Source organism: Neopoerus faecalis (genome assembly GCF_029218125.1).
Taxonomy (GTDB): domain Bacteria; phylum Bacillota; class Clostridia; order Oscillospirales; family Oscillospiraceae; genus Oscillibacter; species Oscillibacter faecalis_A.
Genome location: NZ_JARFXX010000006.1, coordinates 1 through 57,671, shown reverse-complemented (window position 1 = coordinate 57,671; position 57,671 = coordinate 1). Strand labels below are relative to the sequence as shown.

Here is a 57,671-nt window from a genome sequence, read left to right as displayed (position 1 = left end):
TAATGTTTTTCACATCCGCCGGTACCGGATTGTATTTCACTTTTCCACTTTCGATGTGGGTCAGATCTAATACATCATTGATCAGCGACAGTAAATACTCTGAGCTTTCGTCAATCTTTTCCAGACAATTTTTCACTTCGTCTGACGGATTGTTTTTCATTGCAATACCGGTAAATCCTATGATTGCATTCATCGGTGTCCTCATATCATGGGACATATGTGACAAAAATGCAGTTTTTGCCTTGTTTGCAGCCTGTGCATGCTCTGCCAGTTCCGCCATTTCCTCAGCTTTCTCCTGGGCCGCCTTCTGAGCTTTTCTTCTTGCACTGAGACGCACCATTATCACAGCCATAATAGTCAGCAGCCATCCAAAAATAAGAAGAACCCAAACAGTAACAACAGGATGCAGACGGATCCAGTCAACAAATGTCAGCTCTGTTGCTTTGTATGTGGTATACTGTGCTGCAATATCTTCAACAAGATTTTGAGGCATGGCATACATTGCTTTCGTCAGAATACCAGCCAGCGCATGGTTCTCAGTTGATGAAATTACCATGCGGTAGGTGAATGTAGGCTGCTCCAGCAGAGTATATGTCATGGTGCCCGTAGTGTCACTGTTCACAAACGCCTGTGCCATGTAATAGTAGACGAAGGCAGCATCTGCTTTACCCTTACGGACAGCTTCCATCATTTCCTGTCGGGTACTGCACATCAGTTTTTCTGCACCGGGTGCCATTGCATCTTCAATTGACTTTGATGCTGTCTGGTCAACAGTAGCAACAACATTAATGTTTCCATCAAAGTCACGCCGTGTCACCCTTGCCAACTGCATCGTAATGAAAGGTGCAGTAATCCCCCATTTTTTCGTTTCAGCATAGTTATCTGTTTCCAGGCGTGCATCGATGCTCATATCTGTGGTTTCCGTATTTTTCTGATAAGCAATATACTCATCTCTGGTGGCAGGTGTAAGAAACTCATAGGAAATCCCGGCATAGTCTGCAATTTTCCGGAAGTAATCCGGGATAATACACTTCATCTCACCATTTTCATTATAAGAATATGGATAACGGGTCGGATCACACAGAACATGAAGCGGGTTGTCCTTGGAATACTGTGAAATAATACTTTTTTCTTTCTCCGTATATTCCAGATTCTTAGTTTCGATGCTTTCATAATTTTTATTATAAAGTGTCGTTTTCCAGTCACTCTCAGCTGCATTCATCTGGTCGATTGCATAATTGATCTCATTCAGCAATTCTGTATTACCTTTTTTAACAATGACATAGAAATCGCTGCTGCCAAATTTATCCACGATTCGCTCATTGTTTGTTTTTCTCAGAGAGCTGGTAACAATCGCATCAACTTTTTCGCTCTGAAGGGCTTCCTTCATTTCTGCGGTCGTATCAAAATAAGATGGAACATATGTAAATCCTTTATTGTCTGCAAAATCCGCAAACTCTTCATTCCGGGTGTTTCCGTTCAAAAGCGCCACACGCATACCGTTGTAAGTGCTGTAATTGCCGTCCACAATCGTGCTGTTGTCACTGAGGACGGTCAGCATCCCATAATTGGTTCCGATGGGACGTGAAAAATCAAACTTTTCTTCTCTGTCCGGTGTTTTGCGGGCAGATGTTACCATGTCGATCTCGCCATCTTCAAGCATCTGCTGCATATCATCCCAGCTCTGATCATATCCGACATATTCGTAATCTACATCCCAATAACGGGCCATCAGACGAAGAAAATCATAGCCATAGCCGCTGCGGTTGCCTTCTTCATCCATCACATGATAACCATCCATGGCAAAGAAACCGACTTTGACAGTTTCATGCTGCGAACTGTCCTCGGCTGCATATGCAGTCTGGGGAGAAAATATCATACACACGCATACAAAAACCAGCAACACTGCCGCATATTTCTTTGCTCTCGAAATCATATTAAATCTCCTGCCTGTCCAATACATTTCTCTATACATCTCTTTATCAAACTTCTGGTTTAATAAAGTTGATTATTTAAATAATACTATACAATTTTACAATAATCCTGTCTATTATTAGTCTTTCCGCTGCGATAGCGTACAGTTATGCGAACTATGATTTACCGAATTTTCCCTTCACATCTATACCACTGCCTACAACCACCAAAAATGGTCGAGTTGCCTGATTGGTTGTCATCCTTTTCCGTTTTTCAAAAATCAGCCCGAAATTCCTGACATCTATTCCACTGTCTCAAATCGTGACATCTAATCCGAGGTCACAACCTGACACACATTTTGCCGTAGATATGTTTCCATATAGGAAAACCGAGCTTTTTCAGAAGTCTGGCTTCAAATCCAAACCTCCGAAAAAGCCCGGAAATACGCCGCTTTCTGGCACTTGATTTTATTTCCTTGACATCAAGACTACCGTCTCCACATGCGCGGTGCCGGGGAACATATCCACGGCGGCGGCGCGGACAGCCCGGTAGCCAAGCTGTCCGAAAATTTTCACATCCCGGCCCAGCGTGGCGGGATCACAGGATACATAGACCACCTTTTCCGGTCCCATGGCCGCTACGGAGGCGATGACCTCCGGGGCAAGGCCCTTCCGGGGCGGATCCACCGTCACCACATCCGGCCGCAGGCCGTCGCTCTCCAGCTTGGCGGCGATGTCCGCCGCGTCGCCGCAGAAAAACTCCGCGTTTTCGATGTGGTTGCGGAGAGCGTTTTCCTTGGCGTCCCGGATGGCGGGGGGCACGATTTCCGCGCCGATGACCCGCTTCGCCGCCTTTGCAAGACACAGCGTAATGGTGCCGATGCCGCAGTAGAGGTCCAGCACCGTTTCCTCACCGCTGAGCCCGGCAAACTCCAGTGCCTTATGGTACAGCACCTCCGCCTGATCCCGATTCACCTGATAGAACGAGGGCATGGACAGCCGGAACTCCAGTCCGCAGAGGGTGTCCATCAGATAATTCTGCCCGTAGAGCGTCCGATACTTTTCCCCTAAGATCACATTGCCCCGGCGGGTATTGCTGTTCAGCAGAACGCCCACCGTGCGGGGCACAGCCCGGGTGACATAGGCCGCCAGCTCCGGCTCCCGTGGCAGCTTGCTGCTGTTGACCACCACGCAGCAAAGGCTCTCGCCCTTTTGGTTCACCCGAACGCAGACATGGCGCACCAGCCCCTTGCCCGTGGTCTCATCATAGGCCGGGACCTGATAACGGCGCATCCACTCCCCCACGGCCTGTGCCGTGCGGTCGGCAGCCTCTGTTTGAATCAGGCACCGGCGGATCGGGACAACCTTGTGAGTCCGGGCCTGAAAAAAGCCGATGGAACCGTCGGCCCCCACGGGGTACTGGCTTTTGTTGCGATAATGCTCCGGGTCCTTCGCCCCCAGGATTTCCTCGACCTGAATATCCAGCCCGCCGATTCGGGTCAGAGCGTCCTGCACCCGCTGGCGCTTGGCCCACAGCTCCTCCGGGTAGGTCAAATGCTGATAGGCGCAGCCGCCGCACCGACCGGCATAGGGGCATTCCGGCTCCATGCGGTTCGGCGAGGGTGTACGGAGCTTCACGATCTCCCCGGCACAGGAGGTCTTCATCACCCGCGTGATGCGGAGGTCCGCAGTCTCTCCCCGCACGGCGTCCGGCACAAACACCACCGCGCCGTTCACCCGGGCAATTCCCAGTCCCTCGCTGGAATAGCCTTCGATCTCCGCTGTATAAATCTTCCCTTTTTCCAATGCTTCCATGGCTCTCGATTCCCTTCAAAACAGGTTCGGATACACTTGCAGGGAGCGCCGCATTGACAGCGCTCCCTGCGGATTTATATATTTTACTACGATTCTTCCCACTTGTCCAGCAGTTGACGGAGCTGGTCGGCCCAGCGGCCCAGCGTCCTGTTGTCCCGGCCCTTGGAGCGGCGGATGACATCCAACAACCGCTGACCCAGCGCCACCAGACGCTCGTAGGCGGTGTTGACTCTCTGGCCGCCAACGGCCTTGGCCTTCCGCTCCGGCAGATAACCGTTCTCCACGCTCTTGTCCGTCAGCAGGTCATAGACCTCGGTATACTGGGGGGCATGAGCGGTAAAGCCCAGCTTTTCCACACTCTCGGCAAAGTAGGGCGCCACCTCCCGGTCGCCGTGAACAATAAATACGTGCTGCGGCTTTGGTGCCTTGATATCCGCGATCCACGCAAGCAGATGGTCTCGGTCCGCATGGGAGGAAAGCCCTTGGAAATTCACGATCTTGGCGTGAACGGCGATCTCCTCGCCAAAGAGCTTTACGGTCTTCGCGCCCTCCAGCAGCGAGCGGCCCAGCGTCCCCTCGCCCTGATAGCCCACAAACACCACCGTGCACTCCGGCCGCCAGAGGTTATGCTTCAGGTGGTGGCGGATACGTCCGGCATCGCACATACCGGAGGCAGAAATGATGACTTTCGGCACACCGTCCTCATTCAGTGCCTTGGATTCCTCCACGGTCTCCGTCATATGGAGATTGGTGAAGTTGAACATATGGGTCCCGTCCTGCACCAGCGCCAGGGCATCGGCGTCCAAATACCCATCCAGATCACCGGTAAAAATGGTGGTAGCCCGGCGGGCCAGCGGAGAGTCGATGTACACAGGGAAATCCGGGTTGGACTTTACCAGCCCCTTATCCTTGATTTCCCGGATGAAATACAACAGCTCCTGTGTGCGGCCCACGGCAAAGGCGGGAATGACCACATTGCCGCCCTTGGCCATGGTCTCGTCAATGATCTGAGCCAGATCATCCGTGTAGCTCCAGACCTCCGTATGGTTGCGGTTGCCGTAGGTGGACTCCATAATGACATAATCCGCTCCGGCAAAATGGCTGGGGTCACGGATGATAGGCTGATCCACATTGCCAAGGTCGCCGGAGAAGATGATTTTCTTCGTTTCGCCGTTTTCCGTAGCGGTGACGGTGATGCACGCGCTCCCCAGCAGGTGCCCGGCATCGGCAAAGCGGACGCTGACGCCCTCGCACAGCTCCACATCCTGTCCGTACTCACAGGTGGTGACATACTGCTTCACGTTTTCCGCGTCCGCTACAGTATAGAGCGGCTCCACCTTCGGCGCGCCGGAGCGCTCCGCCTTGCGGTTTTTCCATTCGGCGTCGGATTCCTGAATATGGGCGGAGTCCAGCAGCATGATGTCCATGAGGTTTGCTGTCAGGCGGGTCGTCAGGATGCGGCCCTGAAAGCCCTGCTTCACCAGCATGGGGATGCGGCCGGTGTGGTCGATATGAGCGTGGGTCACCAGCACATAATCAATGCTGCCGGAATGGAAGGGCAGTGCGCCGTTATCCACCTCGTCTCTGCCCTGCTGTAAACCGCAGTCGACAAGAATTTTCTTTCCGTTGACCTCCAGACAGTGACAGCTGCCGGTGACGCACTGGTCGGCGCCGTAAAAGCTCAGCTTCATAAGGGGCCTCCTTTGTTTGATCTGTATACGCCATGGGCGCGTATTGGCTTGTATCTTGATGACATTTTAACACAGGACTACGAAAAGTACAATGTCGGTTTTGTGAACTTCTCCAGTCATTTTGATAAGTCTGTCCGAATACGCGGGAGCCGTTTCCTGTTTGCTTATGATTCGGATAGTGCACAGACGCAAACGATTATCCTTTCCGCTATGGGAATATTTTGTAAACTTTTTTGCAACTTTTCCATTTTTCTTTGCAATCCGGGGGAGAATATGCTATAGTATGTTTGTTTTATTGTGGGTGGCTATGTGCTTCCCTATTTACATGGTATATTCTCTTTCCGTCCGAAGGGGGACGGAAGCGTGAAAGGATGTTTCAAACCTATGGGACTTTTTAAATCCATTTTCGGCGATTACAGCTCCCGGGAGCTGAAGTCCATCTATCCCATTGTGGACAAGATCGAGGCGCTGAGCGACGAATACAAGGCGCTGACCGACGCGGAGCTTCAGGCCAAGACGCCGGAATTCAAGGATCGCCTTGCAAACGGCGAGACTCTGGATGACATTCTGCCGGAGGCTTTTGCCACCGTGCGGGAGGCCGCGGACCGCGTGCTGGGTATGCGCCCCTACCGGGTGCAGTTGGTGGGCGGCATCGTGTTGCATCAGGGCCGCATCGCTGAGATGAAGACCGGCGAGGGCAAGACGCTGGTGGCAACGCTGCCCTCCTACCTCAACGCGCTGACCGGCAAGGGCGTCCATGTGGTCACAGTCAACGATTACCTTGCCAAGCGCGACTCCGAATGGATGGGCAAGGTCCACCGCTTCCTTGGTCTGAAGGTGGGTCTGATCATCCACGGCCTTACTCCCGCGCAGCGCAAGGAGGCTTATGCCGCCGACATCACTTACGGCACCAATAACGAGATGGGCTTCGACTACCTCCGTGATAATATGTGCATCTACGCCAACGAGCTGGTGCAGCGGGGTCACAGCTTCGCCATCGTGGACGAGGTGGACTCCATCCTCATCGATGAGGCCCGTACCCCCCTCATTATCTCCGGTCAGGGTGAAAAGTCCACCCAGATGTACGATATGGCGGAGATGTTCGTCTCCCGCCTGAAGAAAAAGGTTGTTGTGCAGGTGGATGACAAGGAGGAAGAGGACGCCAACATCGATGCAGACTACGTTGTGGACGAAAAGGCCAAAACCGCAACGCTGACCGCCTCCGGCATCGCCAAGGCCGAGGAGTTCTTCCATGTAGAGAACCTGTCCGACCCCTCCAACGCCACGCTGAACCACCACATCAATCAGGCTTTGAAGGCCCACGGCACCATGAAGCGGGACATCGACTACGTGGTGAAGGACGGTGAGGTCATCATCGTGGACGAGTTCACCGGCCGTTTGATGTTCGGCCGCCGGTACTCCAACGGTCTGCATCAGGCCATTGAGGCCAAGGAGCACGTCAACGTCAACAGCGAGAACAAGACGCTGGCCACCATCACGTTCCAGAACTATTTCCGCCTGTATGACAAGCTCTCCGGCATGACCGGTACCGCCATGACGGAATCCGAGGAATTCGGCACCATTTACAATCTGGATATTGTGGAGATTCCCACCAACCGTCCCAATCAGCGTGTGGATCACCACGATGTTGTTTACAAGACCGAGGCCGGTAAGTTCCGGGCGGTCATCCAGCAGGTGAAGGAGTGCCACGAGAAGGGCCAGCCCGTTCTGGTGGGCACCGTTTCCATTGAAAAGAACGAGCTTTTGAGCAAGCTCCTCCAGCGCGAGGGCATCCAGCACAACCTGCTCAACGCCAAGAACCACGAAAAGGAAGCTGAGATCGTGGCGCAGGCCGGTAAGCTGGGTGCCGTCACCGTGGCTACCAATATGGCAGGCCGTGGTACCGATATTATGCTGGGCGGCAACGCCGAGTATCTGTCCCGAGCGGATCTGGTGAAGGCCGGTTACTCCGAGGAGGTCATCGTGGATGCCACCGGCTATGCCGAGACGGACAACGAGGAAATTCTGGCCGCCCGGAAGCTGTTTGCCGAGCGGATGGCCTATCACAAGGCCATCATCAGCGAGGAGGCCGAAAAGGTCCGCGCGGCCGGCGGTCTGTTCATCATCGGCACCGAGCGCCACGAATCCCGCCGGATCGACAATCAGCTCCGTGGCCGTGCCGGTCGTCAGGGCGACCCCGGCGAGACCCGGTTCTACATCTCTCTGGAGGATGACCTCATGCGCCTGTTCGGCGGAGACCGCATCCAGAACATGATGGAGAAATTCGATTTGGATGAGGATACCCCCATCGAAAACAAGATGCTGACCCGTGCCATCGAAAACGCCCAGACCACTGTGGAGAGCCGGAACTTCCAGTCTCGTAAGAGCGTGTTGGAATACGATGACGTCATGAACAAACAGCGTGAGATCATCTATGCTCAGCGCCGTCAGGTACTGGACGGTCTGGACATCAAGGAGACCGTGCTGAACATGATGCACACCTCCGTCAGCAACCATGTGGCCCTTGCCTTTGGTGAAAACGCGCACCTGGACGCCGCGCAGTACCACGAAATGCTCAAGGGTATGGAGGGCATCTATTTTGCCAAGGGTGCCGTGTCCTTCAGCGATGACGAGATTTCCTCCAAGACGCAGGAGGATTTCGACGAGGCGTTTATCGCCGCCGCCGAAAAGACCTACGAGGCCAAGGAGCAGGAGGTCACCACGCCCATCATGCGGGAACTGGAGCGGGTCATCATGCTCCGCGTGGTGGATGAATACTGGATGGATCACATTGACGCCATGGACGATCTGAAGCAGGGCGTCCGGCTTCAGGGCTACGGCAACAACAACCCTGTGGACGTTTACAAGCGGGAATCCCTTGATATGTTCGAGGAAATGGTCTCCGCCATTCAGGACGAGACCGTCCGCCGCCTGTACTCCGTCCGTCTGAGAAAGGACGAGGAGGTCAAGCGGGAGCGTGTAGCCAAGGCCACTGTGGAAAATGTCGGCGGCGACGGTACCGCGCCCAAAAAGCAGCCGGTGAAGAACACCATCAAGATCGGCCGCAACGATCCCTGCCCCTGCGGCAGCGGGCTGAAGTGGAAGAAGTGCACCTGCAAGGAGTATCACCCCGACCTGTAAAGTTTTCCGTATATGCTGCTATGCGGCACAGGAATAGCACGGCTTTACCGTGCGAAATATCCCCCCATTTTCTTTTCCTCTTGCGGAAAAGAAAATGGGGGGGGACACTTCCCGTAACATCGCCGCACATTCTTCGCCCTCTGGCTTTCCAGAGGGCATTTTTTGAAAGGAGTATTCGCCATGACCGAACAGGATTCTGCGCTCGCTCTGCTCCATGACATTAAGGAGCTTTTATGGGCTGTTTTCACGCTGATCGGCGGCTGTGCGCTGTTCTTTTTGGGGCTGCTGATACACGGTGTACTGCTCCCAAAGCTCCTACTGCTCCTTGGCGTTGTTCAGATCGTCAGCGCGATCATTCTGGCAAAGGGCGCCTACCGGCGCCATGCGGACACCCGGCAGACAGAAGATTCTTCCGACCAGAAGGAGTGAGGCAGCTATGTCCTTTCAAAAGCACGAACAAAACGGGCTGGTGTGGTTCACCGCCGATGCCCTGAACGCAGTTCCCCATGGCTTTTCCACCCGGCGGGGCGGCGTGTCCCCCGCGCCGTGGGATAGTCTGAATCTCCGCCCCAGTCAGGGGGATGGCCCAGAGGCGCTGTGGGAAAATTATCACCGCTTCTTTGCCGCGCTGGGACTAAATGAGAGCCGGGCGGTACTGAGCCAGCAGACCCACACCGCCAATATCCGCCGCGTCACCGCCGCAGATGCTGGAAAGGGCCTGCTTCGCCCCAGAGACTACACGGATGTGGACGCGCTCATCACCGATGAACCCGGTCTGTCTTTGACTGTTTTTTCCGCCGACTGCGGCACGGTGCTGCTGTACGATCCCGTAAGACAGGCCATCGGCGCCGTTCATGCCGGGTGGCGGGGCTGTGCCGCGGGAATCGTCCAGAAAACCGTGGCCGCCATGTGTGACGCTTACGGCTGCCGGGCAGAAAATCTGATGGCGGCCTTAGGCCCCTGTATCGGCCCCTGCTGCTTTGAAACGGACAGCGATGTGCCGGAGGCCATGCGCGCCGAGCTGATGGCTGACGCCGAGCCCTTCATCACCTTTAACGGCACCAAATTCCATGTAGATCTGGCTGGGCTAAACCGGCAGTGGCTTCTGCGCTCCGGCGTTTTGCCGGAGCATATTGAGTGTGCCGAGCTCTGCACCGCCTGTCACCCCGAGCTTTTCTGGTCCTATCGGAAAATGGGTGACAGCCGGGGCGTTCAGGCGGCGGTCATCGCCTTGGAGGGCCGCGCATGAAACGTCTTTTTGCTCTGCTGACCGCACTGCTGCTTCTGACCGGCTGCTCACAGTTAGAGACTCCGCCGGAGGATGAGGATATTCTCTTTCCCCTTGAGGAACAGGCGGACACTACGGAGGCCACCGCGCTCCCCGAGGTATTCTCCCTCCCCTATCTCAGCACACAGCCCCTCAATCCCCTGGCCTGCCCGGACGGAATGCAGCAGACCGTGGCATCTCTTTTGTATGAGGGGCTGTTCCATCTGGACACTGCCCTCGCGCCGCAGCCGGTGCTGTGCGCCTCCTATACCTACGATGCCGAGGCCCTGACCTACACCTTAACTCTGCGTCCCAACGCGGTATTTTCCGATGGTTCTCCCCTGACCGCCGCCGATGTGAAGACCACTCTGACCGCCGCCAAAGCGTCCCCCCGCTACAGTGAGCGTCTGACAGACCTGAAAAGCGTGTCCGGCAGCGGCAGTACCGTGACGCTGACCCTGAATCGGGCCAATAGTGCACTCCCCGCCCTGCTGGATATTCCCATTTTAAAATCCGGTACGGAAAAGCAGGACATTCCCATCGGCACCGGCCCCTACCTCTACGATGGGAGCAGCGGCGCCTGCCTGCTGGCCAGCCAGAACTGGTGGCAGCACACGGCCCAGCCCGTCGAGCGCATCATGCTGACGGAAACGGCGGATCAGGAGGCTTCTGTCTACCGTTTTTCCTCCCATGAGGTGCAGTTGATGGTATCCGATCTCACTGGGACGGATTCCATTCCCGTTTCCGGCAGTGCCGGCTGCATCGACGCCGACACTACGGTTCTTCAGTATATCGGCATCAACACCTCGGTAAAGGGACTGGATGACGCCGCCTTCCGCCGCTGCCTCTCCTTGGGGCTGAACCGGCAGAGCCTGATCAGCGGTCTGCTGTCCGGCCATGCCAAGGCTGCGCAGTTCCCTATCTCTCCCGTCTCCGGCCTTTATCCCGCGGAGCTGCACACCACCTACTCCGCCACCGCCTTTTCCGAGGCATTGGCCGCCTGTGAAAGCCGCCCTACCCGCACGCTGCGCCTGCTGGTGAACGAGGAGAACAGCTTTAAGCTCTCCGTTGCCCGGGAGATCGCCGCCTCCTTCTCTGCTGCCGGAATCGATATGACTGTAACGGCCCTCCCATGGGCGGACTATACCGCCGCCCTTGCCGCTGGCAGCTTTGACCTCTATTACGGCGAGGTGCGCCTGACAGCAGATTGGAACCTCGCGCCTCTGCTGGCTACCGGAGGTCGCCTGAATTACGGCGGCTGGAGCGATGCGCGCTGCGACCAGCTTTTGGAGGCCGCCCGCAGCGCACTGGACCAGAAGGCTGCGCTGAGTACCCTGTGCCGCTATCTGCAGCTTCAGACGCCGATTCTGCCGGTCTGCTTCAAAAGTGTCTCTGTACTCTATGCGGCAAATACCGTCTCCGGCCTTTCCCCCACTGCCGCTGAACCGTTTTACGAACTTCAGGACATCACAATTCAGCTTCGGAACGGCTGATGTAAAAGACTCCTTGCGTGACATTTCCGCCTGTTTCTGCTATGCTGTAGCCGAGGTGAGGCATGATGCGTGACATTGGGAAAAATATCAGAGAGCTGCGGCTCCGGGCAGGGTTCAGTCAGGACGAATTGGCGGAGCGGCTGTTTGTGACGCGGCAAACGGTCTCCAACTACGAAAACGGCCGCACCCGCCCGGATGTGGAGCAAATTCTGCATTTGGCGGAAATCTTCGGTGCGGATGCCAACGCCGTGCTCTACGGTCCGCCGGTGCCGGAAAGCCGGAGGCGTGCTGTCAGCCGCGCTGTTGTTGGCGGCGGTATGACCGCAATGCTGTGGACTGGCTTTCTTCTGCTCCGCCGATGGGTCACGGCGCTTGTAACATACAATTATCAAATTCTCCCCGGCGTTATTCTCTCCGTCTGCTGGAAGCCCTTGATGTGGGGCGTGACCGGCTGGACTCTATCGCAGCTTTTATCGCTGGTCATCTCTATCAAACCGCCGAAAACGGTAGGGGCACACCGGGCGCGGCTCATTTTAATCATCATTGCTTTTGGCGGCATTCTGCTTTCCGTCATAGACTGCGTTCTGGTTTTCAGCACTGCTTACCGTGTGCTCCCTCTCCTCCTGCAAAAGCTTTTCAGCCTTGTGCTGTACTTCAGCCTTAAATCTTCTTTCATCTATCCGTTTCTCGGCATTGCCCTGCGGCTGCTGGGCTTTCCGTCGGAGCGGGACGCCTCCCCTGATACGTAAATAAATCCATCCTTCAAATAAAAACCGTGCCGGGAAGTCATTCCCGGCACGGTTTTTTTCAGTTCATCCTTCCCGGATTTACTTTTCCGGTGATCTGCTCCACGGTGATGCGCCAGACCGCCGTTTTTCCCCGGCACTCCGAAAAATCGCCATGGCTTCTGGGGTGCTCTGGCGCCAGTCTCATGCACAGCAGCCGCAGCGCCTTTACCTTGTCCGCCTCATCCGTCAGCTCCTCCGCTCTGCCCAGCATGACTGCGGAGGCGTAGCGCGTGGTCAGGGCCGGCTGGTCCACCCATGCGCCGCCCTCCACACAGGTGACGCACACCTGCGGCTGGTGGTGCAGGCAGTCCGTCTTTTCACCGGCCTGCGCGCAGTGAATATACAGGCAGTTCCCCTCCCGTGCAAAATTCACCGGCACGGCATAGGGCGTTCCGTCCGGCTTTGTCATAGCCAGTACGCCATAGGAGCAGCGCTCCACGATTTCCCACGCCTTCTCAGCGCTGACCTCACGGTCTTTTCTTCTCATGACTTTCACATTTTCCCTTCTTTCATATCCGCTGTCATAACCTGTTCCGTCGGCAGGCCATCATCGGTCACAGGAATGCGGACGGTGTAGAAAATATCGTCATAGGCCTGCTGCTCTTCCCGCTTCGTGGCATAGTGACTGTACACCACCTCCACATCTGTTATATCCGCCTGAGCCGTCTCTGGCAGTGCGGCCCAATAACTTGCCAACGCTTCTACCATTTTCTCCCGGAGGACCGTCTCTGATTCCGGGAATGGAACGGTCTCCGGCTCTCTGATCTGCACCTTCAATACAAATACCGGCTGCTCCGGCATATCATGTCTCCACTGGCAGCTTACATTGCCGTAGCTTCCCTGTTCCAGCCGATTGAGTGCCCACATTACTTTTGAGATATGATTGTTCTGCATCCAGCGTTCCGCCCGGAGCGGATCGCCGATCAGTCCGTCATAGCCGCACCCCAGTTCCACCTCCTGCCCGGAATCTCCGGTATAAGTGGTTTCATAGGGCCCACCGCACGGATTGAAATATACCTTTCCCTGCCGAAATCCGGGATACTGCTCCTTGGCGTACTGCTCCAAGCGGTAAGCGGCGATCCACTTACCGGTAAATGGCAGGTATTCCGCATAATAAGCCCAGGACGCCACCAGTGCGGACAGCAGCACACCCCAAATAAAGCGTCTTCGCAGGCTCATACTCCTTCTCCCTTTTCAATCAATTTCAGCTTCTGCGCCCGGGGCAGCTTTTTGATAGCCGCCTCCCGGCGCTGGGCGGCAGAGCGGTCCGTTGCCGCCTCGGTATAGACCAGTGTCACCGGCGGCCGGGCGCGGGTATACCGTGCCCCTGTGCCGCTCCGGTGTTCCTGAAAACGCCGCTGTACATCGGTGGTAGAGCCGGTATACAGGCTGTCATCCCCGCAGCGGAGCATATAGACATACCACGGCACAGCTTCGCCCCCTTTTTTGTCATCTTAACATATCCCCGCCGCCGATGCAAGACATAGGGACGTCCCTTTGCTTCATAAAGGTGAACAGGAGGTGGTACGCATGATCTCTGCCGCGCTGATGCTCTTTGCCAACACGCTGCTCTTTACGCTCCGGCTGGACCGGGGCAGTTCCTTTCCCCGTCCTTTGTCCGCCGCCGAGGAGCGGTCATGGCTGGAGCGGCTCTCCCATGGCGATTCCGAGGCGCGAAGCGTCCTCATTGAGCACAATTTACGTCTGGTGGCCCATATTGTGAAGAAATATTACTCGCAAAATTCCGAACAGGATGACCTTATTTCCATCGGCACCATCGGGCTTATCAAGGCGATTTCCAGCTTTGACCCTGCCAAGGGTGCCCGCCTTGCCACGTATTCTGCAAGGTGCATTGAAAATGAAATCCTTATGTATTTCCGCGCGCAGAAAAAGCTGCAAGGGGAAATATCCCTGTCCGAATCCATTGAATCTGACCGTGAGGGCAACGCTTTGCAGCTCATTGACGTCATCGGTGTGGACGATACCATGCTGGAGGACCTCTATGACCGCGACAGCGCTCTGCGGCTGCGGCGGCTGGTGCGGGAATGTCTGACCCAGCGGGAGGCGGAAATCATTCGCCTGCGCTACGGACTTGGCGGCACTGTTCCTCTGACCCAGCGAGAAATTGCCTCCACCTTCGGCATTTCCCGCAGCTATGTATCCCGCCGGAACTAATGTAAGTGATGCCCGGAAATCCTTGAAAATCAAGGGCTTTCCGGGCATCGGGCATGTTAGGGTAGCGCCGCCGTTATTGTAAGCGGTGGCAAAAAATTAAGGTAAGCGGCCGTTCATCAAGTAAAATAGTTATATTAAATAAGATTCATCGGCGAGTACTTCAAGAATTTCTGCTCGATCTTCACCATTGAGGGAATCTGGGAAAATTTCATATAACACAGTTTTTCCGTAAATACTTGAAAAATCCAGTTTTTCATTATCTCTTTCGTGGAAAAACACATCTTCAGGACTATGTTGGATAAAACCATAGTTATAACCATTTCGATCACGTCTCGCTTTTACTATACGCCCTCTGAGCACCAAAGGTTGAGGATTATCGTATTCAATTTTGTCTAAATTGCCTCCTCGAATAAATGTCAATAAGAATTTTGTAAAGGCGGGGTTATCTTTTATACCGTGTCGATATTGCTGTCCACGTTTCCTTACCCATTCTGCAATTGCTTTTTGCAATTTGGAAGAGCTTTCTTGAATGGCCGCTGTGTATGTAGTGTCGTCAGAAACGATTTCTAATATTTTGTTACAGTAAGCATCTATCTTTTTACTATCGTTAATACTTGGACAAACTCCAGCAATCAATTCACTGACGATAAGAAGTAAGTGGTGCTTATGGTTATCCAAAGCTCGAACAATTTTTTCGTCGCGTTTTAGCTTTTCAAAATTTAAACACATTAGTGCAGCGGTATAATATGGATACAAAGATTGACCATCCACATAGATACTGTTCTTATACTTTTTGAGGAGAATTGCTTCGTGAGAAGTGCCAAAATGAGGAGATTGCATAAACACACTAACAAAGCTTTGAGTAAGGGTTTTTAAGCCAATAATTCGAGTGGAGGGAATTTTGTTGTCTCGAGCATATTGTCGAGAACGTCGCTCATAATAAATTCTATTAGGCGTACCATCAGTTTGAATAACTGTGAAAAACTCCTCAAGATTTTTATGGAAGTCTCGTGTTGTTTCAAACGCTTCGTTATAAACAACATTTTGGCTATTTGTGCCTCTAATAATTGCGCTTGTAACTTCATCTTTTTCGGTAGCAATTATTTTTGCCAGAAGAGTTACTTTAGAAAGATCCAAGCCTTGCATATATGCGTCAAACAAGACATTACATGTTTGACATCCGTTTACAATTTGTGGATTTGATAGGGTGATTTTTCGATTGCCAGTACGCACACTGGTACATACAATTGTGATACCATTATTTAAAAGGGCGAAGTTGCTGGGCGAGTTTTGGATGGTATTCATTATGTCTGCGTTAATATCTGTGTTTCCCTGATAGTCGCGCACATTGTCTGTGAATAAAGATTGTCTAAGCATCTGCTCATCTGTGGTAACCATTTTGATAAGTTCTGGAGCAGCTAACAGAACAACCAGAGAGTTATTTACACCAGAAACTTCAGTGAGACTAAAGTCATCAATAACCGTCATAACGGCGGAGAATGAATTTTCATTTTCCCCGCACATCTTTTTTAGTTCTGTGTTGTCAATAAATTTGAAAAAAGCATCACTATAACTTTGGAGAGCGATAATATCTTGTTTAAGTTTATTGGTCTTGGCTTCGAAGTGCTTATTGTCTCGCCATTGTCCAAAAATAATATAATATATTCTAACAATTGGATTTCTTTTCCAACGCAGGATTATATCATCAGAAAAGAGGTAGTCTTTTAACTGTAAAATGGCTTCGATTTTTTCGTTGTGAGGTTCGTGATGTTCATCAGCTAAAAAATCAATAATACCATCAGCAAATTTTCCGTACTCACCAGAGTCGAGTTTATCTTTGTTTTTCGACTGGATAAATAAGAATTCAATAGAGATTTGCTTATTCAATTCAACCAGTTCGTCTATATCTTGCTTAGTAGATACAAATATCCCATTTACTTTAATTGCAAGACCATCAATACCCATATCATCGGCGCCGCCTACAGAGCATTCGTCTAAAATTACTTCCTCAGAGATTCCAACATCAGGCTGATGACTACGCAGAACGACATCGTTGACAAAAAGCTCAAACAGCTTGTCTTCAGGGATATTCGACAAAGCGTGATGGGTCTTAAATGAATTAATCCGAGCCTTTATCATAGGTTCAAATTGCATTGAAATATCCTCCTTTTCTTTAATTTATATAGGTTAGCTTGTATACCCAATGACCACACTCATAGCGTTTAACAAGTTTGCCATCTGCTACTATGCTTGCCAGAATCCGATTCGCCGTAGCAGCAGACACACCACATAGTGCCCGCACATCCGCATTCATAATAAACTCATGCGTCTCCAAAAACTTCTCCATCTGTTTCCAGCGCATGGTTGCCTTATCCATCGGCTCATCGCTCACTTCATCGCTCGTGTTAATTGCGTCGATGAGCGACGCTTTGATGGTAGAGAGCATGAACTCGATAAATACCGTGGACTCTCCGGCGTCGTTGGAGGCATTAATCGCTGCATAATATTTCGGTTGGCGGGCATGGATCATGGACTCCACCGGCAACCAGGCAAAGGCAGGATTCCACTTGGAGAGCAACAGCGTGTGCCACAGACGTCCGATACGACCATTACCGTCAGCGAAGGGATGGATCAGTTCCAGCTCGTAGTGGAACACGCAACTGCGGATCAACATGTGTATATCGCTGTTCTTAGCCCAGTCCAGCAGCTCCATTACCAAATCCGGCACATACTGTGGAAGTGTACCGAAATGTAGGACATGCCCTGCCTGATCAACTACCCCAACTGGGCGGGAACGGAATACACCGGATTCCTCAACCAAGCCTCGCATCATAATGCCATGTGCAGTCAGCAGATCATCCACAGAATAGGGGTCAAGCTCGTCCAACCGTTCGTAGATTTCATAGGCATTCTTGACTTCGGCAATATCCTTGGGCGGGGCCAGCACCTGCTTGCCGTTCAGAACTGCGGTGACCTGTTCTAAACTCAAAGTGTTCTGTTCAATGGCCAGAGAGCCGTGGATCGTCCGGATACGGTTTGTCCGCCGTAAAGTTGGGTTCGCAGACAGCTGATTGGTGGAAGTCAGCTTGCCCACCAGTTCGGCGATTTCCGCAATCTCATGGATCATCGTATTTGTAATTTCAAAAGGAGGTTTCTTATTCCTCATAGAAACACCTCATGCAAAAGATTCATTCGACCGTATTATACCACACATCGCTCATTTCATCAATCATTTTTGGTGACATGATTGAGTGATGGAGCGTATTGCTTATATAAAAATGAGCCCTGAGAGGCAACTCTCCGGGCCGTTTCAATTTAGATGGTTATTCTTCAATTCGAACCCATGCACAGATATCCCAAACTGATTTCGAGTCAAGCCGTTCATGCCCACTCGCATAAATCTGTAGAAAATAGATTTGCTGTGGCTCAAACGAGAATTGCAGGCCTCCTTTATGTAAAATGAAAGCAAAAACGGGAGGCGCTGATATGGTCGCAGGGCACATGACAAAGAAAAATGGGTATTGGTACTTGATTCTTATGGTGAGGGATGAGACGGGCCGGTTAAAGCAGAAGTGGATTTCAACCCACCTTCGGGTGGAGGGAAATAAAAAGAAAGCAGAAGCAATGCTCCTTGCCGCTCGACGGGAATATACGGATTTCGCCGAAATACAAAAGCGCAGCAGCGATGTTCTCGTCAGCCACTACCTCACGACCTGGGTCAAGAGTTGTCGTGGAAAAGTTTCATTTGGCACCTACGAAGAATACCAGAACTGCATTAATAACAGAATTGCCCCTTACTTCAAAGAACGGAATATTTTGCTTTTAGATCTGAAACCGGCAGATATTCTGGATTACTACAATTCGCTATATGCCAAAGGCCTTACGGGAAATACAGTCTTGCACTATCATGTGCTTCTCCGCAAGGCCTTGAAGGAGGCAAGCATGCGGGGTTTCATTCAGAATGACCCGACAGACTTTATTCCACGACCTAAAAAGGAGCAGTCTGCTGCGGATTGCTATTCTCCGGAGGAATGCAGAAAATTACTCAATGCGCTTCATGATGATCCACTTGAACTTCCCATTACGTTGGCCGTTCTGTATGGACTGCGGCGCAGCGAAGTTTTGGGGCTGCGATGGGGTGCTATTGATTATGAGCGAGCCACAATTACCATTTCACATTCCGTAACATCGACCGCAGTTAATGGGAAGCGGCAGCTGATCGCGAAGGACAAATTAAAGCGCAAGTCCAGCTTTCGAACATTGCCGCTTATGCCACAGGTTGCAGCTATGCTCCAGAATGCCGCGATCCAGCGTTATGGGACACAGCCTCCGCCTAATGAGGAATACATCTGTGTGAATGGGACGGGGCAGTTGTTTACACCCGACTATCTATCTGAGCATTTCAAAACAATTCTCGCAAAGAACAACTTGCGCAGGATTCGATTTCATGATTTGCGGCATAGCTGTGCCAATTTGCTGATCTCTGCCCGTGTGCCGCTGATAGAGGTACAGCAGTGGTTGGGGCACAGCAGCCTGTCAACTACGGCGGATTTATATTCGCATCTGGAGTATGCCGCCAAGGAGCAAAATGCTCGCGTCATCTCGCAGATGTTACTTTGACAAAAGAAAGGAGAACACCATGGCGTTTGATATCATGAATCTTTTCGAAGAAACGGAAAACGTAATTACAGAATTGGACGAAGGGAACGAGCTGGCTGCGGTGGATTTTGCCAACCGTATTTCATCTATGTCGCCCTCGTGTTCGGCAACCAAAAGCTATGCAGTCTACCAGGACGATGCCGTCATAAGATACGCCCAATGGTTTATAGCCTGTAACAAGGAACTCGGGATTGACCGTTGCATAGACGGCCTGCACCAATATGCCAGTAGATTCTGGTATGCGGATACACCGATACTCACGGAAGAAGGCGTGGCAACGGCGGTTCAGATGGTGGACGCCCTGTTTTCCTATTCTCAAAAAGTACTGGACAAGCATCCGGTCGACATTTTACTGATTGATGCCCAACACGAGTGCTTGAATGGCGAAACCTTTGCTATGTTTACAGCGGGAGGAATGCAGAGTTGTATCTGTATGTACCGAATGCAAAGTGAAGAGGTAAACCCTATCCATGTACTGCTGCACGAATTGGGTCATTTGCTCCACATCAAGGCGACCGGGACACTGACTGATGTTCCTGACTCTTTCAAGGAACATTTGCTGGGACTGGGCATAGATTGCAGGAAGCTGACCACAGCGCAGCTTCGAGAACTGTTTGCAGATACATTTATGCTGGCTGTTGTTTGCAGACAGCCTGAATTAGGAATGCCGAAACCGGGATTTTCAGAAAGAGTACTTATGGCTTGTTATACATACATTCGCTCACTTTTGACAGCATAAAATAATTCGACAAACTGCGCTCTACAATAGCAATAGAATAATGCGGAAAGGAGTATTGCGTATGGAATTGATTGCTTCACTCTTCTGTCATGTTTCCGAAAGTATACCTGAAGCGGAGATACAGCGGGAACTGCAAAGACAACATGATATACTTGCTCAGAATGCAGCGAGCTCCGGTCGGACAATTGAGCATTGCTTTTTCCATGTGGGCGAGTTCAACTTGGAAGATCCGGATCAGGTCTTGCTTCGTTTTTTGCAACGCGCGCAGGCCGATGATCTTGGGCTTGTTCTTGTAGAAAGCAAGGATTTATTTCCCTTGTCGCAGCAAGCACATATACCATGCATGGAGGTGTGCTTTGTACGGGAGGGTGTGCAAGAAATCCTTGGAAATAAAGATGTCCAAGTGGCTGAAGAAGACCTCCGGCCAAAGAATGCATATATGTACTGGGGCTTTTAGTTGAAATTTGTCGGAAACTATGCCACAATAGGAATACCTTTCCAGAGAGGATGTGTATGTTGTGGACGCAGTTTCCCATTATCTGAATAGTATCCTCGCACCCAGGCTGCGCGGCTATGGTGTTTCGGAACACTTTCTGCTACGTACCATTGGTATCATTCATACACAGATGACCTCTCTTCTGCGCCATTGGGATGATCGGGTTTTCAAAAATACCGTTTTACTGCTTGGCCTGGAAGAAGGCAGCTTTTATGAACCTCGGGCAAAAATCGATATTCGCTGTTTTGTGGTCGTCGCCATTCGAAACAGTCCCATTGAAACGATCCAGAGTGACGCCTATGGAGAGGCCGGACTGAGTAAATCGCTACCCAGCAAAGATGTGAAGGAAATTACATCGGAGGCCATTCGCTATTTCAGTAAGCAGGATTTTGCTGAAATGTGCAGACAGGCAAAGCTTAGCGCAAGACAGGATTTGTATCAGGAACTCGCAAATGAGTACCCTGTCGCATGGGCTGCGCTGAAGCACCTTGCCGCAACGAACAGCAAGACCGTTGATTATCCGAAAGTATCCGTTTCCGAACCTTATTTTCTGGAAGGCGTAGATAAAGAGACAGAGATTACTGCAACGTCTGGTGAGATGAAAACAGGAATTTACGATGGCTATTCTCCCGAAATAGAGCCGCCGCTTATGGCTTTTCTAAAAATGCTTTCCGCCGACTCCAATGGCGCGTTGATCGTTGATTCGTTGAAGTCCGTTACGAGAAACATTACCAAGTTACTCAGTATCCTTGAGTTTCTTCTTACGCGAGACCTTATATTTGCATCAACAAACTACTACATGGAGAACGGACATGTCGAACGTCGTATGAAACCTTTGCGTGCAGGCCATAGTACGAATGACATGCTGCGCAACGTCTCTAATACGAGTGGTCTGGGCTATAAGCACAAGGCAGCATTAAGCCAGTATGCCAAGCAAGCTAAATCAACTGAATAAATGTTGTGAACCCGTACCTAACCCGGTACGGGTTCTTTTTTGTTCGGCAGCCGCAAGTTGGCTGCCGTTTCTTCATAGTATCAATACAGGAGGTGTCTCATGAAAAATAAGCAAATAATCGTTCGTTGTACGTATTCCGATACGGACCAGATGCTGGCAGAACTCATCCAAGAGTCCTTTCGGTTCTTTCTTCAAAAAGAGCTTTTTGCCCTGGCTATTCGCCAGCCGATGTAGTATTGTTGTGACGATGAATGGTCGCTTATTTCGGGAGGACAGTTTATGTACTTAGAGATAAGCAACCCCATGGATTACCATGTGGCATTATACATCAGACTATCAAAGGAGGACGAAAACGAAGGGCCGTCAGAAAGCGTCAACAATCAGAAATCCCTCTTGGATGATTTTGTGAAGAAGCATCGGCTGTCGGTCTACGACACTTACATCGATGATGGTTGGTCTGGAACTAACTTTGACCGCCCGGATTTTCAACGGATGATCGGCGACATCGAAGCCAAGAAGGTCAACATGGTCATCACCAAAGACTTGTCCCGTCTGGGCCGTGACTATATCATGACCGGCCACTACATGGAGCGGTACTTCCCGGAAAAGCGGGTGCGGTACATCTCACTACTGGACGGTATCGACACTGGTGTGGAATCCAGTGCCAACGACATCACCCCGTTCCGTGCCATCATGAATGACATGTACGCCAAGGACATTTCCAAGAAGATCAAATCTGTCAAGCGGGATAAGCAGCGTAAGGGACAATTTATCGGCGGCAAACCGGTCTATGGTTATAAGATGCATCCCACAGAGAAGAACAAAATCGTCATTGACGAGGAAGTAGCGCCCATAGTGCGGCGCATCTTCCACATGGCGTTGGAAGGTATGAGCTGCAGGCAAATCGCCACACAGTTAAACGAAGAGGGTGTACCCACTCCGGCAACCTATGCAGGACTGCCTGTGGCAAACCCAGGTCCCTACACCGGTCTGTGGAGCAGTGAACGCATCTCAGATATGCTTCAAAATGAGACTTACATCGGAAACATGGTTCAAGGACGAACGGTGAAGATCAGCTACAAGTCCAAGAAGTGCCTGAAGCAGGACCGTGAAAACTGGGTCGTGGTGGAAGGAACGCACGAGCCGTTGATTGATCGGGAAACCTTCCAAAAAGTACGCATGTTGGTCAACAGCCGCAAGCACACCAGAAGCCGAACCTATGACTTTCTGCTCAAAGGCATGATCTTCTGCCATGAGTGTGGTTACCCGCTGGCGGTGCTCAATCGCAAAAATGCTGCCGGAGAGGATGTGCTGTACTTTGTCTGCCGGACTTATCAGCGCTTCACCAAAGCCGGTGTCTGTTCATGCCACAGCATCAAGGAAAAGACTGTGACGGACGCCGTTGTCGCCAAGATACAGGAGGTCTGCGAGGCCTATTTGGATCCGAGTCTGCTGCAGCCAATTGCCATTACTGCTGTGGAAGAGGTGCGCAAAGCAGAGAGCCACGATAGCGAGATTCAATCCCTGCACAGCAAGATCGACGGCCTGACTGCCAATCTGGATAAGATGTACATGGATCGGCTGACTGGCCTCCTTGCTGAGTCGGATTTTGAACGGATTTATCAGCGCATCAAGATGGAGCGCAACTCACTTGAGGAAAAGCTGAAGGACTTGGAAGCGCAAAAAGAAAGCCCGGTCAGCACCGAAGACCGAGCCAGAGAGTTGGTGCAAAGGTTCATCACATCGGCTTATGCCAGTCGGGAACTGCTGGTGAGCCTGATTGAGCGAGTGGAATTAACGGAAGACAAGCAAATCATCGTCAAATTCCGCTTCCGTGAACTGGAAGCAATTTCTTAGGGCAAATCGTTTACAATAGGCGAGTCGCTATGTCTCCCGAATCGAAAAGCGAGCGCTGGAAAAGCTGCGGGCGGAGTTGGAAAAGCCGGTAAGCGGCCCCCATTCCGCAGCAGCGCAAAAATAATCAAGCGCACGGCTGCTGCCCGCAGTATAATAGTGGCAGAACAGTGAACGGAGGAACACCAGATGTACGAATGGCAGCAGTTGATTCAGCGCACAGTGGACCAAATTGATGCAAGTCTGCGCGCCCATGATGACGAGGCCGTTGCACTACGGCGCTTATCGGAGACACTTGGCTACTCGGAATACTACATGACCCGCAAGTTTCGTGAAATTTCCGGGATGCGGCTGCGGGATTATCTGCGCCGCCGCAGGCTGGCCTTCGCCTTGAAAGAGGTGCGGGACAGCAGCCGTCCCCTTCTGGACATTGCGCTGGACTACGGCTTTTCCTCACATGAAGCCTTTACCCGCGCCTTTGAGCAGATTTACGGCATGACACCCAGCGATTACCGCCGCCACCCCCGTCCCGTCATTCTGCGGACGAAGATCAATCCCTTTGACCGCTACCTGTTCGGTCTCGGTGAAATCGGCATGGTCAAATCCTCTGAAAATGTAAAGGCCTATTTTGTCACCATCCCGGCCCACAAATTTCTGCACATTGAGAATCGAGAGAGCAACGGCTACTGGGACTTCTGGCAGAAGCAATCCCAAATCCCCGGTCAGGATCATGAAACCGTCTGCGGTCTGCTGGACAGCATTCCCAATAAGCTGGACGATGCCGGGGGCAACGAAAGCAACTGCACCGCCGGTCAGATCATGGCGTATTTCAATGACCCCACCGGCCGCCTGTGCGACTGGGGCTTTTTGCGAACGGAGTGCTATGGTGTCCGTCTCCCGGCGGATTACGCCGGTCCGGCGCCGACACCGCTGCTTCTCACGGACATCCCGCAGGGAGAGTATGTGGTTTTTGAGCACGGCCCCTTTGACTATGAACAGGAATGCCGCACCGTGGAGGAGAAAATAGAAGCGGCCATGCGCTCCTTTGATTATGCCGCCAACGGCTGTGCGCTGGATACAACGCCGGGGCGCATCATGTACCTCTACTTCGACCCGGGGCAGTATTTCAAATATATCCGCCCAATTCGAGCGTTGTAAGCGCCTGAGCGCAAAAAACGGCTGTGTCAGATAACTGACACAGCCGTTTTCTTATTTGATACGCGGGATATTTCCAGATCAGTCCTCAGCCAGCTTCTTGTACTTGAGATAACGGGCCTTGACGTCCTCGACCTCCTTGGCGTACAGAGCATCCGCCTTGTCGGGGAAGTTGTTCTTCAGAGAAGCAAAGCGGTTCTCGCCCATCAGGAAGTCCATCACCTTGGAGGTATCCGGCTCCTTGGAGTCCAACTGGAACGGGTTCTTGCCTTCGGCGATCCGGCGGGGATCATAGCGGTACAAATGCCAATAGCCGCACTCAACAGCCTTCTTCATCTCGTCCTGAGAGGTCCCCATACCGGCCTTGATGTGCTGCTCCAGGCAGGGGCAGTAGCAGATGACGATAGAGGGACCGTCATAGGACTCCGCCTCGCGCAGCGCCTTCAGGGTCTGTGCCTGATCGGCGCCCATGGCCACCTGTGCAACATACACATAGCCGTACTGCATCATCATAGCGCCAAGGTCCTTCTTAGCAACCTTTTTGCCGCTGGCAGCAAACTTGGCGGTAGCAGAGGTGGGCGTGGACTTGGAGGACTGTCCGCCGGTGTTGGAGTACACCTCTGTGTCCAGAACCAGCAGGTTCACGTTCTGGTTTTGCGCCATGACATGATCGATGCCGCCGTAGCCGATATCATAAGCCCAGCCATCGCCGCCGATGGCCCAAACGGACTTTTTGGCGAGGAATTCGCGGTTTGCAAGGACATACTTCACATCCTTAGTCTGCTCCGCCTTTTCCAAGGCAGACAGCAGCGCGTCCGTGACCGCGCGGGACTTGCTGCTGTCCTTCCAGCCGTTTTCGTAGGCCTCCACGGCCTCCACGGCAATACCGGCGGCCTTGATGGCGCCCAGACGAATCAGCAGCTCCTTGCGGATGGCATCCTGTGCGTGGAAGAAGCCATAGGCAAACTCGGCGTTGTCCTCAAACAGAGAGTGCTCCCACGCGGGGCCGTGGCCCTGACAATCCTTGCAATAGGGCAGGATGGGCGCGCCGCCGGAAATAGCGGAGGAGCAGCCTGCGGCGTTGCCGACATACAGCCGGTCGCCGAACAACTGGCTCACCAACTTGATATAGGTGGTCTCAGCGCAGCCGGCGCAGGCAGCGGAGAACTGGAAGTAAGGCTTTGCGAACTGGGCGTTCTTTACGCTCTTATCGTTGATGACGTCCTTCTTGAGATACGCCTCGTTCATGGCCACATCATCGAACAGCTCCTGCTCGGACTTCATGCTCTCAAAGCTGGTCATGGTCAGAGCACCCTCGGCGGGACAGGCGGTCAGGCACACGCCGCAGCCAAGACAGTCATAGGGAGAGACCTGCATCCGGAAGGAATACGCAGGAGCGTCCTTGCCAAGACCCTTTGCGGGCACGGTCTCAAACCCGGCAGGCACGCCCTTCTTCTCCTCCTCCGTCAGCAGCACAGGACGGATGGCGGCATGGGGGCAGCACATAGAGCAGCGGTTGCACTGGATGCACTTGCTGCCATCCCACTTGGGGACCTTGGTGGCCACGCCGCGCTTGGAGAACACAGAGGTACCGTTTTCCCACGTACCATCCAGCACGCCGTACTTCTGGAACACAGACACAGGGAGCTGATCGCCCTTCTGGCGGTCCATGGGCATGACGATGTCCCGGACGAAGGGCGTCACGCCCTTGGGCTCGGACACCGGGGTATCCTGTGCATCCGCCCACGCGGCGGGAATTTCCACCTTCACAGCGGCGCTGACGCCCAGATCCACGGCCTGATCGTTCAGGTCCACGATCTTTTGTCCTGCCTTCTTGAAGTAGGAGTTGTAGTTGTTCTTCTTCATATCCTCAATGGCCAGATCCATGGGGATGACCTTGGTCAGGGCGAAGAAGGCGCCCTGGAGAATGTTATTGGTACGCTTGCCCAGGCCGATCTCCTGTGCCAGCTTGGCAGCGTCAATGATGTAGAAGTTGGCGTGCTTGCGGGCAAGGTCACGCTTCATCTTACCGGGGAGCTGAGCGTCCAGCTCGTCCACGGACCACGCGCAGTTCAGCAGGAACGTGCCGCCATCCTTCAAATCCTCGGTGGTATCATACTTCTTGACATAGGTGGGCGCGTGAACGGCCACGAAATCGGCAGAGGAGACCAGATAGGTGCTGCGGATGGGCTCATCGCCGAAGCGCAGATGGCTCTGGGTCAAGCCGCCGGACTTCATCGTGTCATAGGAGAAATATGCCTGTGCGTACTTGTTGCCCACAAAGCCGATAGTGGAGATGGCATTCTTGTTGGCGCCCACAGTACCGTCGCCGCCCAAGCCCCACAGCTTGCAACTGATCTCACCGGGATGGGGCAGCTCAATCTCCGTATAATCCAGAGAGGTGTGGGTCACATCATCGTTGATGCCGATAGTGAAGTTGTTCTTGGGCTGGGCTTGCTTGAGGTTATCGTACACGGCCACGATCTGACCGGGTGTGGTATCCTTGGAGCTGAGGCCGTACCGGCCGCCCACCACGCGGATGTCGCCGCGGCCGGCCTGATTCAGCGCGGTCACCACGTCCAAGTACACAGGCTCGCCCACACTGCCGGTCTCCTTGGAGCGGTCCAGCACGGCGATGCGCTTGCAGGTGGCGGGGATAGCGGCGGCAAAGTGCTTCACCGAGAAGGGACGGAACAGGTGGATCTGTACCATGCCGACCTTGCGGCCCTGTGCGTTCAGATAGTCCACAGTCTCCTTCACGGTCTCACTGGCGGAGCACATCACTACGATGACTTCCTCCGCGTCGGGCGCGCCATAGTAATTGAACAGCTTGTAGTCACGGCCGGTGAGCTTGTTGATCTCATCCATATAGTGCTGAACGGTATCGGGCAGGGCGTTGGCCTTGACGTTAGCTCCCTCCTTGCACTGGAAGTAGACATCCGGGTTGACGTTGTTGCCGCGGTTGGTAGGGTGCTCCGGGTTCAGGGACGCACGGCGGAACGCCTGCAGAGACTCCTGATCCACAAGGCCACGCAGGTCCTCATAATCCAGTGCCTCGATGCGCTGCATCTCGTGAGAGGTACGGAAACCGTCAAAGCAGTGCATGAAGGCGTACCGGCCGCTGATGGCAGACAGATGGGCCACGGCAGCCAGGTCCATCGCCTCCTGCGGACAGGAGGACATCAGCATGGCATAGCCGGTGGTGCGGCAGGTCATAAAGTCGGTATGATCGCCGAAGATGGAGTGGTGGTTGGAGGTCACCACACGGGACGCAATGTGCATGACGCTTGGCAGGAACTGGCCGCCCATGGCATACATGGCGGGAATCATCAGCATCAGGCCCTGAGAGGAGGTGAAGGTGGTGGTCAGGGCGCCTGCCTGCAAGGAACCGTGGCAGGTGCCGGCAGCGCCGGCCTCAGACTGCATCTGGATCACGTCCACCGTGGAGCCGAACAGGTTCTTCTTGCCCTTGGCAGACCACTCGTCCACCTTTTCCGCCATGGGGGAGGACGGGGTGATGGGGTAGATCGCCGCTACCTCTGTAAAGGCATAGGCGCTGTACGCCGCCGCCGTGTTGCCATCCATGACAACATAGTTTTTCTTTCCCATTTTGTTCTTTCCTTCCGTTTTCTGTATTGCGTATTTGAAAATGCCGTAATTACCTTTTAATCCACGCCGCCGGCCTTGCGGACAGCATCGCACACGCGGGCGGTCCGCAGAGACTCCTCCTCAGAGATGGTCAGGGGCGTGCCGTTAAGAACCGCATCGGCAAACTGATGAATTTCCATCTGGTAGTTATCGTCCACCCAGATGTTATAGTCCGTGGTGACCTCGTCCACATATTCGGCGCCCTGCGGCCGGGCATTTTTCGCCACGCGGATGTGGCAGACGCCCCGGCTGTTGAACTTATGGTCCACATCAATGCGACCGGTATCGCCGAGAATGGAGAAGCAGCCCCGGGGATAGGCGTCCAGTCCGGCATACAGCATGGCGCTGACTCCCTCCTCATACCGCATCAGCACGGCATCGGAGGTGTCCACACCGGTCTCCTTGTCAAAGCCGCAGTAAACGTGCATATCAGTGGGGTCCTTCCCCAAAAGATAGGACGCGAGGCTGATATTGTAGCAGGTCACATCATAAACCGCGCCGCCGCCGTTGCCCTTCTGGTAGCGGATGCCGGAGCGGTTGGTGTCATAGGTGGAATGTTTGGATTCAATATACCGGATGCGGCCGATGGCGCCGCTGTCCACGATCTCCTTCACCTTCTGGGCAAGCTGAGCGTGGCGGTAGGCATACGCCTCCTCCAGCAGCACGCCGTGAGCCTTGGCCGCGGCAAACATCTCGCGCACATCGGCCTCCGTCAGCGACATGGGCTTTTCACAAAGGATGTGCTTACCGGCCGCGGCAGCCTTCAGCACCCATTCCTTGTGCACACCGTTGGGCAGCGGCAGATAAACCGCGTCCACATTTTCATCGTCCAACAAAGCCTGATAGTCCGTATAGGTCTTCTGCGGCTTGAAGGGCGCGGCATATGCCTTCAGCTTTTCCGCATTCCGTCCGGCGATGGCGTACAGCTCGGAATTGTCACACGCCAGCATACCGGGAATCGTGCGGGCCTTGCCGATGCCGGAGCACCCCAGTACACCCCAACGAACAACTTTCTTTTCCATGTTCAAACGTCCTTTCTGATACCGTGAACGCAGCTTTCAAAGTAACATTTCTATTTTAAACGTAATTACAAATTCTGGCAATAGCAGTTTCTACAAAACCGAGGGCTTCTGCCTTGGTCTGCTTACCGCAGGCTGTCTCAATCACCATCTTGAGAAGGTCCTCACCCAGCTCCTCCACGGTCTTTTCACCGTAGATCAGCGGCGCGGCACTGAAGTCGATATTGTCCTCCATAGCGGCGAAGGTCAGCTTGTTGCCGGTGATCTTCACCACGGGAACAATGGGATGGCCCACCGGTGAACCCCGGCCGCTGGAAAATACCACCACCTGCGCGCCGCCGGCCACCATAGCCGCTACAGAGGCGGGGTCATTGCCCGGGGTATCCATGATGACCAGGCCCTGCTTGGACTTTACCTGCTTTGCATAGTCATACACGGCGTTGATGGTACTGTGGCCGCCCTTGTGGATGCAGCCGAGAGACTTTTCCTCCAGCGTGGTAATACCGCCGGCTTTGTTGCCGGGAGAGGGATTGCCCGCCCGGACATCCTCACCCACCGCGTGGAAGTGGTTTTCAAAGCGGGTGGTGATCTCGTAAATACGGTCATGGACCTCCTTATTGGCGGCGCGGCGGGCCAGAATATGCTCAGCACCGATGAACTCGGAGGTCTCGGAGAGAATGCTGGTACCGCCGGCCTTTACTACAAGATCGCTCATGGCACCGATGGCGGGGTTGGCCGCAAGGCCGCTGGTGGGGTCGCTGCCGCCGCACTCCGTACCTACGATCAGCTCGGAGAGGGGAAACTCCTCCTTTTGCAGCAGAGCGGCCTCCGCCACCATCTGCTTTGCGTAGCGAACGGCGATCTCCACAGCCTTCAACGTACCGCCGGCCTCCTGAATAATGACCTGCTCCATCGGCTTGTTGGTGCGCTCCCGGATGGCGGCAGTCACCAAGTCCATCTGGCAGTTCTCACAGCCCAGAGATACCACCACCGTGCCGTAAATATTGGGGTTGGCCGCATAACCGGCCATCACGTCCATGGTGAACTGCTGGTCAGGCCCCACCTGAGAGCAGCCCTGCTGGTTATTGAAGCTGATAGCGCCCTCTACCTGCTGGGCGATGATGCGGGCCGTATCCGAGGCGCATACGCTGGCAGGCAAAATCAGCACCCGGTTCCGCACACCCACGCGCCCGTCCGGGCGGCGATATCCGTAAAATGTCATCTCTTGGTCCTCCCTTATTCCATGTCCCGGCGGTTTTCCTTCATGCTCACAACATTGTGCACATGAACATGAGCGCCCTTCGGAATCAGCTCCGTGGCGACGCCGATGTGCTCACCGTACTTCACCACAGGCTCGCCCTTCTGAATGTCGCGGGTGGCGATCTTGTGGTAAATGGTGATGTCCTCTGCCGCCTTCAGGGATACCGGCTTACCGTCCCGCAGATACGTCACCGTATCCCCTGCGGCGATAGGCTCGATGGCCACCGCCACATTGTCCTTGGAATCAATAATCATTGCGTTCATTTTATTTCCTCCTGCCTCTGCGTTTACCGCTTTTCGGTCTCCGGCCGCAGCCGGGTCAGCAGCGCGGTCAGCTCCGGGGAAGCATCAGCCACTGTCTGGGGCAGCACCACTGCCGGAAAATTATTCCACGCAATGACGCTGTAAGGGCCGATTTTTTCGCAAAGGTTGATTTTATGTATTGGAATCTCCACACTTGCGTGCTCGGAGCTGAAAATCAGCGTTTCCTCCGCAGGCACAAGGTTAAATTCATGACTGTCTTTCCAGTTCCCTACCTCCCGCCGAATCCGCAGGCGGCAGACAAAGGGAATCATGGAGATATTTTCTAAGTTCGCCAGAAGCAGAATAAGCACAGAGACACCGATATTCACCGGCGTGCGGTTGCTCATCAGATTGATCATGGCCGCCACGCTGACAGCCAGACGGATAAAGGTCGCTTTCCGTAAAAAGCGATAACGGTAATAGAGCGTACGGTAGGCCAGATATTGACCCTCCTCAAAGTCACGTTCCTCCATGCGCCACGCAAACCCGTCCGTGCGCTTTTGCGCTTTGCCAGGGGCCGTGGGGGCCTCCGCGCGGGCCGCCTTTTCCCGCAGGGACGCGGCAAAGGCTGCCATATCCCCCTCGCTCTTGAAGGCGGATTTGGGTACGATGTCGAAAATCGTGCCGCCGCAGTAGAGATACAGCGCGTCTCCCCGCTGCTCCACCGGCCCCACCGCGTTCAGCGGACAGCTTAGCCGCGCCTCGCCGTAGCTCAGCCGCAGCTCCCGCTCTGCCACAGTCAGGCGGTGCTTTTTCCAGTAGTCCTCCGGGAGCTGTCCGGAATATTCCAAACGGGTCAAGGTGCCCTTGGCCCGTTGACGGGCCGTACACCGCCGCAGGACGGTGATACCCGCCACCAGCACCGACCAGACAAGGACAAATATCCTCTGGCTCCCCTCCAGCTTGAAGATGCAAAGCAAAATCACGGCTGTCATCTGACCCACGGTCAGTAACAGCGCTGTCAGCATTTTCAGGGGGCGGCGGTCATTTTTCCGAATCATGCTCTCCAGCAGATTCACATAGGCGTCTCTTGGGACTTGGTAGGTAAGCTCCATGGTCATCTCCGTTAAAAAAGCAGGCAGCGGAGTCATGACTGCAAAGACCTTGTGCTTTGCGGCGCCATTGCCTCAGCTGCCTGCCTATGTTTGCCAGCAGCTCTTGAGAGCTTTACTGTGCTTTTTTAGTTGCTTTTGTAGATTTGCGAATCATGGGGACCACCACAAACAGCACCGCGATGATGACAAAGAACACAGCCACGGGACGGGCCATGATATCACCCCAGTTGCCGTTGGCGGAAATCAGGGCCATACGCATATACTTCTCGATCAGGGGCCCCAGAATAAAGCCCAGAATCACAGGCGCCATATCAATGCCAAGGCAGATCAGCAGATAGCCGACGAAGCCGAAGGTGATCATCACCCACACATCGAACATACGGTTATTCAGGGTGTAAACGCCCAGAACGCAGCAGGCCACGATGGCAGGGAACAGATAGGACAGCTTCACGTTGACCATCCGGACAAATGCCTTCATCAAGCCCAGCTCCATAACGTACATGACAACGTTTGCCATGAAGTAGGCCGCCATAATGCCGCCCACCAGCTCAGGATGCTGGCTGTAGAGCAGAGGGCCGGGCTGGAGGCCGTGAATCATCAGGCCGCCGATGAGGGCAGAGGTGGTCAGGTCGCCAGGAATGCCGAGGCACACCAGAGGAATCAGCGCACCGCCGTTGGTGGCGTTGTTGGAAGTCTCAGAGGCGCAGATGCCCTCGGGGCAGCCGTGGCCAAACTCCTCCGGGGTCTTGGATACCGTGCGGGAGAGGTTGTAGGAGATCAGTGTCGAAGCATTCTGGCCGATACCGGGCAGAATGCCGATGCCGGTGCCGACCACGCAGCCGATGCCGATGGCCTTCCAGCAGCTCTTCATCTCGGAGAGCGGCGGAATTAGGGTGGTCTTCTTGAACTCGATCTTGGGCCGGGGCTTGTCCAGCTCAAGAGACTGGTTGAAAACCTCGGTGATGGCGAACAGGCCCATCATCAGAGCGGTGGAAGAAATACCGCCCTGAAGCTGCCAGAAGCCGAAGGTCAGACGGGAAACACCGCTGATGGAGTCAATGCCCACCGTGCCGATCAGCAGGCCGAACACGGCGCCGATCAAGCCCTTGATAAGAGAGTCGGAGCACATGGCAACCACCACGGACAGGCCCATCAGAGCGATGGCAAAATACTCCCAGCTGCCGAAGCTCAGGGACACCTTAGCCAACTGAGGGGCAATGCCCATCAGAGCGATTGCAGAGAAGGAGCCGCCGATGAGGGAGCAGAACACGCCGATGGCCAGAGCCTCGGCAGGCTTGCCCTTCTTCGTCATGGGATAGCCGTCAAAGCAGGTGTAGATAGAGGACGGCGTGCCGGGGATGTTGATGAGGGTCGCGGTGATGAGGCCGCCGCTGATGCCGCCTACATAGACGGCGATCAGCAGCGTAAGGCCCTGCACAGCGGCCAGCGTATACGTAAAGGGAATAAAGAGGGTAACGCCGAGGGTCGCGGTCAGTCCGGGGATGCTGCCGAAAATAATGCCGACAAACACGCCCAGAGCCAACATCAGAAGACACATCGGGTCACTGAAGATGTACTGGAAACCAAGAATGATCGTTGACAACCGTCATCCCTACCTTTCTGCTGGTTTGAAGCGATAAGCCAAGGGCGAATTAACCGCCGATATTGGCCATCTCCTCAAAAACAGGGGTCAGGCTCTCAGCCCAGGAAACAGCGCGCTCCTTGGCAGCAGGGCCATCCACATAGGCCACGGTGAAGCCCAGATTGGCCATAGCCTCCTGGAACTCGGGCATCTCGCAGACCTCAGCCATCTTCTCGGAGATGTAGCTCAGGACAGCAGCGTCGGTGCCGGCAGGAGCAAAGAAGCCGCGGGGCTTGCCATAGGTCACATTGAAGCCGTTCTCAACAGTGGTGGGCAGATCGGGATATGCATCGATACGGGAGTCATTGCAGATCATCAGGGGCACGTTGGTGCCGGCAGCGATATAGGAAGAAGTGTCGGCCAGAGAGTTGACCTCCAGCTGGATGTGGCCGCCCTGCAGGGCAGTCTCGCTGGCGGCGCCGCCATCATAAGGCACGATGGTGACCTTGTCATAGATGCCCATGGCCTTCAACAGCTCCATGGTAGTGCCGTAGTTGACGTTGTTGGAACCGGTGCAGCCCACGGTCACAGTGCCGGGGTTGGCGTTGACGTAGTCAATGACCTCCTGAGCGGTGGTCCAGCCGGTGTCGGGGCTGGTGCACAGCAGGTTATAGTCGGTCACAACGTCGCAGATGTACTCCAGATTCTCATACAGGGGCTCGGTAGCCTGACCGCTCATGGAGTAGGAGATCAGGTCCATCTCGTTGTGGGTCATGATGGTGTAACCATCGTTCTTGCTGTTGTAGCCCTGCAGAGCGCCGATGTAGCCGGAAGCACCATCCACGTTGATGGCAACGGTGGTAGCGCCCAGATCCAGATACTGCATCATGCCGCGGACGAGGTTATCGGAGCCGCCGCCGGGAGCGTAGGGGATGATGATCTGGATATCCTTCTTGGGATAGTCCAACTGCGTGGTCTCAGCCGCGTTGCTGTCGGTATTGGTGTTGTTGGCGTCGGAGCTGTTGGAATTGGAGCTGCCGCAGCCGGTCAGGGTGCCCATCAGCATCAGAGCTGCAAGAGCAAGGGACATAGCCTTTTTCATGTACATTTTCTCCTTTTTATAATATTGAGTTTACGATCTATTGTTCCAAATCCCAATCAGGGAAGGACACACTTCAGAACCTGCGTGAACAGCAGCCACAGGCAGACGGTCAGTGCCACGGAGTAGATCACGATGCTGAGGACCTGCTTTTTCGGCAGCTTGCCCTTGAGCTCCTCGTTGCCCTGATTTTCCTTCAAAGCGAACGTGCCGCACAGGACGATGTTCAGAACCAGCGTGCAGGGGAAAAATGTCAGAACCGGCAGCAGCAGGGCGTACAGTACCAGTGCCACGGCGGTAATAACAATCTCCTTGGAAATGGGAATGTGCAGCCCGGTATGCTCACCAACACCCTTGAAGTTGATAGCATAGATCAGCTGAAGGACGGAAAGGCCCAGCAGGATACCGGCCAGCAGGGTGATGTAGGAGCTTGCCTGCGCCCAGAAGCCGCCCAGTCCGTTCTCCACACCCGTGATGATCTTGTCACTGCTGAGCAGGAAGATGGACACACCGGCCATCAAAATTGCCAGAAGCAGATCATTGGTGCTGCGGATTACTTTTTTCATAAATTCTTTTTTCTCCTTTCAACTGCATTCGTCATGCGTAGGTCTCAAAAGCAATTTTATTCAATTCGCACCGCGCCCGCGGGCGGATCTTACCGGAAAGTCTCAGCAATTATAGGGGCACCTTATCAAAATACCGGTATCATACAGCTCCATTTCCACCGGCTTATCCTGAAAGACCGCGTCCGTCAATAGCTGAACAGAGCGATAACCCTGTGCATATGGCCCCTGATCGATTAAAAACTGAACGGTCCCCTTTTCCAAAAACCTCGTGTTGGACTCCGTCAGGTCATAGCCCACAACCTTGACCTTCCCAGTCAGGTCCGTGTCCTCTACCGCCTGCGCGGCGCCGCTGAGTCCCGCACCGCTGACGAATACTCCCGTCAGGTCTGGAAGCTCCCGGAGCTTGTCCCGTGTCAGCCGGTAGGCCAGCTCATGGCTGCCCTTGCCGTACATCACATCGGAGACCTCCATGCAATCGCGGAGCCGGTCCGCAAACCCCCGGATACGGTCCTCGCTGGAGTAATGCAGCCAATCCACGCCCACGATGAGGATTCTGCCTCCGGCCGGTGCGATTTGCCGCATGAGATAAGCGGCGCAGGCGCCGCTGCGGTAGGAGTCCTGCCCCACAAAGCAGCTTCGCAGATTCTTTGGAACATCCTGATTGTAGGCTACAATGGGGATATGGTTTTCCGGCAGGGACCGCAGAATATCATAAGCTGCCTCGGAGCCGTTTCCCCGGAGGGCAAGGCCCTGTATGTCGCTGCTCAGCAGTCGCTCCAGCGCCGCAAGGTAGCCTCGGTCATCATCCGGCGGCGCGATCTCCGTCACGATCTCAATTCCGTGCTGCCGTGCGTAGACAATGCCGTCCTCAATGCCCGATGCGATCTGCTGCTGGAAGTCCGGCTCACGGAACGCCACCAGAATGCCGATCTTGTTTTTCCTGCGGGAGAGGTAAAAGGCCCGTCCCAGCGCATTCGGCTGGAAGTCCATCTCCTCCATCACCGCCCGGACCCGCTCTGCGGTTTCCGGCTTCACCTGTCCGCGGTCATGCAGGACACGGTCCACCGTTCCCCGGGATACGCCGGCCTTTTTCGCTATGATCTCGATCGTTGTCACACGGCATCCTCCCGGTCTTTCTATTTACGCAGCATTCTGCAAGAGGTGCCGTCAAACTGCGGATTTTCATTTTCGTGCACGAGCACGAAATAATAGAAAAGAAAAAAGCGAACATAACGCTTCGTCGGTAGGATACGCAAACAAGCGGGGTGCTCAGCTTTTTTACAGGTTGATTATAGTTATTTTTTTAGCAAATTGCAATTATAAATTCTGACAGAAAAGCACTGCGGCATTTGTCGATTTTCCCCAAAGAACAGACTATTTTCAGTGATATAGTCACATATCGGAATTTATTCGCCGAAATATTCCCTTTTTTCGGCCCGATTGCCTTTTTAAGGAAGGTCGGCTAAACGTACCTGCTGGTCACTACGGTGCCTTTTCGCCCTTCTGACAAAAACCGGGAGGACAGGCGTACCGCCTGCCCTCCCGGCAAAGCTCATAAAACGATGTACTTACTTGCTGTAATCGTAGAAGCCCTTGCCGGACTTTTTGCCCAGCAGGCCTCCGCGAACCATCTTCTTCAGCAGCAGAGCGGCGCGGTACTTGGGATCGCCGGTCTCGGTATAGAGGGTGTCCATGATGGCAAGGCACACATCCAGACCGATGAAATCGCCCAGAGCCAAGGGGCCCATGGGATGGTTGGCGCCCAACTGCATAGCCTTATCGATGTCCTCCACAGAAGCAACACCGGTCTCCACCAGACCAATAGCCTCATTGATCATGGGGATGAGAATCTTGTTGACAACAAAACCGGGAGCCTCAGCAACCTCAACGGGGTCCTTGCCGATCTCCTGAGACAGCTTATAGACAAAGTCGAAGGTCTCCTGCGTGGTATTGGCGCCGCGGATGATCTCCACCAGCTTCATGCTGGGAACGGGATTGAAGAAATGCATACCGATGACGGGGTGGCTCAGGCCGTGGCCCATCTCGGTGATGGACAGAGAGGAGGTGTTGGAGGCGAAAACAGTCTCGGGCTTGCAGAGCGTATCCAGCTCGTTCAGCAGTTCCTTCTTAGTCGCCATATCCTCCTTCACGCACTCGATCACGAGGTCGGCGTCAGCGCAGGCGGACTTCTCCTCAATCAGAATGTTGGCCAGCAGAGCGTCCACAGCCTCCTGAGTCATCTTGCCCTTGGCAACGCGCTTGGCAAGAGAGGCGGCCAGCTTATCCTTATGCTTCTGGGCGGAAGCCACAGAGCTTGCATACATCAAAGCGGTATGGCCCTTCGCAGCGAAAACCTGAGCAATGCCGCTGCCCATGGTACCGGCGCCGAAAATCGCAACTTTCATTTTAGGTTCCTCCTGTAATTTCAAAATTAAATGGAACGGGTCACCGGGCCGAACGCCCCGGCGGATGTCACTTCATCTGACTGCTATTATATGGTCAAACCTGTGATTTCGCAAGGGTTCTTTTGCATATTTCACAATTTTCTGCACTTCACACAAAGGCATCGTTAATTTTTTTACAAATCCGTTAAATAATTAACGTTAATTCATTAACATTCTGCTCCCGTTTACAGCTTTCGGTTTTTATGCTATAATTCTTTCACTGAAAATTTGACTGCCGGAGGCCCTTTGATATGAGAATGCGAAAGAAAAAAAACCTGATTCCCCGCATGGAGCGCTGTGCCGCCCAGTTGATTCGGGACCCCTATGACCGCCGGGGCCATTGGCGGGAGCTGATGCCCCAAGCCCGGGAGCTGCGGCTGGAGCTGGGCTGCGGCAAGGGCCGCTTCACGCTGGGGACCGCGCAGGCAGAGCCGGATGTGCTGTTCATCGCTGTGGAGCTGGTGCCGGACGCCATGGTGGTGGCCATGGAGCGGTGCGTCAACGCCGGACTGACCAACGTGTTTTTTGTGGACGCCAACGCCGATCAGCTTCCCCAGTTCTTCGCTCCCGGCGAGGTAGACCGCATCTATTTGAACTTCTCCGACCCGTGGCCCAGCAATCGCCACGCCAAGCGCCGCCTGACCCACGGCAACTTCCTGAAGTTGTACCGTCAGGTATTGAAAATGGGCGGGCAAATCCACTTCAAAACCGACAACCAGCCCTTATTTGAGTTTTCCGTGGAGGAATTGCCAAAATTCGGCTTCGAGCTTTCCGAGGTCACCCGAAATCTCCATGAAAACGGCCCGGTGGGAGTCATGACGGACTACGAGGCCAAATTCTACGAGCAGGGCCAGCCCATCAACCGCTGTGTCGGCACTATGGTAGACTGGGAAGAACTAGAAGTTCCGGAAGAAGCAGAACCCGCCGAGGAAGCATCTGCGGAATAAGAATGGAAGGACGCGCCGATGGGCGCGTCCTTTCAGCGTGTCGAAAAAGTCTTTTCTCCCCGCTGAACAAGTTTTCAGAACTTCATAAAAGTTCTGAAAACTAAGGATTTCAATGGCGCAGGACACCCTTCTTGGGTTTCCCGCGCACACCCTTCCTTACCGTTGCAGAGGATTTACCACTTTATCGACAGTCTCGAAGGACGCGCCGATGGGCGCGTCCTTTTACTGTTTTCTGTAAAGACAGCCCTCTCCTCTATTTTTCAACACGCAAAAAACCTCTTCGATTTCCCGAAGAGGTTTTTGTTTGAAGAACTGTGTAATTAAGCCTTCTTGGCGATCTCGATCAGCTGAGTGAATGCAGCGGGGTTGGAGATAGCCATCTCAGAGAGCATCTTACGGTTGATCTCGATACCGGCAACCTTCAGGCCGTGCATGAAGCTGGAGTAGTTCATGCCGTTCATCTTGCAGGCAGCGGAAATACGGGTGATCCACAGGCTGCGGAAGTCACGCTTCTTCAGCTTACGGCCGGTGTAAGCATAGGTCAGGGACTTCATAACAGCCTGATTGGCCATCTTGAAGTGCTTGGACTTGGAACCCCAATAGCCCTTCGCCAGCTTCAGAACTTTATTTCTTCTTTTGCGCGTCATCATCGCGCCCTTAACTCTTGCCATCTGTTGTAGCCTCCTATTTCAAACGTCTCGTTACTTACTTGTAAGGAATCATCTTGCGGACTGCGTCCATATTGGTCGCATCGGCATAACCGCCGGCCCGCAGGCGACGAGTGCGCTTGGTGTCCTTCTTCGTGAGGATGTGGCTCTTGAAAGCCTTGGCGCGCTTGACCTTGCCGGTCTTGGTGAGATTGAAGCGCTTCTTGGCGCCACTGTGAGTTTTCAGCTTCGGCATTGTGGTTGCTCCTTCCGTGTATTGAATATTACGATTTACTTGCCAGTCTTGGGGGAAAGGAAAATGGACATCATGCGGCCCTCCAGCTTGGGGGTCTTATCCAGAACGGCCACCTCGGCGCACTGCTCAGCAAACTGGTTCAGCAGATCCCGGCCGATGTCCGTGTGTGCCATCTCACGGCCGCGGAAGCGGACAGAGACCTTCACGCGGTTTCCATCGGCAATGAACTTCTGGGCGTTCTTGAGCTTCGTGTTGAAGTCTCCCACATCAATGCCCGGGGACATCCGAATCTCCTTGATCTCCACCACGTGCTGATTTTTGCGGGCTTCCTTTTCCTTCTTGCTCTGCTCAAAGCGGAACTTGCCGTAATTCATGAGCTTGCAGACAGGGGGCACAGCCTGCGGAGAGATTTTCACAAGGTCCAATCCCTGCTCATCCGCGATCTTCAGAGCCTCCTGAGAGCTCATGATGCCCAGCTGCTGGCCCTCGGCGCCGATGAGGCGGATCTCCTTGTCGAGAATGTCCTCATTCAGTTCATGCACTTGCTTAGCTATGGTCGAAGCACCTCCTTCTAAAATCACAAAACGCGGACACCGCTTCGGCATCCGCGTGACAGCAAACTGCCCCTTGGCAGTCTGATAACAACACTGTTGACCTCTTTGCGCTTTTGCTGGAGGTGAGGCGGATGCATTCAGCCTTCTTTGTTTTGCGTAGATAGTATACCAGAGCCGCACGGCAGTGTCAATAGAAAATTTAAGATTTTTTGTGTCCGCTGCACATATTTTCCGTTCCGGCGGCAACACTATCCCTGTACGCAGACCGGGAAAGGAGGTACCTTCCATGCAGGAGAAAAACCGTGAGAGCAATCAGAAGAATGCTCAGAAGGAGCCTAGTGAGCAGAAGAACCAAAAAAACGACCGCAAGTGACCGCAGCGCCGGCCCGGAATACTCCGGGCCGGCGTTTCTATGTGGCTTCCCCGGTGTGCGTATACCGCAAAATCATCTCTATGATATCGTCCACCGGCTCCCGGCAGTCCTGCTCCAGCCACAGCTCTACAATGGCCAAAATTCCGTGCAGATAAAACTGTATCATGTAGGGCCGCTCCCGCTCCGGGATGCCAAGCCGCGCCATATACGGCGAAAACACCTCCTGAAACAGAAAGCGGAACTGCTCCTCGGAGCACAGCACGGCGGACTGCCGCAGGGCGGTCCGAAACAGCCGCCGGTGCTCCTTTACATAGGTCAGGTACGGCTCCAGATAAGCGGGTGAAAGGAAATGCACCTTCACCGCATCCTCATGCTTCGGCGGAAAGCACTCGTAAAACTGCCGGTTCATATAGGCGATGCTTTCCTCCAGCAGCTCCGTTATATTTTGATAATGGAGATAAAAGGTGGAACGGTTGACCCCCGCCGCCGCACACAGCTCCCGAATCGTGATATAGGCAAACTCCTTCTTTTCCAGCAGAGCCAGCAGCGCCTCGTCCATACGGACCGCCGTATCTATTTAATCTTCATCCGAGGGCGCTGGTGCTTCATCCTGTTCCAGCAGCAGCTCCTCTGCTTTTTGCTGCGCTTGAATCAGACTCAGCATAATTTTAGCCGTTCCCTGCTGTAAGATTTCCAATCCTCGAATCGCCTGCTCCGATGCCCGCATCATTGTTAAATACGCTTCCTTATAATCCAAATCGTTTCTCATTTAGTTCACCCCCTTATCATTATAGGTCTATTTTACCCTATTTTAAATAGGTCAGCAGGGCATAATTTTCGCAGGGTGATAAAAAATGACACAAATGAAACAGCTCCGCAAAGAGAAGGGATATTCTCAGGTCAAAATGCAAATGCTGACCGGCATTGACCAGAGCGACTACTCCAAAATCGAAACCGGCAAACGAAACATGACCTTTGAACAGTGCCGCCGCATTGCGGACGCGCTGGAAACAAGCATGGATTATCTGGCCGGGCGAACCGCCGATCCCCGCCCCTATCCCCCTATCAAGCAGAAACCACTCAAATAAAAGCAGTTTCAGTAAACCTCCACAGCCTCTGCTGTTGCCTTTTGGCGGAAAATCAGGTATACTGTCCTCAATCTATTTTCAAAAAGGCGGTACGGCCATGAACCTTTGCGATGAAGCTACAATCCGTGCGCTGCTGGAGCGTCACGGCTTCCATTTTTCAAAATCCATGGGGCAGAATTTCCTGATCGACCCGCAGATCCCCTATGACATTGCCGCAGCCTCACAGGCGGATATTGCCTGCGGTGTGCTGGAGATCGGTCCCGGCATCGGTCCGCTGACCTCGGAGCTGGCAAAGCGGGCCGGGAGGGTGGTCTCTGTGGAGCTGGACCGCTCTTTACTGCCGATTTTGGCGGAGACGCTGGCGGAATATCCCAATGTGGAGATTGTCCCCGGCGATGTGATGAAACTGGACCTGAACGTACTGATTGCCGAGAGGTTCCAAGGACTGCATCCCATTGTCTGCGCCAATCTCCCCTATAACATCACCACGCCGGTGCTGACAAAATTTATTGAGACCCCTGCCATTGAGAGCGTCACCGTCCTGATTCAAAAGGAGGTCGCCCAACGGCTGGCGGCGCCCCAAGGCAGCGCCGATGGCGGCGCCTTCTCCCTGTTTCTGCAATATTACATGGACGTCAGCTATCTTTTTGATGTTCCCCGGGAAAAATTTCTCCCCTCCCCCAAGGTGACCTCCGCCGTACTGCGGTGCGTCCGCCGGGAAAGCCCTGCCGTGACGGTGCGAGACGAGGCGTTTTTCTTCAAGGTCATCAAGGGTGCCTTCCTGCTGCGACGGAAAACGCTGTCCAACTCGCTGGCAGCAGCGCTGCCCGGAAGCGAAAAAAGCGCCATTGCCGAGGCTATCGCCGCCTGCGGCCTGCCCCCCGCCGTTCGGGGCGAGGCACTGACGCTGACGGACTTTGCCGCTCTGGCCGATGCCCTTTCCAATTTATAAAACGTAAAAAACCGCGTCCCGCTTTTTCAGCGAGACGCGGTTTTTATTTTCGATTTTCAGCTATTCTCCAACAGATAAACTGTGGCGGAGCGGCGTCCGAACTGGATACACTGCTGATAGCTCTCCAGATATAGGTCGATCTTCTGGCCCTTCATGCCGGTATCCTCCGCTTTTGTCAGGCCGTATTCCATACCCTTTGCCATAACGTACAGATCAGAGCCGAGAGGGAACACCCGCTTATCCACAGCGGCTACGCCCTTGTGCACAAATGTGCCGGTGGCCGTGGTGTGGTCCACACCGTCATAGCCCGCCGTATAGGCCGTGGCCGTGACCTGCACCGCCTTGCTGAACTTCATGGTGCCGCCGGAGGCAAAGGTCAGATAGCCGGAACCGTCGGCATTCGTGGTAACGTTGACCACCTTATCATCCGCGTCCACGGAGGTAACAGCGGTACCCTGCTCCACGATTTCATCCACGCTGGTAGAGGTGATCTCCTCCACATACTGGCTGGTGACCAGCTGGCCGCTGACCCACGTTTGCTCGTAGATGGCGGCATGCTGTCCGTCCACGCCCTTTCGGGCCACCCGCTCCTGTCCCTTGGGAAGATCCGGCGTAGAGCGGTACACCGTTCCGTGCTCCGCCTGCTCCGTGACCCGCTCGTAAACCGTCAGGTGGTCGGAGATGGTCAGCGCCACACTGCCCTCCATTAACTCGATACCCACCATTTCCAGCGGACCGGGGATGATGTCCATACGGGACAAGAACTGCTCCACAGTCTCTGCCTGCGCGGTAGCGGTGATGGTCTCGCCGCCCCGGCGCACTGTTACCAGCGTTCCGGCGGTCAGCATGGCGTTCTCGCCGCTCTTGCCGGTTTCCAGATTCAAAAGCACGGAATTGATGCCCGGATGACTCTCATCCAGCGCCGCAGCCGAGGCATTGCTGTCACTGTAGAGATACAGTGCCCGCGCCCAGCCGGTGCCGCCCGCCAATACCGCAGACAAGAGCAGCATCCATGTCAGGCAGCGGCCCAGCCATGCCGCCCTATGGGTGTGTAAATGTCTCAAATCAATAACCTCCCGAACCGGCGCCGAAGCGCCGTTTCTAAATTGTTACTTTTGTAATCTATCCAAAAACAAGTCATAGTATACCTCAACGCCCCACTTTTGTCAAGTTTTGCGGTTCCTGTCGATTTTCAACACCCACATTTCTGAAAAATCCGCAGATTTTATTTTCCATATTTTTCCAATTTCATTTTCAAAAATTACAGATTGTAACCGTTTTTACATGAAAAAGCCCCGGCGTCCTGTTGGACACCGGGGCTGTCTCCTATTTACGCCTTACGCCTGAACCTCCGGGGTGAAGCCCAAGTCCTCCAGCTCGCTGACTGCGGTCTTGACGCAGTTCTCACACCCGTCAATGGTCACATTCTTGTCCGCGAGGCTCACCTGAAACTTCAGCTCTGCGGCGGTCAGCGCATTGGTGATACGCTTGACGCAGTTTTCGCACATCATGTCGGGTACCTTAATCGTTGTCATCTTCATTTCCTCCTAAAAATATGGTTTTATTTCATCAGCTTCTGGATGGTGGCCACCAGATCATCCACCACCGTCAGATCGCCCTTTTCAATATCTGTCACCACGCAGGTGCGGATATGCCGTGCCAGCAGCTCACGGTTGAAGGCGTTGAGAGCCGATTGGATGGCGGAGACCTGGGTCAGAATGTCCGTGCAGTAGGCGGAATTTTCCACCATACCGCGCACGCCCCGCACCTGCCCTTCAATGCGGCTGAGCCGCTGCAAAAGGGCCTCCTCCTCTGTCCGTTCCCGAACCTTCCGCCTGCCGGAGCAGCAGCAAGCCTTTTTTTCCTCTGCCATGTCCATTCCTCCTTACAGCTTCGCCGTACCCAGCCGCAGGGCGTTACCCACCACGCACACGGAGCTCAGGGACATAGCGGCTCCCGCGAACATAGGGGAGAGCAGCGGCCCGCCCAGAGCATACAGCAGTCCGGCGGCGATGGGGATACCGATGGTATTGTAGCAGAATGCCCAGAACAGATTCTGCTTGATGTCCCGCAGCGTCAGGGCGGACAGCCGCAGTGCCCGGGGCACATCCTCCAAATCGGAACGCATCAGCACAATATCGGCGGACTCAATGGCAATATCACTGCCGCTGCCGATGGCGCAGCCCACCGTGGCGGCGGTCAGCGCCGGGGCATCGTTGATACCGTCGCCCACCATCATGACCTTGCGGCCCTGCTCCTCCAGCTTTTGCACATGAATGGCCTTTTCCTCCGGCAGCACCTCCGGGATGACCTCATCCACGCCCACCAGCGCACCGATATGCTCTGCGGCGGCGCGGCTGTCGCCGGTGAGCATCACTACCCGGATTCCCTGCTGCTTCATCCGGGCAATGGCGGCGGCGCTGGTCTCCTTCACGGGGTCCGCAACGGAAATCAGGCCCAGCAACGCACCGTCCGCCGCGAAGTACATGGGCGTTTCGCCCTGTCCCGCCAGTGTCTCGGCCTTATCTGTCAGTGCAGAGATTTCAATTCCGTTCTCCTCCATGAGCCGGCGGTTGCCTGCCAGCACCGTCTGCCCGGACAGCACCGCCCGAATACCCCGGCCGGACAGATTTTCAAACGTTTCCGGCTTGTGGTCGGTATCCAGCCCCTTGTCGGCGGCAGCCTTGACGATAGCGGTTGCCAGCGGGTGCTGAGACACAGACTCCACCGCCGCCGCGATGGTCAGCAGTCCCTCCTCCGTGCCGCCCACGGGGCAAAGCTCCGTTACGGCAGGCTCACCCTTTGTCACGGTGCCGGTCTTATCCAGCACCACGGTATCAACGGAGTGCGTGACCTCCAATATCTCGCCGGAGCGAATCAGAATACCGTGCTTCGCGCCAAGGCCGGTTCCCACCATGATAGCGGTAGGAGTCGCCAGTCCCAGCGCACAGGGGCAGGCAATGACCAGCACGGAGGTGAATACCCGCAGAACAAAGGCGAAATCCTTACCGGCAATGGCCCAGCCGATAGCCGCCAACGCCGCAAGACAAATCACCGTGGGAACGAAAATGCCCGCGACCTTGTCAGCCGTTCGGGAAATGGGGGCCTTTTTGCCCTGCGCGTCCTCCACAAAGCGGATGATTCGAGAAAGCGTGGTGTCCGCGCCCACCCGGGTGACCTTTACATACAGCACGCCGTTTTCATTTACGCTGCCGCCGATGACCTCGCTGCCCTCCGTCTTTTCCACAGGCAGGCTCTCACCGGTGAGCATGGCCTCGTTGACGCTGCTCTCCCCCTTCGTCACCACACCGTCCAGCGGAATTCGGGCACCGGGCTTTACCAGCAGCACATCCCCGGCCTTCACAGACGCGGTGGGGACCTCCTTGCCGCTGTCCGCCAGAAGGGCGGTGTCCGGTGCCAGCCGCATGAGAGCCGTGATAGCGCTCTTGGTTTTCCGCATATTGCGGCTTTCCATGAACTTGCCCAGTGACACCAGCGTCAGCACCACGGCGGAGGATTCATAATAGAGATTGTGGACATGGCCGTGAACATCATCAGTGATAAGGAACGTCATGACCACGCTGTAAATGAACGAGCAGGCGGAGCCGATGGCCACCAGCGAGTCCATGTTGGGATTGCCGTGGAACAGCGCCTTGAAGCCGTTGATAAAGAAATTCCGTCCGCAGTACAGCACCGGGATAGCCAGCAGCAGCTGTAAAACCGCAAAGTTCATGGGGTGCGTGTGCATGGAAAACAAATCCGGCAGCGGCAGGCTGGGCAGACCGAAGGGGAGCATCTGTCCCATGGACACATACAGCAGCAGCGCCGAGAAAATGGCGGAGACGATCAGCTCCCGCTTTTTCCGCCGCAGCTCCAGCTCCTCCGGGTCCTCGCCGGTCTGGACCGGAGCCGCTTCCTGCTTTTCCTGATGGAGCTTGGCCCCGAAGCCCGCCTTTTCCACCTTGGCAATGATCTGCTCCGGCATCACCTGATTTTCGTCATAAACAATGGTCATCCGCTCTGCTACCAGATTCACATCGCTGCGCTCTACGCCCGGCAGCTTCCGGGTGACCCGCTCCACGGATGCGCTACACGCCGCGCAGTGCATCCCGGAGATATCATAAACTTCTTCCCGCATAGGGGGCCTCCTTTTTTGTCTGTTGCTTTTAGGTTTTCCAAATTTCCTGTTCCTATTTCGGTTGCTACTATATACCCCCATAGGGTATTTGTCAAGAGAGAATTTACAAAAAAAATAGTGCGGACAGGAATATCCCATCCGCAAAAACCGACACGCCCTATATTTACTTACTCCCATACGTCCAAATGAAGGTCATCTAAAGAAAATTCACCGTCCCGGAAGGTGATGTGGCCCCGGACATTTCCTACATAGCAGGCCAAAACCGGAAGCAACTCCCCCGCCATCCAGACGCCGGCCTCTACTTCAATGCCTGTATCCGACCACGCCGATGCGGCAAAACGAACCCAATCTCCGCATCCCAGCCTTTCCAGCACATTGTCCTCCTCCAGCTTTTCCGTAATAAAGGATAGGTCCACCAGCTCCTGTCCAAGCACAGCATAAAGCCGCCCGTCATTTTCCACCAGCTTCAGCGCGGAGGCAAGGGAGGTCCAGAGCTCCTGCGGCACCGCATAGGCGCTCAGATTCCCATTTTCTGTCTTTTTTACCACATGAAGCTCCTCGTAGTTGACGCCGGTACCGCCGCCTATCTGGCAGCTTACCACCAGTTCTTTCGTTCTGTCTCCATCCATGTCCCGCAGCCACAGTTTCAGCTCAGCGCGGTAATTTGTAGCATACCGCCACGGGAATTTTACCAGTGTATCGTCCCAGCGCAACAGCACGCCGCCATCCAGATTTTCCCCCGGCAGTGCACAGAGGGCGGCGGAGCCGTCCTCTGTTTCCGTCAGCAAAGCGGTCTTTTCTTCATTCCATACAGAAAACTGGACCTTTTCGGTGGGCGGCGCACTTTTTGACACCTCCGGTGCCTGGCCCAATTCATCAATGCCCGGAGCTGAAATTACCTCCAAGCGCTCCGTCGCCCCCAGCTTTTCAGGCTTTGCCGCCTCTGCCTGCCGCGTCACGGCGGATTCTGCGGCACTGCCGGTCATCTCCGGCGCAGGCCCTCACCTCAGAATCGTCAGCACCGCCGGCACCAGCAGCAAAATCATCACCGCACCGGTGCCCCAAAGAATATTATAGCTTACAGAGTCCTTGTCCTTTTCCCGGCAGTCCACGGCGGAGAAAAAGGTGTATGCCGCCTCGATACCAAAGCCAATAGCCACGATCAGCGCCGCCGTTCTCCACTCCAGCGCGGACAGCACAAGGTAAAGCGCAAATCCGATGCCCCCCACGATAGCGCCGCTGTTGAGCTGCTTTCCCGGCTTCAGCCAAATGCTTTTTTTCATAGTCTCTCTGTTTCCTTTCCGTATTCTCTTAATATCCGTTCACAATGATGCCCAGCACCTTGCCCGCCACCGTTCCGGCCACGGCATTTCCGCCGCCGCCGTTTTCCACCAGCACCACAAAGGCATAAGGGTGCTCCTCGTCCTGCAAAAAACCGGCAAACCACGCATGGGGCTTTTTGTCTCCCCCCACCTCCGCCGTGCCGGATTTGGCGCAGAGCTGCATATTGGGAAAGCGCTTTGTGCCGTAGGTGACCTCCACATTGTTGGCCATCAACTCTGCCACCGTCTCCGCTGTTTTTTTGCTGATCAGCCGCCCTGTATGGCGGGTCATACGGGGCAGGGAGAGGATTCCCAGCGCGGATTCTGTTTTCTGAATAAGATACGGCTGCGCCGCCTTGCCGCCGTTGGCGATGGCGCCCATCCACACCATCAGCGCACAGGGATTCACCTGATCGCGGTACTGGCCCACACCGGCCCAGCCCAGCTCTCCGTCGGTCAGATTCTCCCATTCGAAGGTGCTCTTGGCCGTTGGCAGACCGTCCACGGAGTAAGAGTCCGTCAGCCCCGCCTGCTCCGTATATTTTTTCAGCGTATCCGCGCCCAGCTCCTCCGCGATCTGCGCGAAGGCCACATTGCAGGAATGGGCGAACGCCTCCTCCAATGTCTGCTCTCCGTGCACGCCGGAGCAGGTGATGGTCTCCTCGCCTATCTGGACGCTGCCGGTGCAGGTCCATGTCCGGCTCATGGCGCCCGGGAGCTGTTCCAGCGCTGCGGTCAGCGTCACGGTCTTGAATACAGAGCCCGGCACAATGGCCGAGGACAAAAAGCGGTTGACATACGCGCCCTGATAGCGGTCATTCGTCTCAAGGTCACTTGGAATATTCAGGGGATCATAGCTGGGGGCCGATACCATGCACAGAATCTCACCGGTCTTATAGTCATAGACCGCCACCGTTCCGGCATGGCCGTTCAGCGCCTGATACGCCTCATAATTATAGCGCCCGTCAATGGTCAGGTACAGGTCGCTCCCCTGCTCCGCGCCGAAGGCTCCGTTGATAAGGTCAAAGCCTGTCAGCTTGTCCGCAAAGGCGTTCAGAGCCCCGGTGCCGATCTTGCCGTACAGGTCCCCCACCGCGTGCAGCGTTGCCTTGCGGACCGTTACGTTATCATAGTAGGTGCGCTTGCCGCCCTCCACATCGCTGAGTACATCCCCATCCCGGTCCAGCACTCTGCCGGAAATCAGGATTCCATTGGAATCGTAGAGGTGACGGTTAAAGGCAGAGGAGGCCCACTTTCCGCCCTCGGCAAAATATTTGATAAGGAACACCGCCATTCCCGCCGCCAGCAAAATAGCCAACGCCATGCAGATCACGGTCCGCTTTTCAATTTTCCGCATGACCATCCTCCTTTGTAAAGTCCTCCGCTGGCGCCAGCCGGACCGCCGTTTCCTCCCGGAGCCGCCGCTCCGCGCTGCGGTCAATGGCAAAGCTGGCATTGGGCCGGGTGTCCATGGCCTTCAGATAAGCCAAAAGCCCCCATGCCGACAGCATGGCGGAGCCGCCGTTGGACACAAACGGGAACGTCACGCCGGTCAGCGGCAGAATATCTACCGAGCCGAACACGTTCAGGCAGGTCTGGAACACCAGCAGCGAGCCTGCCGCGCAGGCCGCAATGCAGTAAAAGCTGGAGCGTCCCACCCGCGACGCTCGCACCGCGAACCACGCCAGCGTCAGGATGCAACCCACAGCCAGTAACGCAATAATCAGCCCCCATTCCTCACAGAGCATTCCGAACACAAGGTCTGTATCCCCGGCAGGGATGCGGTGGAGCCATCCCTCACCCGCACCCATCCCCAGCAATCCGCCGGAGGCCACCGCCGACATGGTACGGGTCTGCTGATAGCCGCTGGTTGACGCCGCTTCCCACGCATGGCCCCATACCGCGAAGCGGCTGAGAATGTAAGGCTTGAACTTCACAATGATTCCCGCGCCAAACGCCGCACCGCCGCAGATCAGCGCCAGCGTGGCGGCGTCCCCGGAGCGGAGGTAGGCGATGACCAGAAACGTCACAAAGAAGATGGCCGCCGTGCCGAAATCGCTCATCAGCCCCAAAAGACCGATGCACACGCCGGTCAGCACTATGAACAGTGCCAGATTTCTGCGGCGGAACAGCCGCTCCAGCGTGGCGGAGCCGGCAAAAATGTAGCAGAGCTTGGCGAGCTCCGAGGGCTGAAAGGACGCTCCTCCCAGCGAGATCCAGTTGGTCGCGCCGAATTTGGCGTGACCGAGAACCAGTGTGATGCCCAGCAGGCCCACAGCCCCTGCGCCCATAAGCCAGCGGAGCTTTTTCACCCGCTCCAAATTACGCAGCACCAGCCCCAGCGCTAAAAACAGGCACACGCCCAGCAAAATGGCCAGCAGCTGCTTCGGCAGGCTTCCCGGCGCGCTGGAGGCCGTTACAGCCAATGACAACGTGGAGAGATAGAACGCGATGGTCTCCAGCTCAAAGCCCACGCAATGCCCCAGCCGCAGTGCCGCCGCGTAAAGCCACATCACGGCGCACAGCGCCAGAAAGCTCAGCGGCAGAAGCACGGTAGCATTTTCTTCCGCCGCCAGCGTCACCTGAACGGCGGTTAATACCTGAAAGACCGTCAGCCACACAAAGGATGGCCAGATAGCGGCGGGCCTCTCTGCCTGCCGCTGCTTTTCCAGCGCCTCCTGCTCCCCTACCGTCTGCGGCAGGAAGACCAGCGGCACACCGCCGAAGGTGATGGTGTCTCCCAGCTTCACCGGTGCCTTGTCCGTAACAGGCGTGCCGTTTACCGCTGTGCCGCCCTTGGAGCCAAGGTCATACAGCGTCCACGCCCCGTCATCCCCCCGGCACAGAGTTGCGTGCTGCCGGGAGATGCTGGGATAGTTCAGCACCACATCCGCCGCACGACTCCGGCCAATGATGTTCTCCCAATGGGTCAGCGGCACGCCGCTGCCGTTCGGCAGGCTCAGCTGCGCCCACACCTCCGGCGTGTGGGGCACTCGCAGCAGAGAGCGGATGGCACGGGCCAAAATCAGGACCGACAATATCGGAAACAGCAGCCGCGCAATAGCCGTATACCAGCCGGTAAACATGGGATTTGCCGCCAGCCATTGTATTCCGGTGGAAAATAGCTCCTGCAACCTTCATTCTCCTTTCCGATAGGTAAATCGTCTATTTCGAGATATTATAGCATTTTCGGTGAAAGCTGTATAGTCTGCCTTGAGGTCTGCGGCCCCGGTTTTGAAAAATTCACAGAATGGTCACAGAATAAAGGCGGGAGCATCCAGACGCTCCCGCCTTTTGCTATATTAACCATAGACGGAGTAATATATCTCCTTCCACGTCGGCATTGTAAGTTCAAGATACAATACAATAAAAATGATAATTATACATATTATTGGAAGAATTACATTCTGTACGATAGGCCACAGCTTTTGAAGTTTGCTGTCGCTTAACGGGGTGCTGCAAACAATAGCCAGTAGGTTGGCGATTCCCTGTGCAATCGTGAAAAATCCGAACTCGACCATAGACGCAAATCCCGCCCCCGCCGAAAGGCATCCATATCCTGGAAACAATTTGTTGGTCAGCCGGACATCAAAATTCGTTGCGGCGAGGACAAACCAGAAAATCAAAGTAAACGGAATTGAACAGCCCCATTTTTTCAATGCAGTTTTTGTGCTGTCGCTAAATAGGACACAAAAGCAAAGTAATGCGCTGACAATAGCCTGAACATATATATTTGCAAATGGACACACCGCTCCCATAAAATCGAACAGAGAAAGAAACGGAACATATAATATGGAAAGTTGAACTGCGCTTTTCAGTATAGAAAGTCTGTTTCGGCGCATATTTGCCTCCTTTGTTACGGAATACATCCTAATCATCTTGTATGGTAAGTATAAACTGCTTTGAATAAAAAGACAAGGGTAGGACTTCTCCTACCCTCGCATTTATAAAACATTTTCAATAGAAATGATAAATCCGAACACACTACCCACTTGGATCATGTAGTTCGGATTATCATTATTTGGTCCGAGTGGCGGGAGTCGAACCCACGGCCTCATGGACCCGAACCATGCGCGCTACCAACTGCGCTACACCCGGATAGCTAATATAGTATAAAGTATCTTTTGCCAAATGTCAAGGTGCGTTTCCATTTAATTTTCATAAAGGCCGCCTGTCCGGTGTCCTGAGCAATCAGGACTGCGGCCGCATAAAAATGCAGCACAACTCCGTAAACGAAAGCTGTGCTACATTGATGCTTATTCTTTTCAGCCGTTGTGCTTACTCGGCAACGTAGACGGAAGCCTGCTTCCGATCCTTGCCCAGCCGCTCAAAGCGCAGAGTACCGTCCACCTTGGCAAACAGGGTATCGTCCGTGCCGATGCCCACGTTGGTGCCGGGATGGATCTTGGTGCCGCGCTGACGGACCAGAATATTGCCGGCCTTGACGAACTGGCCATCTGCACGCTTGGCGCCCAGACGCTTGGAGTTGGAGTCACGACCGTTCTTGGTGGAGCCGCCGCCCTTCTTATGGGCGAAGAACTGCAAACCGATCATCATCATGATAAAGGACCATCCTTTCTTTAAGATTTCCGGGAGGACTTATTCATCCTCCAGAACTTCAATGTTTTCAGGATACTCGTCATGGAGCTGTGCGAAATAAACCATCATTCCCGCCAAAAGCGCCTGACAGGTGGACTCCGCCGTTTGACCGAGGCTTCCCGGCAGACGGAGAGAAATGGCCGCATCGCTTTCCAAAACCTTTATACTTGCCGCCAAACCCAAAACGTCATTGACTGTGGTCTCCACCAGACGCACTGCGCTGGTAATGGCCGCGCAGACAATGTCCGCTCCGGCATCGGCATAGCCGCTGTGACCCTGGACATCAAATCCGATCACCCGGCTGCCCTGACTGCGGAAGGTTACGGTGGTCATGCTCAGACAGAGATCTTGCCGATCTCAACCTTGGTATAAGGCTGACGATGGCCCTGACGCTTGCGATAACCCTTCTTGGGATTGTACTTGAAGATACGAACCTTCTTGCCCTTGCCGTTCTTCACGATCTTGGCCTCCACGGAAGCGCCCTCCACAACGGGGGTGCCGAACGTGGCCTTCTCGCCATCAATGATGGCCAGAACCTGCTCGAACTTCACGGTGTCGCCAGCCTCGTTGTCCAGCTTCTCGATATAGATCACATCGCCCTCGGACACCTTGTACTGCTTACCGCCAGTTACGATAATTGCGTTCATTTGTTTCAACTCCTTCATTTACGGGCTCGCTGTCGGGGGCGGCGCGCAAAGCGCACTTACAGACCCATTCAAAGCGGCTTTATTATTATATCGGTGCGGCTTGCTTTTGTCAACTGCTTTCTGTGCAAAAATCCGCGTTTTTTCGTTTATTACTGAAATAAATGGCGGAGCTGTTCGCTTCGCCATTTAAATTTCCTTATTCCTCCGTATCGAAGGGCGGAGTCTCCTCAGTGCCCGCAGGGGCACCGCCCAGACGCATTTCGTCCCACTGTGCCCGGGTAATAAGGAGCTGCCGGGGCTTGGAGCCCTCAAAGGGGCCGACGATGCCCCGGTCCTCCATCTGGTCTACCAGACGGGCGGCCCGGGAATAGCCCAGCTTTAGCCGCCGCTGCAGCATGGAGACCGACGCCTGTCCCGTTTCCAGCACCACATCCACTGCGGCGGGCAGCAGTTCGTCCTCGTCGCTGTCCTCCGCATCAGCGGCGCTGCCGGCACCCTTGGTTCCTTTATTGTCCTTTTCCTGCACGGACTGCTCGATCTGGGCGATGACCTCCTGCGAATAGTTGGCCTCACCGCTTTCCTTCACATAGGCCACCACCGCCTCGATCTCCTCCGGGGAGATGAAGCAGCCCTGTACGCGGGTGGGCTTTCCCTCGCCCAAGGGTGCGTAGAGCATATCGCCCTTACCCACCAGCTTTTCCGCGCCGGTGGTATCCAGAATGATACGGGACTCCAGTGAAGACGCCACCGCAAAGGCAATTCGGCTGGGGATATTGGCCTTCATCAAACCGGTGATCACGTCCGCAGAGGGACGCTGGGTGGCAATGACCAGATGCACACCGGCGGCACGGCCCATCTGCGCCACACGGCAGATGGACTCTTCAACCTCCTTGGCCGCCACCAGCATCAAATCCGCCAGCTCATCAATGACCACCACTACGCTGGGCAGCTTCTCCAAATCGTCCCGGGTAGCGGCGACCTTGTTGTATTCCTCCAGCTTCTTCACGCCGTTTTCCGAAAACGTCTTGTAACGCTTCATCATTTCAAACACAGCCCACTGCAAGGCGCCCGCCGCTTTTTTCGGGTCTGTCACCACCGGGATGAGCAGATGCGGGATTCCGTTGTACGGCGCAAGCTCCACCATTTTCGGGTCCACCATAATAAAGCGCACCTCGTCTGGAGTGGATTTATACAGCAGGCTGATAATCAGGGAGTTGGTGCACACGGATTTACCGGAGCCCGTGGTACCGGCAATGAGCACATGGGGCAGCTTTTCGATGTTGCCGATGATATTCCGTCCGCCGATGTCCCGGCCCAGCGCAAAGGCCGTTTTGGAGGGGTGCTCCATGAAGTCCCGGGACTCAATAACATCCCGAATCAGCACCGGCGTCACGGTCCTGTTGGGGACCTCGATGCCAACAACGGAAATCTTATTCGGCACAGCGGCGATACGCACGCCGCTGGCTCCCAGCGCCAGCGCGATATCGTCCTGCAAGTTTGTGATTTTGGAGAGCTTCACACCCTGATCCAGCGTGAACTCATACCGCGTGACCGAGGGGCCGTGAATCACATCGCCCGCCTTGGCGTCCACGCCGAAGCTGGACAAAGTCTCCGCCAGCCGGCGGGAATTGTTCCGCAGTTCCGCTCCTGCCGCAATGTGGTTTTCTCCTTGATTTTCCCGCAGCAGGCTCACCGGCGGATAGCGGTACTCCGTTTCGCTCCCGGTCATATTCTCCGCAATCTCCGCGGTCACGGCGGCAGTCTCCGCTGCTACGGCCTGTGCCGCCGCCTTTTTGGACAGCGGCTCCTGTACCGCCGCAGCCGGAGCGCTGACGGAAGCTGAAGCTGCAGGCGATGCAGTCATCGGCTGTGCAGCCGCCGCAGGCTCCTCCGGCTGGGAGAGCACCACCGGCTCCATAGTGGGAATGGCGGGTCGCGGTGCCGGTTCCTCCCTGGCCTGAATGGGCTTCGGCGGCATCACCGGCGCTGCCGGTGCTTTCACGGCAAAGGGGTCGCCATCCTCATAGGGCTCCGACTCCTCTGCGGCAGCCTTTTGCGCCGCCACAATCTGCGCCGGTGTCTTCTGCTGTTCAGACCTGTGCCGGAAAAAGCCGGTAAAACCCGTCTTCTCCGGTTTGGGTGCCGGAGCGTCCACCGGGTCATCCACAGGAATATCGATTCTGGCACGGCTGCTTTCTGCCGGAATAGCCGGTTCCGGCTTTCGTGTACGCTTGCCCGTCTGGATAGGCTCCTCCGGCTCCACCTCATAGCGCGGACGCTCTCGGTGCTTTTCAATCAGCGCTCCCACGGTGAGCCGCAGAGCCACCATGGTCAGCACCACCAGCAGGACTGTGAAAATAATGATCGAGGCGATTTTAGAAAATACCGCTACAAATCCCTGCGCCAGTACGCCGGACAGAACGCCGCCGCATTGCAGGGCAATTCCGTCCTTCCAGAGTGCCGGGATAATCCCGATAGACGAGGCATAGGCCTCTTTCACCCGCAGCATATGAACGAGGCTGCCCAGCAGCACCGGCAGCAGCATGGCACTGATGACCCGCAGCGTCACCGGCCGGCCATGATGGAAAAGGAGTATAAACGCCGTCAAGACCAAGGCCGGGCCAAGGACCCAATATCCATAGCCGATCAGACCTTTAGCCAGCATAGCCAAAGCGTCAATAAAAATGGCACTGATGCCAAAATAGCTAACGAACACACACAGCGCCAGTATCAGGCACACCACGCCGCCCACCTCCCGGCGGATAGGCCGGGGCTGCGGCTTGCGGGCGGCAGTCCGGCTTCCAGACGTACCGCTCTTTTTTCCTGTTGTTTTCTTTTGTGATGTGGAAGCCACAATCAAACCCTCCGTAAAAATATTTCGATAATCAGTGCTTTACCGCTGTCAGAATGATGGTCAGAATACCAACCACCCAGCAATAGTAGGCGAACGCTCCGAATTTTCCCTTGTCAGCAATCATTTTCAAAAGCCGGATACAGGCATAGCCCACCACGGCTGCCACTAAAACGCCGACAATGTAGGCCGGTACATCCCCCCAGACAATTTCACCGCCCAGAGCATCCTTCAGGCTCAAAATATTTGCGCCCAAGACTGCTGGAATCGACAGGATAAACGAATAGCGCACCGCAAATTTGCGGTCAAATCCCAGAAAACATCCGGCAGCAATGGTTGTACCGGAGCGGGACAGCCCCGGGCAGGTAGCCAACGCCTGCGCGGCGCCGACGATCAATGCATCGGACAACCGTGCGCTCCGCTCATTTTTACGCCCCTTGCGAACCCGGTCAGATATAAACAACAGACAGCCCGTAATCAACAGCGCGGCCCCCACAACATAGAGATTGCTGCTCAGGCCCTCGATCCAGTCCTTGACCGGCAAAATCACAAACAACGGTAATGTACCTAAGATCACCAGCAGAATCATGCGTCTGGCCGGCGGTACCGGCGTAGGTGTTGTTCCATGAGCCAAATCATCGATTCCACGGAAAAATTCCACGATCATGTCCCTGATCTCCGGCCAATAGGCGACAAACACCGCCGCCAAGGTGCCAAGATGCAGCAGCACATCAAAAAAGCCCGGAAATTCCGAAGCGCCTTCCACGCCTAACAACTGCTCCGCGATTGCCAGATGGCCGGAGCTGGAAATCGGAAGAAATTCTGCCACGCCCTGAATCAAGCCCAGCAGTACTGCGTGTAGAAATGACATCCGCAATAGCCTCCTTTTGGATTTTATAGATGCTCTATGATGATAGCATATTCTGCTTGAAATTTCCAGACCATTTTACAAGTTTACATAAAATATAAATTTGCTTCAAATGTCATACTACTTTTCTCGCACTACTTGTCCACAGTCTGCAAAGGAGTAAACTATCGCTGTGACACAAACATTCCTATTTGACATCAAACAGCTGCTTTATAATTGTATTCGTAACTTTCTTATCAAGTAATCTAATGTCAAAGCACTCCCAACCATCCCAAATTTAAGTCCCCCACATGCGTGGGTCTGAGGCAAAAACTACCGTAAAATATATGGACGAGAAGGTTGCTCACTATGAAACCATCCTCGCCGGCCTTGCTCCCGACGATACCAACCCGAGAAACTGGACCGAAGAAAATCGGCCAAAGCACGAAAAGAGAAAATGAGTCCCGAGCGGCAGCAAGTGACAGACACGCCGTGTTATTGCGCTAAAACGTCGGGCGGAACTGTGAATAGCCGGAAATAAAAAAACTCCCCGCAGAGCGAAAACTCTGCGGGGAAATGTGTTGGCACTATCTATCTTTCCGGGCCGTTGCCAGCCAAGTATTGTCGACAGAAATGAGCTTAACTACCGTGTTCGGAATGGGAACGGGTGGACCCTCATCCTAATCAGCACCAACTCTATGTCATCGGGCACTGCCCGAAAACAAACTATATTATATTGTCCTTCGCGCCTTTTGTCAAGAGCTTTTTAACTCTCGTAACTCCGCCGAGAAACCATCGTCAGCGTTTCGAGACAGAAAAGGAAGCGTTCTCCCGTCCTGCTCGCGCTGCTAACCAGCGCAGCATTTGCAGTGCGATAGGCGAAAAACAGGCTCGTCCGGCATCTCATCACGCTCGCAGAGCGGGATGTGTGCCTAAGAGGCTATTTTGAACTGGTGACCCGTACCGGATTCGAACCGATGTTAACGGCGTGAGAGGCCGCTGTCTTAACCACTTGACCAACGGGCCATGGTGCGCCTTCACGGACTCGAACCGGGGACCCACTGATTAAGAGTCAGTTGCTCTACCAACTGAGCTAAAGGCGCGCACTTTCTTTTGGAAAAAATACGCAAAGAAAACTTTAAATCAGCCTTCTCCTGCCGCTTTCTTTCCAAAAGCACTGAGATTACATAAACCGCTCGCGATTATATGTACCCTCAAAACCGAACAATGCAACTTCTTCCATGTTTCAGGCCTTGCCTGCTTCATTCGTAGGTCAAGCCCTCGGGCTATTAGTACAAGTCAGCTCCACACATTACTGCGCTTCCACACCTTG

Annotated in this window: 53 protein-coding genes, 3 tRNA genes and 1 rRNA gene (1 of these 57 running past the window's edge); 16 read left to right on the top strand and 41 right to left on the bottom strand. The window is 54.5% G+C overall.

Features of this window, described 5'->3' with window-relative positions:
• The 3 genes from PY311_RS08415 to PY311_RS08405 form a co-directional block, all read right to left on the bottom strand.
• Window positions 1–1,936, bottom strand: partial view of a transporter substrate-binding domain-containing protein gene (locus tag PY311_RS08415; RefSeq protein WP_286148234.1) — the 5' portion only. 893 nt of this gene lie to the left of the window's left edge; only the first 1,936 of its 2,829 coding nucleotides appear in the window; the start codon lies at window positions 1,934–1,936; the stop codon falls past the left edge of the window.
• A 445-nt stretch (window positions 1,937–2,381) separates the two neighbouring features.
• A complete protein-coding gene (rlmD, locus tag PY311_RS08410) occupies window positions 2,382–3,728 on the bottom strand; it encodes a 23S rRNA (uracil(1939)-C(5))-methyltransferase RlmD (RefSeq protein ID WP_286148233.1) in 1,347 nt (448 codons plus the stop codon).
• A gap of 86 nt (window positions 3,729–3,814) precedes the next feature.
• Window positions 3,815–5,419 carry an MBL fold metallo-hydrolase RNA specificity domain-containing protein gene (locus tag PY311_RS08405; RefSeq protein ID WP_286148232.1) on the bottom strand — a complete coding sequence of 535 codons (1,605 nt, stop codon included), beginning with the start codon at window positions 5,417–5,419 and terminating at the stop codon, window positions 3,815–3,817.
• A gap of 384 nt (window positions 5,420–5,803) precedes the next feature.
• Between PY311_RS08405 and secA the strand changes: the two genes are divergently transcribed.
• From secA to PY311_RS08380, 5 genes are all read left to right on the top strand, one after another.
• Complete coding sequence (gene secA, locus PY311_RS08400; protein ID WP_286148231.1) at window positions 5,804–8,560, top strand: preprotein translocase subunit SecA; 2,757 nt, start codon at window positions 5,804–5,806, stop codon at window positions 8,558–8,560.
• Window positions 8,561–8,740: 180 nt separating this feature from the next.
• Window positions 8,741–8,989, top strand: a complete 249-nt coding sequence (locus PY311_RS08395) for a hypothetical protein (protein WP_286148230.1) — start codon at window positions 8,741–8,743, stop codon at window positions 8,987–8,989.
• A gap of 7 nt (window positions 8,990–8,996) precedes the next feature.
• Window positions 8,997–9,809, top strand: a complete 813-nt coding sequence (gene pgeF, locus PY311_RS08390; RefSeq protein ID WP_286148229.1) for a peptidoglycan editing factor PgeF — start codon at window positions 8,997–8,999, stop codon at window positions 9,807–9,809.
• Complete coding sequence (locus PY311_RS08385) at window positions 9,806–11,320, top strand: ABC transporter substrate-binding protein (RefSeq protein WP_286148228.1); 1,515 nt, start codon at window positions 9,806–9,808, stop codon at window positions 11,318–11,320. The genes pgeF and PY311_RS08385 overlap by 4 nt, the downstream gene beginning before the upstream one ends.
• A 62-nt stretch (window positions 11,321–11,382) precedes the next feature.
• Window positions 11,383–12,069, top strand: a complete 687-nt coding sequence (locus PY311_RS08380; protein WP_286148227.1) for a helix-turn-helix transcriptional regulator — start codon at window positions 11,383–11,385, stop codon at window positions 12,067–12,069.
• A gap of 58 nt (window positions 12,070–12,127) precedes the next feature.
• Here PY311_RS08380 and PY311_RS08375 read toward each other — a convergent pair whose 3' ends face one another.
• From PY311_RS08375 to PY311_RS08365, 3 genes are read right to left on the bottom strand one after another with little or no spacing between them, the layout of a single operon-like run.
• Window positions 12,128–12,595 carry a pyridoxamine 5'-phosphate oxidase family protein gene (locus tag PY311_RS08375; protein ID WP_286148226.1) on the bottom strand — a complete coding sequence of 156 codons (468 nt, stop codon included), beginning with the start codon at window positions 12,593–12,595 and terminating at the stop codon, window positions 12,128–12,130.
• Window positions 12,596–12,600: 5 nt separating this feature from the next.
• Window positions 12,601–13,287: a hypothetical protein gene (locus PY311_RS08370; protein WP_286148225.1), complete on the bottom strand. Its 687-nt coding sequence runs from the start codon at window positions 13,285–13,287 to the stop codon at window positions 12,601–12,603.
• Window positions 13,284–13,538 carry a GIY-YIG nuclease family protein gene (locus PY311_RS08365; protein WP_286148224.1) on the bottom strand — a complete coding sequence of 85 codons (255 nt, stop codon included), beginning with the start codon at window positions 13,536–13,538 and terminating at the stop codon, window positions 13,284–13,286. Before PY311_RS08365 ends, PY311_RS08370 begins: the two co-directional genes overlap by 4 nt.
• 100 nt (window positions 13,539–13,638) lie before the next feature.
• Between PY311_RS08365 and sigK the strand changes: the two genes are divergently transcribed.
• Window positions 13,639–14,283 carry an RNA polymerase sporulation sigma factor SigK gene (gene sigK / locus PY311_RS08360; RefSeq protein ID WP_434059940.1) on the top strand — a complete coding sequence of 215 codons (645 nt, stop codon included), beginning with the start codon at window positions 13,639–13,641 and terminating at the stop codon, window positions 14,281–14,283.
• A 129-nt stretch (window positions 14,284–14,412) separates the two neighbouring features.
• Here sigK and PY311_RS08355 read toward each other — a convergent pair whose 3' ends face one another.
• The gene (locus PY311_RS08355) at window positions 14,413–16,437 is read right to left on the bottom strand and encodes an AIPR family protein (RefSeq protein ID WP_286148222.1); all 2,025 of its coding nucleotides are present in this window, start codon (window positions 16,435–16,437) and stop codon (window positions 14,413–14,415) included.
• A 19-nt stretch (window positions 16,438–16,456) separates the two neighbouring features.
• Window positions 16,457–17,449: a Fic family protein gene (locus PY311_RS08350; RefSeq protein ID WP_286148221.1), complete on the bottom strand. Its 993-nt coding sequence runs from the start codon at window positions 17,447–17,449 to the stop codon at window positions 16,457–16,459.
• Between the two features lie 320 nt (window positions 17,450–17,769).
• On the opposite strand from PY311_RS08350, the gene PY311_RS08345 reads away from it, so the two are divergent.
• The 7 genes from PY311_RS08345 (at window position 17,770) to PY311_RS08315 (ending at window position 24,144) form a co-directional block, all read left to right on the top strand.
• Entirely contained in the window at window positions 17,770–18,903 is a 1,134-nt protein-coding gene (locus tag PY311_RS08345; RefSeq protein ID WP_286148220.1) for a tyrosine-type recombinase/integrase, read from the top strand.
• 19 nt (window positions 18,904–18,922) lie between these two features.
• Complete coding sequence (locus PY311_RS08340; RefSeq protein WP_286148219.1) at window positions 18,923–19,681, top strand: hypothetical protein; 759 nt, start codon at window positions 18,923–18,925, stop codon at window positions 19,679–19,681.
• Window positions 19,682–19,742: 61 nt separating this feature from the next.
• A complete protein-coding gene (locus tag PY311_RS08335) occupies window positions 19,743–20,138 on the top strand; it encodes a hypothetical protein (RefSeq protein ID WP_286148218.1) in 396 nt (131 codons plus the stop codon).
• Window positions 20,139–20,199: 61 nt separating this feature from the next.
• Entirely contained in the window at window positions 20,200–21,132 is a 933-nt protein-coding gene (locus tag PY311_RS08330) for a hypothetical protein (protein ID WP_286148217.1), read from the top strand.
• Window positions 21,133–21,231: 99 nt separating this feature from the next.
• A complete protein-coding gene (locus PY311_RS08325) occupies window positions 21,232–21,366 on the top strand; it encodes a hypothetical protein (protein WP_286148216.1) in 135 nt (44 codons plus the stop codon).
• A gap of 45 nt (window positions 21,367–21,411) precedes the next feature.
• Window positions 21,412–22,989, top strand: coding sequence for a recombinase family protein (locus PY311_RS08320; RefSeq protein WP_286148215.1), 1,578 nt, complete (start codon window positions 21,412–21,414; stop codon window positions 22,987–22,989).
• A gap of 186 nt (window positions 22,990–23,175) precedes the next feature.
• Window positions 23,176–24,144, top strand: a complete 969-nt coding sequence (locus PY311_RS08315; protein ID WP_286148214.1) for a helix-turn-helix transcriptional regulator — start codon at window positions 23,176–23,178, stop codon at window positions 24,142–24,144.
• Window positions 24,145–24,222: 78 nt separating this feature from the next.
• Here PY311_RS08315 and nifJ read toward each other — a convergent pair whose 3' ends face one another.
• The 10 genes from nifJ to PY311_RS08265 all read right to left on the bottom strand — a co-directional run bounded on the left by nifJ (window position 24,223) and on the right by PY311_RS08265 (window position 37,078).
• On the bottom strand, window positions 24,223–27,750 hold the full coding sequence (gene nifJ, locus PY311_RS08310; protein WP_286148213.1) for a pyruvate:ferredoxin (flavodoxin) oxidoreductase: 3,528 nt from the start codon (window positions 27,748–27,750) through the stop codon (window positions 24,223–24,225).
• Between the two features lie 56 nt (window positions 27,751–27,806).
• A complete protein-coding gene (locus PY311_RS08305) occupies window positions 27,807–28,811 on the bottom strand; it encodes a Gfo/Idh/MocA family protein (protein ID WP_286148212.1) in 1,005 nt (334 codons plus the stop codon).
• A gap of 55 nt (window positions 28,812–28,866) precedes the next feature.
• A complete protein-coding gene (locus PY311_RS08300; protein ID WP_286148211.1) occupies window positions 28,867–30,030 on the bottom strand; it encodes a UxaA family hydrolase in 1,164 nt (387 codons plus the stop codon).
• A 14-nt stretch (window positions 30,031–30,044) separates the two neighbouring features.
• Window positions 30,045–30,332, bottom strand: coding sequence for a UxaA family hydrolase (locus PY311_RS08295; RefSeq protein ID WP_286148210.1), 288 nt, complete (start codon window positions 30,330–30,332; stop codon window positions 30,045–30,047).
• A 23-nt stretch (window positions 30,333–30,355) separates the two neighbouring features.
• Complete coding sequence (locus PY311_RS08290; RefSeq protein ID WP_286148209.1) at window positions 30,356–31,426, bottom strand: hypothetical protein; 1,071 nt, start codon at window positions 31,424–31,426, stop codon at window positions 30,356–30,358.
• Between the two features lie 112 nt (window positions 31,427–31,538).
• The gene (locus tag PY311_RS08285; protein WP_286148208.1) at window positions 31,539–33,029 is read right to left on the bottom strand and encodes a tripartite tricarboxylate transporter permease; all 1,491 of its coding nucleotides are present in this window, start codon (window positions 33,027–33,029) and stop codon (window positions 31,539–31,541) included.
• Between the two features lie 49 nt (window positions 33,030–33,078).
• Window positions 33,079–34,110 (bottom strand): tripartite tricarboxylate transporter substrate binding protein, encoded by a 1,032-nt coding sequence (locus PY311_RS08280; protein ID WP_286148206.1) that lies wholly within the window; start codon window positions 34,108–34,110, stop codon window positions 33,079–33,081.
• A gap of 56 nt (window positions 34,111–34,166) precedes the next feature.
• Complete coding sequence (locus PY311_RS08275; RefSeq protein ID WP_286148205.1) at window positions 34,167–34,673, bottom strand: tripartite tricarboxylate transporter TctB family protein; 507 nt, start codon at window positions 34,671–34,673, stop codon at window positions 34,167–34,169.
• A gap of 102 nt (window positions 34,674–34,775) precedes the next feature.
• Complete coding sequence (locus PY311_RS08270; RefSeq protein ID WP_286148204.1) at window positions 34,776–35,789, bottom strand: LacI family DNA-binding transcriptional regulator; 1,014 nt, start codon at window positions 35,787–35,789, stop codon at window positions 34,776–34,778.
• A 452-nt stretch (window positions 35,790–36,241) separates the two neighbouring features.
• Complete coding sequence (locus PY311_RS08265; protein WP_286148203.1) at window positions 36,242–37,078, bottom strand: 3-hydroxyacyl-CoA dehydrogenase family protein; 837 nt, start codon at window positions 37,076–37,078, stop codon at window positions 36,242–36,244.
• A gap of 290 nt (window positions 37,079–37,368) precedes the next feature.
• Between PY311_RS08265 and trmB the strand changes: the two genes are divergently transcribed.
• Complete coding sequence (gene trmB / locus PY311_RS08260; protein WP_286148202.1) at window positions 37,369–38,064, top strand: tRNA (guanosine(46)-N7)-methyltransferase TrmB; 696 nt, start codon at window positions 37,369–37,371, stop codon at window positions 38,062–38,064.
• A gap of 320 nt (window positions 38,065–38,384) precedes the next feature.
• On the opposite strand, the gene rplT is transcribed toward trmB, so the two are convergent.
• The 5 genes from rplT to PY311_RS08235 all read right to left on the bottom strand — a co-directional run bounded on the left by rplT (window position 38,385) and on the right by PY311_RS08235 (window position 40,663).
• Window positions 38,385–38,735 carry a 50S ribosomal protein L20 gene (rplT, locus tag PY311_RS08255; RefSeq protein WP_286148201.1) on the bottom strand — a complete coding sequence of 117 codons (351 nt, stop codon included), beginning with the start codon at window positions 38,733–38,735 and terminating at the stop codon, window positions 38,385–38,387.
• A gap of 34 nt (window positions 38,736–38,769) precedes the next feature.
• Window positions 38,770–38,967 (bottom strand): 50S ribosomal protein L35, encoded by a 198-nt coding sequence (gene rpmI / locus PY311_RS08250; protein ID WP_022288799.1) that lies wholly within the window; start codon window positions 38,965–38,967, stop codon window positions 38,770–38,772.
• Window positions 38,968–39,002: 35 nt separating this feature from the next.
• The gene (gene infC, locus PY311_RS08245; RefSeq protein WP_286148200.1) at window positions 39,003–39,572 is read right to left on the bottom strand and encodes a translation initiation factor IF-3; all 570 of its coding nucleotides are present in this window, start codon (window positions 39,570–39,572) and stop codon (window positions 39,003–39,005) included.
• A gap of 359 nt (window positions 39,573–39,931) precedes the next feature.
• Window positions 39,932–40,453, bottom strand: coding sequence for a TetR/AcrR family transcriptional regulator (locus tag PY311_RS08240; RefSeq protein WP_286148199.1), 522 nt, complete (start codon window positions 40,451–40,453; stop codon window positions 39,932–39,934).
• A gap of 18 nt (window positions 40,454–40,471) precedes the next feature.
• Complete coding sequence (locus tag PY311_RS08235; protein WP_286148198.1) at window positions 40,472–40,663, bottom strand: hypothetical protein; 192 nt, start codon at window positions 40,661–40,663, stop codon at window positions 40,472–40,474.
• An 85-nt stretch (window positions 40,664–40,748) separates the two neighbouring features.
• On the opposite strand from PY311_RS08235, the gene PY311_RS08230 reads away from it, so the two are divergent.
• On the top strand, window positions 40,749–40,982 hold the full coding sequence (locus PY311_RS08230) for a helix-turn-helix domain-containing protein (protein WP_286148197.1): 234 nt from the start codon (window positions 40,749–40,751) through the stop codon (window positions 40,980–40,982).
• Window positions 40,983–41,079: 97 nt separating this feature from the next.
• Complete coding sequence (gene rsmA / locus PY311_RS08225; RefSeq protein WP_286148196.1) at window positions 41,080–41,934, top strand: 16S rRNA (adenine(1518)-N(6)/adenine(1519)-N(6))-dimethyltransferase RsmA; 855 nt, start codon at window positions 41,080–41,082, stop codon at window positions 41,932–41,934.
• 56 nt (window positions 41,935–41,990) lie between these two features.
• Here the strand turns inward: rsmA and PY311_RS08220 are convergent, their stop codons facing one another.
• The 18 genes from PY311_RS08220 to PY311_RS08135 all read right to left on the bottom strand — a co-directional run bounded on the left by PY311_RS08220 (window position 41,991) and on the right by PY311_RS08135 (window position 57,441).
• On the bottom strand, window positions 41,991–42,998 hold the full coding sequence (locus PY311_RS08220; protein WP_286148195.1) for a G5 and 3D domain-containing protein: 1,008 nt from the start codon (window positions 42,996–42,998) through the stop codon (window positions 41,991–41,993).
• A gap of 273 nt (window positions 42,999–43,271) precedes the next feature.
• On the bottom strand, window positions 43,272–43,469 hold the full coding sequence (locus tag PY311_RS08215; RefSeq protein WP_286148194.1) for a heavy-metal-associated domain-containing protein: 198 nt from the start codon (window positions 43,467–43,469) through the stop codon (window positions 43,272–43,274).
• A gap of 26 nt (window positions 43,470–43,495) precedes the next feature.
• On the bottom strand, window positions 43,496–43,807 hold the full coding sequence (locus PY311_RS08210) for a metal-sensing transcriptional repressor (RefSeq protein ID WP_286148193.1): 312 nt from the start codon (window positions 43,805–43,807) through the stop codon (window positions 43,496–43,498).
• A 12-nt stretch (window positions 43,808–43,819) separates the two neighbouring features.
• Entirely contained in the window at window positions 43,820–46,072 is a 2,253-nt protein-coding gene (locus PY311_RS08205) for a heavy metal translocating P-type ATPase (RefSeq protein ID WP_286148192.1), read from the bottom strand.
• A 167-nt stretch (window positions 46,073–46,239) separates the two neighbouring features.
• Window positions 46,240–47,058, bottom strand: coding sequence for a hypothetical protein (locus PY311_RS08200; protein WP_286148191.1), 819 nt, complete (start codon window positions 47,056–47,058; stop codon window positions 46,240–46,242).
• Window positions 47,059–47,073: 15 nt separating this feature from the next.
• A complete protein-coding gene (locus PY311_RS08195) occupies window positions 47,074–47,355 on the bottom strand; it encodes a hypothetical protein (RefSeq protein ID WP_286148190.1) in 282 nt (93 codons plus the stop codon).
• A gap of 28 nt (window positions 47,356–47,383) precedes the next feature.
• The gene (locus tag PY311_RS08190; protein ID WP_286148189.1) at window positions 47,384–48,751 is read right to left on the bottom strand and encodes a penicillin-binding transpeptidase domain-containing protein; all 1,368 of its coding nucleotides are present in this window, start codon (window positions 48,749–48,751) and stop codon (window positions 47,384–47,386) included.
• The gene (locus PY311_RS08185) at window positions 48,738–50,528 is read right to left on the bottom strand and encodes an FtsW/RodA/SpoVE family cell cycle protein (protein WP_350309721.1); all 1,791 of its coding nucleotides are present in this window, start codon (window positions 50,526–50,528) and stop codon (window positions 48,738–48,740) included. Before PY311_RS08185 ends, PY311_RS08190 begins: the two co-directional genes overlap by 14 nt.
• Window positions 50,529–50,696: 168 nt before the next feature.
• Window positions 50,697–51,236, bottom strand: coding sequence for a hypothetical protein (locus PY311_RS08180; protein ID WP_286148188.1), 540 nt, complete (start codon window positions 51,234–51,236; stop codon window positions 50,697–50,699).
• A 180-nt stretch (window positions 51,237–51,416) separates the two neighbouring features.
• Window positions 51,417–51,492 (bottom strand) — tRNA-Pro (locus PY311_RS08175).
• A 180-nt stretch (window positions 51,493–51,672) separates the two neighbouring features.
• Entirely contained in the window at window positions 51,673–51,954 is a 282-nt protein-coding gene (gene rpmA / locus PY311_RS08170; protein ID WP_286148187.1) for a 50S ribosomal protein L27, read from the bottom strand.
• Window positions 51,955–51,993: 39 nt separating this feature from the next.
• Complete coding sequence (locus tag PY311_RS08165; RefSeq protein WP_286148186.1) at window positions 51,994–52,326, bottom strand: ribosomal-processing cysteine protease Prp; 333 nt, start codon at window positions 52,324–52,326, stop codon at window positions 51,994–51,996.
• 2 nt (window positions 52,327–52,328) lie between these two features.
• Window positions 52,329–52,640 carry a 50S ribosomal protein L21 gene (gene rplU, locus PY311_RS08160; protein ID WP_286148185.1) on the bottom strand — a complete coding sequence of 104 codons (312 nt, stop codon included), beginning with the start codon at window positions 52,638–52,640 and terminating at the stop codon, window positions 52,329–52,331.
• Window positions 52,641–52,836: 196 nt separating this feature from the next.
• Complete coding sequence (locus tag PY311_RS08155) at window positions 52,837–55,494, bottom strand: FtsK/SpoIIIE family DNA translocase (RefSeq protein ID WP_286148184.1); 2,658 nt, start codon at window positions 55,492–55,494, stop codon at window positions 52,837–52,839.
• Between the two features lie 31 nt (window positions 55,495–55,525).
• Complete coding sequence (locus tag PY311_RS08150) at window positions 55,526–56,362, bottom strand: undecaprenyl-diphosphate phosphatase (RefSeq protein WP_286148183.1); 837 nt, start codon at window positions 56,360–56,362, stop codon at window positions 55,526–55,528.
• Between the two features lie 555 nt (window positions 56,363–56,917).
• Window positions 56,918–57,033: ribosomal RNA gene (rrf, locus tag PY311_RS08145) — 5S ribosomal RNA — on the bottom strand.
• 256 nt (window positions 57,034–57,289) lie between these two features.
• A tRNA-Glu gene (locus PY311_RS08140) sits at window positions 57,290–57,364 on the bottom strand.
• Window position 57,365: 1 nt separating this feature from the next.
• Window positions 57,366–57,441, bottom strand: a tRNA-Lys gene (locus PY311_RS08135).
• Window positions 57,442–57,671: the final 230 nt, after the last annotated feature.

What these genes read in the sequence shown, in the direction of transcription:
- rlmD (WP_286148233.1), bottom strand. Translation starts at nt 3,728, where the DNA reads ATGGAAGCATTGGAAAAAGGGAAGATTTATACAGCGGAGATCGAAGGC.
- PY311_RS08405 (WP_286148232.1), bottom strand. Translation starts at nt 5,419, where the DNA reads ATGAAGCTGAGCTTTTACGGCGCCGACCAGTGCGTCACCGGCAGCTGT.
- secA (WP_286148231.1), top strand. Translation starts at nt 5,804, where the DNA reads ATGGGACTTTTTAAATCCATTTTCGGCGATTACAGCTCCCGGGAGCTG.
- PY311_RS08395 (WP_286148230.1), top strand. Translation starts at nt 8,741, where the DNA reads ATGACCGAACAGGATTCTGCGCTCGCTCTGCTCCATGACATTAAGGAG.
- pgeF (WP_286148229.1), top strand. Translation starts at nt 8,997, where the DNA reads ATGTCCTTTCAAAAGCACGAACAAAACGGGCTGGTGTGGTTCACCGCC.
- PY311_RS08385 (WP_286148228.1), top strand. Translation starts at nt 9,806, where the DNA reads ATGAAACGTCTTTTTGCTCTGCTGACCGCACTGCTGCTTCTGACCGGC.
- PY311_RS08380 (WP_286148227.1), top strand. Translation starts at nt 11,383, where the DNA reads ATGATGCGTGACATTGGGAAAAATATCAGAGAGCTGCGGCTCCGGGCA.
- PY311_RS08375 (WP_286148226.1), bottom strand. Translation starts at nt 12,595, where the DNA reads ATGAGAAGAAAAGACCGTGAGGTCAGCGCTGAGAAGGCGTGGGAAATC.
- PY311_RS08370 (WP_286148225.1), bottom strand. Translation starts at nt 13,287, where the DNA reads ATGAGCCTGCGAAGACGCTTTATTTGGGGTGTGCTGCTGTCCGCACTG.
- sigK (WP_434059940.1), top strand. Translation starts at nt 13,639, where the DNA reads ATGATCTCTGCCGCGCTGATGCTCTTTGCCAACACGCTGCTCTTTACG.
- PY311_RS08355 (WP_286148222.1), bottom strand. Translation starts at nt 16,437, where the DNA reads ATGCAATTTGAACCTATGATAAAGGCTCGGATTAATTCATTTAAGACC.
- PY311_RS08350 (WP_286148221.1), bottom strand. Translation starts at nt 17,449, where the DNA reads ATGAGGAATAAGAAACCTCCTTTTGAAATTACAAATACGATGATCCAT.
- PY311_RS08345 (WP_286148220.1), top strand. Translation starts at nt 17,770, where the DNA reads ATGGTCGCAGGGCACATGACAAAGAAAAATGGGTATTGGTACTTGATT.
- PY311_RS08340 (WP_286148219.1), top strand. Translation starts at nt 18,923, where the DNA reads ATGGCGTTTGATATCATGAATCTTTTCGAAGAAACGGAAAACGTAATT.
- PY311_RS08335 (WP_286148218.1), top strand. Translation starts at nt 19,743, where the DNA reads ATGGAATTGATTGCTTCACTCTTCTGTCATGTTTCCGAAAGTATACCT.
- PY311_RS08325 (WP_286148216.1), top strand. Translation starts at nt 21,232, where the DNA reads ATGAAAAATAAGCAAATAATCGTTCGTTGTACGTATTCCGATACGGAC.
- PY311_RS08320 (WP_286148215.1), top strand. Translation starts at nt 21,412, where the DNA reads ATGTACTTAGAGATAAGCAACCCCATGGATTACCATGTGGCATTATAC.
- PY311_RS08315 (WP_286148214.1), top strand. Translation starts at nt 23,176, where the DNA reads ATGTACGAATGGCAGCAGTTGATTCAGCGCACAGTGGACCAAATTGAT.
- nifJ (WP_286148213.1), bottom strand. Translation starts at nt 27,750, where the DNA reads ATGGGAAAGAAAAACTATGTTGTCATGGATGGCAACACGGCGGCGGCG.
- PY311_RS08305 (WP_286148212.1), bottom strand. Translation starts at nt 28,811, where the DNA reads ATGGAAAAGAAAGTTGTTCGTTGGGGTGTACTGGGGTGCTCCGGCATC.
- PY311_RS08300 (WP_286148211.1), bottom strand. Translation starts at nt 30,030, where the DNA reads ATGACATTTTACGGATATCGCCGCCCGGACGGGCGCGTGGGTGTGCGG.
- PY311_RS08295 (WP_286148210.1), bottom strand. Translation starts at nt 30,332, where the DNA reads ATGAACGCAATGATTATTGATTCCAAGGACAATGTGGCGGTGGCCATC.
- PY311_RS08290 (WP_286148209.1), bottom strand. Translation starts at nt 31,426, where the DNA reads ATGGAGCTTACCTACCAAGTCCCAAGAGACGCCTATGTGAATCTGCTG.
- PY311_RS08280 (WP_286148206.1), bottom strand. Translation starts at nt 34,110, where the DNA reads ATGAAAAAGGCTATGTCCCTTGCTCTTGCAGCTCTGATGCTGATGGGC.
- PY311_RS08275 (WP_286148205.1), bottom strand. Translation starts at nt 34,673, where the DNA reads ATGAAAAAAGTAATCCGCAGCACCAATGATCTGCTTCTGGCAATTTTG.
- PY311_RS08265 (WP_286148203.1), bottom strand. Translation starts at nt 37,078, where the DNA reads ATGAAAGTTGCGATTTTCGGCGCCGGTACCATGGGCAGCGGCATTGCT.
- trmB (WP_286148202.1), top strand. Translation starts at nt 37,369, where the DNA reads ATGAGAATGCGAAAGAAAAAAAACCTGATTCCCCGCATGGAGCGCTGT.
- rplT (WP_286148201.1), bottom strand. Translation starts at nt 38,735, where the DNA reads ATGGCAAGAGTTAAGGGCGCGATGATGACGCGCAAAAGAAGAAATAAA.
- rpmI (WP_022288799.1), bottom strand. Translation starts at nt 38,967, where the DNA reads ATGCCGAAGCTGAAAACTCACAGTGGCGCCAAGAAGCGCTTCAATCTC.
- infC (WP_286148200.1), bottom strand. Translation starts at nt 39,572, where the DNA reads ATGCCGAAGCGGTGTCCGCGTTTTGTGATTTTAGAAGGAGGTGCTTCG.
- PY311_RS08240 (WP_286148199.1), bottom strand. Translation starts at nt 40,453, where the DNA reads ATGGACGAGGCGCTGCTGGCTCTGCTGGAAAAGAAGGAGTTTGCCTAT.
- PY311_RS08235 (WP_286148198.1), bottom strand. Translation starts at nt 40,663, where the DNA reads ATGAGAAACGATTTGGATTATAAGGAAGCGTATTTAACAATGATGCGG.
- PY311_RS08230 (WP_286148197.1), top strand. Translation starts at nt 40,749, where the DNA reads ATGACACAAATGAAACAGCTCCGCAAAGAGAAGGGATATTCTCAGGTC.
- rsmA (WP_286148196.1), top strand. Translation starts at nt 41,080, where the DNA reads ATGAACCTTTGCGATGAAGCTACAATCCGTGCGCTGCTGGAGCGTCAC.
- PY311_RS08215 (WP_286148194.1), bottom strand. Translation starts at nt 43,469, where the DNA reads ATGACAACGATTAAGGTACCCGACATGATGTGCGAAAACTGCGTCAAG.
- PY311_RS08210 (WP_286148193.1), bottom strand. Translation starts at nt 43,807, where the DNA reads ATGGCAGAGGAAAAAAAGGCTTGCTGCTGCTCCGGCAGGCGGAAGGTT.
- PY311_RS08205 (WP_286148192.1), bottom strand. Translation starts at nt 46,072, where the DNA reads ATGCGGGAAGAAGTTTATGATATCTCCGGGATGCACTGCGCGGCGTGT.
- PY311_RS08200 (WP_286148191.1), bottom strand. Translation starts at nt 47,058, where the DNA reads ATGACCGGCAGTGCCGCAGAATCCGCCGTGACGCGGCAGGCAGAGGCG.
- PY311_RS08195 (WP_286148190.1), bottom strand. Translation starts at nt 47,355, where the DNA reads ATGAAAAAAAGCATTTGGCTGAAGCCGGGAAAGCAGCTCAACAGCGGC.
- PY311_RS08190 (WP_286148189.1), bottom strand. Translation starts at nt 48,751, where the DNA reads ATGCGGAAAATTGAAAAGCGGACCGTGATCTGCATGGCGTTGGCTATT.
- PY311_RS08180 (WP_286148188.1), bottom strand. Translation starts at nt 51,236, where the DNA reads ATGCGCCGAAACAGACTTTCTATACTGAAAAGCGCAGTTCAACTTTCC.
- rpmA (WP_286148187.1), bottom strand. Translation starts at nt 51,954, where the DNA reads ATGATGATGATCGGTTTGCAGTTCTTCGCCCATAAGAAGGGCGGCGGC.
- PY311_RS08165 (WP_286148186.1), bottom strand. Translation starts at nt 52,326, where the DNA reads ATGACCACCGTAACCTTCCGCAGTCAGGGCAGCCGGGTGATCGGATTT.
- rplU (WP_286148185.1), bottom strand. Translation starts at nt 52,640, where the DNA reads ATGAACGCAATTATCGTAACTGGCGGTAAGCAGTACAAGGTGTCCGAG.
- PY311_RS08150 (WP_286148183.1), bottom strand. Translation starts at nt 56,362, where the DNA reads ATGTCATTTCTACACGCAGTACTGCTGGGCTTGATTCAGGGCGTGGCA.